54 protein-coding genes, 1 pseudogene, 1 riboswitch and 1 other annotated feature (1 of these 57 running past the window's edge) are annotated in these 57671 nt (G+C 41.7%); of the genes and pseudogenes, 3 read left to right on the top strand and 52 right to left on the bottom strand.

From position 1 onward, the window contains the following. From ACYVLS_RS00275 to ACYVLS_RS00235, 9 genes are all read right to left on the bottom strand, one after another. Positions 1 to 198: the 5' end (the start) of an ABC transporter permease gene (locus ACYVLS_RS00275; protein WP_460319917.1), read on the bottom strand. It extends 750 nt beyond the left edge of the window; only the first 198 of its 948 coding nucleotides appear in the window; its start codon is at positions 196 to 198; the stop codon falls past the left edge of the window. 36 nt (positions 199 to 234) lie between these two features. Continuing rightward, complete coding sequence (locus tag ACYVLS_RS00270) at positions 235 to 1194, bottom strand: ABC transporter permease (protein WP_460319914.1); 960 nt, start codon at positions 1192 to 1194, stop codon at positions 235 to 237. Position 1195: 1 nt separating this feature from the next. Continuing rightward, a complete protein-coding gene (locus ACYVLS_RS00265; RefSeq protein ID WP_460319912.1) occupies positions 1196 to 2188 on the bottom strand; it encodes an ATP-binding cassette domain-containing protein in 993 nt (330 codons plus the stop codon). 1 nt (position 2189) lies between these two features. Next, positions 2190 to 3194, bottom strand: coding sequence for an ABC transporter ATP-binding protein (locus ACYVLS_RS00260; protein WP_460319909.1), 1005 nt, complete (start codon positions 3192 to 3194; stop codon positions 2190 to 2192). A 216-nt stretch (positions 3195 to 3410) separates the two neighbouring features. Then, on the bottom strand, positions 3411 to 3650 hold the full coding sequence (acpP, locus tag ACYVLS_RS00255) for an acyl carrier protein (RefSeq protein WP_460319907.1): 240 nt from the start codon (positions 3648 to 3650) through the stop codon (positions 3411 to 3413). Positions 3651 to 3807: 157 nt separating this feature from the next. Beyond that, positions 3808 to 4815 (bottom strand): phosphate acyltransferase PlsX, encoded by a 1008-nt coding sequence (gene plsX, locus ACYVLS_RS00250; protein ID WP_460319905.1) that lies wholly within the window; start codon positions 4813 to 4815, stop codon positions 3808 to 3810. 24 nt (positions 4816 to 4839) lie between these two features. Continuing rightward, positions 4840 to 6900, bottom strand: a complete 2061-nt coding sequence (gene recG / locus ACYVLS_RS00245; protein ID WP_460319934.1) for an ATP-dependent DNA helicase RecG — start codon at positions 6898 to 6900, stop codon at positions 4840 to 4842. A gap of 62 nt (positions 6901 to 6962) precedes the next feature. Next, the gene (locus ACYVLS_RS00240; RefSeq protein WP_460319902.1) at positions 6963 to 8612 is read right to left on the bottom strand and encodes a DAK2 domain-containing protein; all 1650 of its coding nucleotides are present in this window, start codon (positions 8610 to 8612) and stop codon (positions 6963 to 6965) included. 45 nt (positions 8613 to 8657) lie between these two features. Continuing rightward, positions 8658 to 9023, bottom strand: a complete 366-nt coding sequence (locus ACYVLS_RS00235; RefSeq protein ID WP_460319899.1) for an Asp23/Gls24 family envelope stress response protein — start codon at positions 9021 to 9023, stop codon at positions 8658 to 8660. Positions 9024 to 9411: 388 nt separating this feature from the next. Here ACYVLS_RS00235 and rpmB point away from each other — a divergent pair, with 388 nt between their 5' ends. Then, the gene (rpmB, locus tag ACYVLS_RS00230; RefSeq protein ID WP_460319897.1) at positions 9412 to 9600 is read left to right on the top strand and encodes a 50S ribosomal protein L28; all 189 of its coding nucleotides are present in this window, start codon (positions 9412 to 9414) and stop codon (positions 9598 to 9600) included. A gap of 210 nt (positions 9601 to 9810) precedes the next feature. Here the strand turns inward: rpmB and ACYVLS_RS00225 are convergent, their stop codons facing one another. The 23 genes from ACYVLS_RS00225 to ACYVLS_RS00115 form a co-directional block, all read right to left on the bottom strand. Continuing rightward, positions 9811 to 10182, bottom strand: a complete 372-nt coding sequence (locus tag ACYVLS_RS00225) for a PilZ domain-containing protein (protein WP_460319894.1) — start codon at positions 10180 to 10182, stop codon at positions 9811 to 9813. 292 nt (positions 10183 to 10474) lie between these two features. Beyond that, entirely contained in the window at positions 10475 to 11119 is a 645-nt protein-coding gene (locus ACYVLS_RS00220) for a thiamine diphosphokinase (RefSeq protein ID WP_460319892.1), read from the bottom strand. Beyond that, positions 11109 to 11768, bottom strand: coding sequence for a ribulose-phosphate 3-epimerase (rpe, locus tag ACYVLS_RS00215; protein WP_460319889.1), 660 nt, complete (start codon positions 11766 to 11768; stop codon positions 11109 to 11111). The genes ACYVLS_RS00220 and rpe overlap by 11 nt, the downstream gene beginning before the upstream one ends. Continuing rightward, positions 11768 to 12685, bottom strand: coding sequence for a ribosome small subunit-dependent GTPase A (gene rsgA, locus ACYVLS_RS00210; RefSeq protein ID WP_460319887.1), 918 nt, complete (start codon positions 12683 to 12685; stop codon positions 11768 to 11770). Before rsgA ends, rpe begins: the two co-directional genes overlap by 1 nt. Positions 12686 to 12700: 15 nt before the next feature. Beyond that, a complete protein-coding gene (gene pknB / locus ACYVLS_RS00205) occupies positions 12701 to 14728 on the bottom strand; it encodes a Stk1 family PASTA domain-containing Ser/Thr kinase (protein WP_460319885.1) in 2028 nt (675 codons plus the stop codon). A gap of 3 nt (positions 14729 to 14731) precedes the next feature. Further along, complete coding sequence (locus ACYVLS_RS00200; RefSeq protein ID WP_460319883.1) at positions 14732 to 15490, bottom strand: Stp1/IreP family PP2C-type Ser/Thr phosphatase; 759 nt, start codon at positions 15488 to 15490, stop codon at positions 14732 to 14734. 51 nt (positions 15491 to 15541) lie between these two features. Further along, on the bottom strand, positions 15542 to 16900 hold the full coding sequence (rsmB, locus tag ACYVLS_RS00195; RefSeq protein ID WP_460319881.1) for a 16S rRNA (cytosine(967)-C(5))-methyltransferase RsmB: 1359 nt from the start codon (positions 16898 to 16900) through the stop codon (positions 15542 to 15544). After that, positions 16887 to 17837, bottom strand: coding sequence for a methionyl-tRNA formyltransferase (fmt, locus tag ACYVLS_RS00190; protein ID WP_460319879.1), 951 nt, complete (start codon positions 17835 to 17837; stop codon positions 16887 to 16889). The genes rsmB and fmt overlap by 14 nt, the downstream gene beginning before the upstream one ends. A gap of 14 nt (positions 17838 to 17851) precedes the next feature. After that, positions 17852 to 20266 carry a primosomal protein N' gene (gene priA / locus ACYVLS_RS00185; RefSeq protein WP_460319877.1) on the bottom strand — a complete coding sequence of 805 codons (2415 nt, stop codon included), beginning with the start codon at positions 20264 to 20266 and terminating at the stop codon, positions 17852 to 17854. Positions 20267 to 20279: 13 nt separating this feature from the next. Next, complete coding sequence (coaBC, locus tag ACYVLS_RS00180) at positions 20280 to 21479, bottom strand: bifunctional phosphopantothenoylcysteine decarboxylase/phosphopantothenate--cysteine ligase CoaBC (RefSeq protein WP_460319875.1); 1200 nt, start codon at positions 21477 to 21479, stop codon at positions 20280 to 20282. A gap of 153 nt (positions 21480 to 21632) precedes the next feature. Beyond that, positions 21633 to 21845: a DNA-directed RNA polymerase subunit omega gene (rpoZ, locus tag ACYVLS_RS00175; RefSeq protein ID WP_460319872.1), complete on the bottom strand. Its 213-nt coding sequence runs from the start codon at positions 21843 to 21845 to the stop codon at positions 21633 to 21635. After that, entirely contained in the window at positions 21845 to 22462 is a 618-nt protein-coding gene (gene gmk / locus ACYVLS_RS00170) for a guanylate kinase (RefSeq protein ID WP_460319870.1), read from the bottom strand. Before gmk ends, rpoZ begins: the two co-directional genes overlap by 1 nt. A 91-nt stretch (positions 22463 to 22553) precedes the next feature. After that, a complete protein-coding gene (locus ACYVLS_RS00165; RefSeq protein ID WP_460319868.1) occupies positions 22554 to 23915 on the bottom strand; it encodes a patatin-like phospholipase family protein in 1362 nt (453 codons plus the stop codon). Positions 23916 to 24036: 121 nt separating this feature from the next. After that, positions 24037 to 24669: a V-type ATP synthase subunit D gene (locus tag ACYVLS_RS00160; protein ID WP_460319866.1), complete on the bottom strand. Its 633-nt coding sequence runs from the start codon at positions 24667 to 24669 to the stop codon at positions 24037 to 24039. A 5-nt stretch (positions 24670 to 24674) separates the two neighbouring features. Continuing rightward, entirely contained in the window at positions 24675 to 26051 is a 1377-nt protein-coding gene (locus ACYVLS_RS00155) for a V-type ATP synthase subunit B (RefSeq protein WP_460319864.1), read from the bottom strand. After that, positions 26044 to 27828 carry a V-type ATP synthase subunit A gene (locus ACYVLS_RS00150; protein WP_460319862.1) on the bottom strand — a complete coding sequence of 595 codons (1785 nt, stop codon included), beginning with the start codon at positions 27826 to 27828 and terminating at the stop codon, positions 26044 to 26046. Before ACYVLS_RS00150 ends, ACYVLS_RS00155 begins: the two co-directional genes overlap by 8 nt. Before the next feature lie 12 nt (positions 27829 to 27840). Continuing rightward, positions 27841 to 28152 (bottom strand): V-type ATP synthase subunit F, encoded by a 312-nt coding sequence (locus ACYVLS_RS00145; protein WP_460319860.1) that lies wholly within the window; start codon positions 28150 to 28152, stop codon positions 27841 to 27843. After that, positions 28142 to 29146: a V-type ATPase subunit gene (locus ACYVLS_RS00140; RefSeq protein WP_460319858.1), complete on the bottom strand. Its 1005-nt coding sequence runs from the start codon at positions 29144 to 29146 to the stop codon at positions 28142 to 28144. The genes ACYVLS_RS00145 and ACYVLS_RS00140 overlap by 11 nt, the downstream gene beginning before the upstream one ends. A gap of 14 nt (positions 29147 to 29160) precedes the next feature. Further along, positions 29161 to 29739, bottom strand: a complete 579-nt coding sequence (locus ACYVLS_RS00135) for a V-type ATP synthase subunit E family protein (protein ID WP_460319855.1) — start codon at positions 29737 to 29739, stop codon at positions 29161 to 29163. Positions 29740 to 29844: 105 nt separating this feature from the next. Further along, complete coding sequence (locus tag ACYVLS_RS00130; protein ID WP_460319853.1) at positions 29845 to 30321, bottom strand: V-type ATP synthase subunit K; 477 nt, start codon at positions 30319 to 30321, stop codon at positions 29845 to 29847. 41 nt (positions 30322 to 30362) lie between these two features. Then, positions 30363 to 32318, bottom strand: a complete 1956-nt coding sequence (locus ACYVLS_RS00125) for a V-type ATP synthase subunit I (protein ID WP_460319851.1) — start codon at positions 32316 to 32318, stop codon at positions 30363 to 30365. Then, a complete protein-coding gene (locus ACYVLS_RS00120; protein ID WP_460319849.1) occupies positions 32305 to 32631 on the bottom strand; it encodes a hypothetical protein in 327 nt (108 codons plus the stop codon). The genes ACYVLS_RS00125 and ACYVLS_RS00120 overlap by 14 nt, the downstream gene beginning before the upstream one ends. Positions 32632 to 32672: 41 nt before the next feature. Beyond that, positions 32673 to 32719 (bottom strand) — a sequence feature (sodium ion sensor (DUF1646 type); this cis-regulatory element may regulate processes involved in with the transportation of sodium ions). A gap of 112 nt (positions 32720 to 32831) precedes the next feature. After that, the gene (locus tag ACYVLS_RS00115) at positions 32832 to 33701 is read right to left on the bottom strand and encodes a DegV family protein (protein ID WP_460319847.1); all 870 of its coding nucleotides are present in this window, start codon (positions 33699 to 33701) and stop codon (positions 32832 to 32834) included. Between the two features lie 147 nt (positions 33702 to 33848). Between ACYVLS_RS00115 and ACYVLS_RS00110 the strand changes: the two genes are divergently transcribed. Next, positions 33849 to 34166, top strand: a complete 318-nt coding sequence (locus tag ACYVLS_RS00110) for a hypothetical protein (protein WP_460319845.1) — start codon at positions 33849 to 33851, stop codon at positions 34164 to 34166. Positions 34167 to 34201: 35 nt separating this feature from the next. Here the strand turns inward: ACYVLS_RS00110 and ACYVLS_RS00105 are convergent, their stop codons facing one another. The 9 genes from ACYVLS_RS00105 to ACYVLS_RS00065 all read right to left on the bottom strand — a co-directional run bounded on the left by ACYVLS_RS00105 (position 34202) and on the right by ACYVLS_RS00065 (position 43776). Further along, positions 34202 to 34891: an ABC transporter permease gene (locus ACYVLS_RS00105; protein WP_460319843.1), complete on the bottom strand. Its 690-nt coding sequence runs from the start codon at positions 34889 to 34891 to the stop codon at positions 34202 to 34204. Between the two features lies 1 nt (position 34892). Beyond that, entirely contained in the window at positions 34893 to 35849 is a 957-nt protein-coding gene (locus ACYVLS_RS00100) for an osmoprotectant ABC transporter substrate-binding protein (RefSeq protein ID WP_460319842.1), read from the bottom strand. An 18-nt stretch (positions 35850 to 35867) separates the two neighbouring features. Then, positions 35868 to 36500: an ABC transporter permease gene (locus ACYVLS_RS00095; protein ID WP_460319841.1), complete on the bottom strand. Its 633-nt coding sequence runs from the start codon at positions 36498 to 36500 to the stop codon at positions 35868 to 35870. An 11-nt stretch (positions 36501 to 36511) separates the two neighbouring features. After that, positions 36512 to 37678 (bottom strand): betaine/proline/choline family ABC transporter ATP-binding protein, encoded by a 1167-nt coding sequence (locus ACYVLS_RS00090; protein WP_460319839.1) that lies wholly within the window; start codon positions 37676 to 37678, stop codon positions 36512 to 36514. A gap of 450 nt (positions 37679 to 38128) precedes the next feature. After that, positions 38129 to 39409 carry a cardiolipin synthase gene (cls, locus tag ACYVLS_RS00085; RefSeq protein WP_460319837.1) on the bottom strand — a complete coding sequence of 427 codons (1281 nt, stop codon included), beginning with the start codon at positions 39407 to 39409 and terminating at the stop codon, positions 38129 to 38131. Continuing rightward, a complete protein-coding gene (locus ACYVLS_RS00080) occupies positions 39346 to 39582 on the bottom strand; it encodes a PLDc N-terminal domain-containing protein (protein WP_460319836.1) in 237 nt (78 codons plus the stop codon). The genes cls (ACYVLS_RS00085) and ACYVLS_RS00080 overlap by 64 nt, the downstream gene beginning before the upstream one ends. Positions 39583 to 39768: 186 nt before the next feature. Continuing rightward, positions 39769 to 41223: a cardiolipin synthase gene (gene cls, locus ACYVLS_RS00075; protein WP_460319834.1), complete on the bottom strand. Its 1455-nt coding sequence runs from the start codon at positions 41221 to 41223 to the stop codon at positions 39769 to 39771. 86 nt (positions 41224 to 41309) lie between these two features. Beyond that, positions 41310 to 41876 carry an energy-coupled thiamine transporter ThiT gene (thiT, locus tag ACYVLS_RS00070; RefSeq protein WP_460319833.1) on the bottom strand — a complete coding sequence of 189 codons (567 nt, stop codon included), beginning with the start codon at positions 41874 to 41876 and terminating at the stop codon, positions 41310 to 41312. A gap of 86 nt (positions 41877 to 41962) precedes the next feature. Next, positions 41963 to 42069: riboswitch (TPP riboswitch) on the bottom strand. Positions 42070 to 42072: 3 nt separating this feature from the next. Then, positions 42073 to 43776, bottom strand: coding sequence for a ribonuclease J (locus ACYVLS_RS00065; RefSeq protein ID WP_460319832.1), 1704 nt, complete (start codon positions 43774 to 43776; stop codon positions 42073 to 42075). A 172-nt stretch (positions 43777 to 43948) separates the two neighbouring features. On the opposite strand from ACYVLS_RS00065, the gene ACYVLS_RS00060 reads away from it, so the two are divergent. Further along, a complete protein-coding gene (locus tag ACYVLS_RS00060) occupies positions 43949 to 44926 on the top strand; it encodes a biotin--[acetyl-CoA-carboxylase] ligase (RefSeq protein ID WP_460319830.1) in 978 nt (325 codons plus the stop codon). Positions 44927 to 44983: 57 nt separating this feature from the next. On the opposite strand, the gene pnp is transcribed toward ACYVLS_RS00060, so the two are convergent. From pnp to ACYVLS_RS00005, 11 genes and pseudogenes are all read right to left on the bottom strand, one after another. Continuing rightward, entirely contained in the window at positions 44984 to 47104 is a 2121-nt protein-coding gene (pnp, locus tag ACYVLS_RS00055; protein WP_460319828.1) for a polyribonucleotide nucleotidyltransferase, read from the bottom strand. A gap of 225 nt (positions 47105 to 47329) precedes the next feature. Then, positions 47330 to 47599, bottom strand: coding sequence for a 30S ribosomal protein S15 (gene rpsO / locus ACYVLS_RS00050; RefSeq protein WP_228586341.1), 270 nt, complete (start codon positions 47597 to 47599; stop codon positions 47330 to 47332). A gap of 136 nt (positions 47600 to 47735) precedes the next feature. After that, positions 47736 to 48362 (bottom strand): orotate phosphoribosyltransferase, encoded by a 627-nt coding sequence (gene pyrE / locus ACYVLS_RS00045; RefSeq protein WP_460319827.1) that lies wholly within the window; start codon positions 48360 to 48362, stop codon positions 47736 to 47738. 4 nt (positions 48363 to 48366) lie between these two features. Further along, positions 48367 to 49077: an orotidine-5'-phosphate decarboxylase gene (gene pyrF, locus ACYVLS_RS00040; protein WP_460319826.1), complete on the bottom strand. Its 711-nt coding sequence runs from the start codon at positions 49075 to 49077 to the stop codon at positions 48367 to 48369. After that, positions 49070 to 49996 (bottom strand): dihydroorotate dehydrogenase, encoded by a 927-nt coding sequence (locus ACYVLS_RS00035; protein ID WP_460319824.1) that lies wholly within the window; start codon positions 49994 to 49996, stop codon positions 49070 to 49072. Before ACYVLS_RS00035 ends, pyrF begins: the two co-directional genes overlap by 8 nt. A gap of 32 nt (positions 49997 to 50028) precedes the next feature. Continuing rightward, positions 50029 to 53208, bottom strand: coding sequence for a carbamoyl-phosphate synthase large subunit (gene carB, locus ACYVLS_RS00030; RefSeq protein WP_460319823.1), 3180 nt, complete (start codon positions 53206 to 53208; stop codon positions 50029 to 50031). After that, complete coding sequence (locus ACYVLS_RS00025; protein WP_460319820.1) at positions 53201 to 54292, bottom strand: carbamoyl phosphate synthase small subunit; 1092 nt, start codon at positions 54290 to 54292, stop codon at positions 53201 to 53203. Before ACYVLS_RS00025 ends, carB begins: the two co-directional genes overlap by 8 nt. Further along, positions 54289 to 55572, bottom strand: a complete 1284-nt coding sequence (locus ACYVLS_RS00020) for a dihydroorotase (RefSeq protein WP_460319818.1) — start codon at positions 55570 to 55572, stop codon at positions 54289 to 54291. The genes ACYVLS_RS00025 and ACYVLS_RS00020 overlap by 4 nt, the downstream gene beginning before the upstream one ends. A gap of 16 nt (positions 55573 to 55588) precedes the next feature. After that, a complete protein-coding gene (locus ACYVLS_RS00015; RefSeq protein WP_460319815.1) occupies positions 55589 to 56509 on the bottom strand; it encodes an aspartate carbamoyltransferase catalytic subunit in 921 nt (306 codons plus the stop codon). Between the two features lie 256 nt (positions 56510 to 56765). Then, positions 56766 to 57308, bottom strand: a complete 543-nt coding sequence (pyrR, locus tag ACYVLS_RS00010; protein WP_460319812.1) for a bifunctional pyr operon transcriptional regulator/uracil phosphoribosyltransferase PyrR — start codon at positions 57306 to 57308, stop codon at positions 56766 to 56768. 193 nt (positions 57309 to 57501) lie between these two features. Further along, positions 57502 to 57671, bottom strand: a pseudogene (locus tag ACYVLS_RS00005) (IS200/IS605 family transposase); the annotation flags it as partial.

The raw sequence follows: 57671 nt of genomic DNA, 5'->3' as shown, positions 1-57671 counted from the left end.
TGTTGTAACAGCATCTTGATCAATGATAAACGACCATATAAATACAGTTACTAAAATGACAATTAATAAAACAAGTGAGAACAATGCTAATTTGTCTCTCATAAATTCCCTTGCTATAACTTTTATTCCCATAGGTGGTGACGATGCGGCCATATCATCAGATAGGACTGCAGCTTCTGCATCTTGATTTGTTGCCATAAGATTTACTCATTCCCTTCTAAAATTAACAATTTATTAATCAATACGAATACGCGGATCGACTGCCATTAAGGTTAAATCAGAAATTAGTGTTCCAATCAGACCTAAGAACCCATAAAATAATACGAGTACAAAAATGACACTGTAATCACGTGTATTAATTGACTGGAGGAATAAAAATCCCATGCCGCGGTAACTGAAAATCTGTTCAATAAAGATTGATCCAGTAAACAAACTGACTACTGTGAAACCAAAACCTGAAGCAATAGGTAGTGAGGCATTTCTGAATATATGCTTCGTATACACTTTTTGAATCGGCACACCTTTAGATCGGGCAGTTTTAACATAGTCAGAAACTTTTGCATCAATAATTTCACTTCTTAAGTACTGAATAATCGATGTCGTTCCTAATATTGCTGTCGTTATTGAAGGAAGCAGCAAGTGGTACAGTCTACTTGTCCATATTTCCCACGTTGTGTTCGCATTAATGCTGATTGATCCTCGTGATGGGAACCAGTTCAAGTTATACCCGAATATCCAGACCATTAGCAATGCAAGAACGAAAATTGGCACAGCAAAACTGACAAAGTTATAAATAAGTATGCCTTTGTCCAAAACAGATTCATTATATCGGCCAGCCAGGATACCTAGAGGCAATCCAATTGCATAAGTAAATATAATTGAAAGCAGTGACAAACGAACGGTATTTCCCATTCGTCCGCCGATAACGGCAACTACAGGCTGCTGGTAGTTAAAGCTTCGCCCAAAGTCTCCCTGAAGAGCATCTCCGACCCATCTTACATAACGGACAGGTAAGGGATCGTTCAGTCCAAAGGCTTGCCTTTGGGCTTCAAGTTGTGCAGGGTCCAGGTTCGGGTCAATCATTCCTGTAAAGGGATCACCCGGCATGAAATCTGCAATAATGAAAATTAAAATGCTCAAAATTAAAATTTGAGGAATCATCAAAAGCAAACGTCTGATTATTGTCTTCCACATTTTAACGTTCCCCTCCTGTTTTCACTTTCTCATTCTGAAGTGATGCATTTGGTTCTTCTGGTTTCAAGGCAACTAGATGGTTGTCTCCAAACTCCTGAAGGTCGTATACTCGCCCATCCGGGTCATAGTATTCCGTTTCCTGAGCATCATATTCAGCTTCAACTCGTTGTCTTTCAACTTTATGTGCTTCTCTTGTGGTCGGATCCATGTCGGGGATAGCTGACAGAAGACGTTTCGTATATATATGCTGAGGATTATTATAAACAGCTTCTTTTGAGCCCTGTTCTACAAATCGACCTTTATGCATAATAGCTATGTCATCGGACATGTGCTGAACCACGCCTAAATCATGAGAAATAAATAAGTAACTCAAGTTATATTCTTTCTGAATACGTCTCATAAAGTTAAGTACTTGTGCCTGAACCGATAAGTCCAGTGCTGAAGTTGGTTCATCAGCTATAATCAACTTTGGATCACTGGCTACGGCTCTTGCCACACCAATACGTTGTCTTTGACCACCAGAAAATTCATGTGGATACTTGTACATTGCTTCGGCGTTCATTCCAACGATTTCCAACAAATCAACAACTTTTCGTTTGATTTCGTCCGGAGTGTAATCGAAATAGTTACGCATTGGCTCAGCTACCACATCAAGAATACGTTTCTTGGGGTTCATTGATGATGTTGCATCCTGGAAAATCATCTGCACATCTTTATTGTATGCAGCATATTTTTTCTGACGACTTCTCGCCCGGTTAGTAACTAGTTGATCATTATAGTAAATATCTCCTGAAGTGGCTTTTTCAAGACCAATAATTGTTTTACCAATAGTAGTTTTTCCTGAACCGGATTCACCGACTAATCCATACGTTTTACCACTTTCAATAGATAAGTTAACTCCATCAACAGCTTTAACGTAATCCTGAATGGTATTAAGCACACCACCGCGAATCGGGTAATGAACTTTTAAATCTTTTACTTCAATAAATCCCATTTTATTTTTCCTCCCCTTCAAAGTGGAAATGCTTCCAGCATGTACATCTCACTTTGTGGTTTGGACTCACTTCATGTAAAACTGGATTTTCTTCATGTGCTGCTTCTGGTATCCAAGGAATTCTTGGAGCGAATCGGCAGCCTTTTCTAGGTAATTTTTGTAAAGACGGTACTGTTCCATGGATTACATGCAATTCGTCGTCCTCACCTTCCAGCTCATGTGGAATTGAATTTAATAGAGAACGTGTATACGGATGGAGTGGATTGGCAAACAATTCTTCAACTGGTGCTTCCTCAACAACTTGTCCAGCATACATTACTGCAACTCTATCAGCCGTTTCAGCAACGACTCCCAAATCGTGTGTGATAAGTATAATACCTGACCCAGTTTCATCTTGAATGTCCACCATCAGGTCAAGAATCTGAGCCTGAATCGTCACATCAAGCGCAGTAGTGGGTTCGTCTGCAATGATGATAGGTGGCTTGTTTGCCAGAGCAATCGCAATAACAACCCTCTGTCTCATTCCGCCGGACAGTTCATGAGGATACGCCTTCATAATCATTTCCGGACGTGGAATGCCTACCTGATTCAGCAGTTCCAATACTCTTTCTTTACGCTGTTCTTCATTAAGATCTGAATGATATTCCAATGATTCAGATATCTGTTTATAAATTGTCATTAATGGATTCAATGATCCCAGTGGATCCTGGAAAATCATTCCAATGTCGTTACCTCTAATACGGTTGTACAACTTCTCATTTAAATCAAGAAGGTTGAGATCTTTATAAAGAACTTCTCCCTTGATTTGAGTATTTTTTGGATCATGTAAGCCCATAATGGATGTTGCTAACGTGGATTTTCCACAGCCAGACTCTCCAACTATTGCTAAAATCTCGTTATTTTTTAATGTTAACGAAACACCATCAACAGCATTATGATAAACGTCTCCAAATCTAAACCCTGTTTCTAAGTTGTTAACCTCTAACAAACTACGTTCGACGGCCACTACTTAACCTCCTATACTATTCTTCTCGAAAACCGAGAAGATTATTAAACTTTCATCAGTTTCTAATTAAAAGCTTAATAATATAAATCGAATTATACATGTATTTTCTTATAATATCAATACTCTTTTTTAATTTTATAACAATCAGTTAAATTTTCCAACTAATAATTTAATACTTCTCTCATATTCAAGAGACAAAAATATAATTGATACTAATTAAGAGTTCGCTTCAATATAGTCGACTGCTTTTCCGACTGTCGTAATCTGTTCTGCATCCTCATCAGATATTTCTCTACCGAAGGTATCTTCAAGTTCCATAACCAATTCGACAATATCTAAGGAGTCTGCTCCTAAATCATCTTTGAAAGTGGTATCGCGAGTAATTTTGTCTTCATCTACTCCCAATCGCTCCACTATTATATTCTTAACTTTTTCAAATGTTTCCTGTTCACTCATTTTGTTTGCTCCTTTAATCATTTTCTGATGGTTTAATCACATTTCGATTAGTTAATTATTAAAATATCATTTGATTAACAAAAGTAATTGTATCGTATAATGTTAAAAATTTCTATGCTTTTTCAGTAATTTACAAAAAAGCGTCATATATTACAGTTTACTGCTGCTCTTCACTTTCAAAGTGGTGGATCAGTTCTTCCAGCACTTTTGTTTCAAGCATGCCTTTAATTTGTCTGATTGTATGATAAACAGGTTCAGATGTGGCCGATCCATGTGTCTTAATAACAGGTGCCTTTAAACCGAATAATACAGCACCACCGTATTTCGAATAATCCAGCAAATCTTTGACTTCTTTCAAGCTGTCTTTCAGGAGCAGCCCCCCTACCTTTGCCTTGATGCCATTATCCATTATGCTGCTTTTGATGACGCTCATGAGCGACAGGGCCGTCCCTTCAATAGTCTTCAGGACTGCATTTCCTGTAAAGCCATCTGTAACGACTACATCAGCTACACCATTCAACAAATCTCTGGCTTCGACATTACCTATAAAGTTTATCGCCTGATTGTCCTTGAGCATCGCATACGCTGCTTTTGACAGTTCGTTCCCTTTGTTTTCTTCCGTCCCATTATTAAGAAGACCCACAGTCGGATTAGGAATACCCTGCACTTTTTTAGAATAGTACGTTCCTAATGTCGCATACTGATTGATGTTCAGCGGCTTACTGTCCGCATTAGCTCCTACATCAATCATATTAAAGACTTGCCGTTCAGTTGACAGCGATGGAAATGTTGCAAGCAGACCCGGTCGGTCAATGCCTTTCATCCGTCCAATTATTAATGTACCCGCTGCAAGCAAGGCACCAGTGTTTCCAGCAGAAAACAAGGCATGATTTTCCTTGTTTTTTACTGAATAGGCTGCTTTTACCATTGATGATTCTTTCTTTCTGCGAATCGATTTCACTGGATCGTCATCACTTTTTATAACCTCTTCAGCATGAACAATTTCAATATTCTCATATGAGTCTTTCAAAACTTCTCTAATTTTCTGTTCATGGCCATACAAGACTAATGTTACATCTTTGAACTCTCCAGCTGCTTTCACACACCCTTTGACTATTTCTTCCGGTGCGTAATCTCCACCCATAGCATCTACTGCAATTCTCACTTGTCATTCCTCCTAAAATACTTTCTAGTCTAAAAATGCTTCATCCTTACTGATTATTCCTGTTTCTCTTCTCAACAACTCATAGGTCGGATGAGTCAAAAACTCCGGTGTATTGAGGAGTTCAATAGCCTGCTGCCTGGCTTCTTCTAATATATGCCGATCATTTACAATGTCAGCAACTTTAAATTCAGGCAGACCAGACTGCTTCGAGCCGAACATATCTCCAGGACCTCTCATTTCCAAATCTTTCTCGCTTAAGGCAAAACCGTCAGACGTTTCCGCAATCACTTTCATACGCTCTGCTCCCTTTTCACCTTTAGGATCTGCAATTAAGACGCAGTATGATTCATCCGAACCTCGTCCTACTCGCCCTCTCAGCTGATGCAGCTGGGCTAGGCCGAACCGGTCAGCATCGTGAATGATCATTAGTGTCGCGTTTGGAACATTAACGCCCACCTCGATAACTGTTGTCGAGACCAGTACGTTCAATTGATTAGCCTGAAAGGCAGCCATGACTTCATCCTTGTCTGCCGGCGTCATTTTACCGTGGAGCAGGCCTACCTTAACATCAGGACCCAATGAATCCTGGTAGAGGCGATGGAGTGCGGTGACATTTTCAAGGTCCAGTGTCTCCGATTCCTCAATCAGTGGACTGATTATATAGACTTGCCTTCCCTTTGTTACTTCTTTTCTGGCAAATGTAATGATTCTTTCTAAATGTTTAGGCCTAACCCAATACGTTGCCACTTTTTTACGCCCTTCCGGCATCTCATCAATAACAGAGACATCCATCTCTCCATAAGCTGTTATGGAGAGCGTTCTTGGAATCGGGGTAGCTGTCATGAAGAGGACATCCGGGTTGAGACCTTTTTCTCTGAGTTTTTTTCTCTGATTGACACCAAATCGGTGCTGTTCATCCGTAATCACCAGTGCCAGTGAATGGTAAATGACATCATCCTGAATAAGCGCATGCGTGCCGACAATACAGTCTATGCTGCCATCCTTCAATTCCTGAAGAATCCGCTTTTTGTCTTTTGGCTTCGTTGAACCGGTCAGGAGTTCAATTTTCAAAGTGCTTTCACCAAACATCTGATTTAATGATTGTTTATGCTGCTGTGCCAGAATCTCTGTCGGAGCCATAAAGGCGGTCTGGCGTCCATCTGTCTTGGCAGCCAGGATTGCTGCTGCAGCAACTACAGTTTTCCCGCTTCCGACGTCCCCCTGAATCAATCTGAAACTCTGAGAAGGCAATTTCAAATCCCGACACACTTCATTGACTACTCTCTTCTGAGCATTCGTCAACGCGAACGGCAATGAATCGAAGAAAGTTTTCAGGCTTTCTACATCATAATTAATGCTTCTGCCACTCTGCTGATTTTTCTGCTGGTATTTTCGCCACCCCAGTTTCATCTGATAATAAAAGAATTCTCTGAAAATCAGTGATTCTCTTGCGTCTTCCAGCAGACGGTCGTCATTGGAAAAATGCATCGCCCGAATGGCTTCTTTAAAAGGCATCAGGCCATTTCTCTTCAGTATGTCTTCAGGAAGCGGCTCAATCAGGTCATTCTGGTAGATGTCCCACGCCTGTTTAATTAACTTGACCAAAGTTGACTGTCTAATCTTTTTGGTCGTATGATAAATGGCTTCTCGGCTGCTGTTATCCAAGTCAGTTGACAGAATTTTAATACCACTTAAAGATTTTCTATTGCCGTCCCATTTGCCAAAGACCTTTAAACTACTGCCTGCGGTGATTTGTTTCTGCAGAAAAGGCTGATTGAAAAAGGTCACGCTTACTATAACGTGATCACAGTTTAAACGAAAGGTCAGCCGGCTTTTCTTTCTTCCGAAATAAGTCAGTACACCGTCAGAAAGAGCCGTCCCCTCCAGTACAACTTTCTCATTATCTTCAATATCTTCTATGGACTTGACTGACAAGTCCTCATATCGGAAAGGAAAATGAGTAAGCAAGTCATAAATTGTCTGAATACCCAGTTCATTCAATGCTTCAACTCTTTTTTCGCCTACACCTGAAAGGACTGTTACTGAATCGTAAATTTTAGCTCTCACTGCCTCTCTCCTCTCCATTAAAAAAGAATAGAGGAAACAACAGAATGACAAGTCGTTTCTCCTATTCCTCTCCTAAACTCTTATTCCACTGAAATCAGGTAAGGATAAACCGGCTGATCTCCAGTGTGTATCTCCACTTCCAAATCAGAATGGTTTTCCTCAATATACGTTGCTAGTTTCTGCGCTTCTTCCTCGCTGCCATCTTCACCAATCAGCAAAGTCACAATTTCGCTTTCTTCATCGAGCATTTGCTTTACTGTCTCAAGTGTTACAGTATACAGGTCAGATTCCGTCACTTTAATTTCGCCATCAATAATACCCATGTAATTGTCCTTTTTAATCTCTAGACCATTTATCTCGGTATCTCTTACAGCAAAAGTGACTTGTCCGGATTTTACCAGTTCAAGTTCATCTGTCATAGATGCTTTATTAGTCTCCAAATCCAAGGCCGGGTTGTAACCCAGCATAGCCGTTAGTCCCTGCTGAATGGTTCGCGTTTCAACCACTGCGGCATTGCCTTCGACGACTTCAACGGCTTGTTCAGCTGCCATGAATATGTTCTTGTTATTAGGCAAAACAATGTAATTGTCTGCAGGTACACTTTCCATCGCTTTCACGATATCTTCCGTGCTCGGATTCATCGTCTGACCGCCCTGAAGAACGTAATCTACTCCCAGACTTTCAAAGAGTTCTCTTAATCCTTCACCTGGTGCAATGGCTATAACTGCGAAATCCTTTTTCTGAACCTTTTTCTCATCTGAATGAGACAGTTCGGAATGCTGTTCGCGCATGTTGTCTACCTTTATTTTCATTAATGAACCGAATTTCTGTCCGTAATTCATGACTTCTCCCGGTTTTTCAGTATGCACGTGAACTTTAATGACTTCTTCGTCAGCGACAACCAGTAAGGAATCCCCTAGTTTATCCAGGTAATTACGAAACTCCTCGTAATCAAATTCTGCTTCAACTGTCTCGCCTTCACCGATACGCACCATGATTTCTGTACAGTAACCATAAGTAATATCTTCAGTATTCACGTGTTCGTGTACACCGCTTCTATGGTGTTCAGCTCGAACCAGTTCTTCCAGCTCATGTTCCTCTTCAGCTGGTTCTTCGCCTGTCAAGGAAGATAAAAAGCCTTCATAGATGTAGACGAGTCCCTGACCGCCACTGTCGACAACACCAACTTCTTTCAAAATTGGCAAGAGGTCCGGTGTCTTCTTCAGAGACTTCTTAGATGCGTCCAGGACTGTTTCCATAACTTCAACAACATTATCTGTCTCTTCAGCCTTTTTCAGACCAGCCTTGGCAGACTGACGAGCAACCGTAAGAATTGTACCCTCAACCGGCTTCATCACGGCATTATAGGCAGTATCTACGCCTCCTTGAAAAGCTGCTGCCAGATCTTCAGCGGTGATTTCTTCTTTTCCTTCAAGGGCCTTAGAGAACCCTCTGAACAGCTGAGAAAGAATAACACCGGAATTTCCGCGGGCGCCCATAAGCAGTCCCTTTGCCAGCGACTGTGCGAGTTCTCCCATATGTTCACTGGAAGAATCCTTAACTGCGGCTGCTCCACTGGTAAATGATAGATTCATGTTTGTTCCGGTATCTCCATCCGGCACAGGAAACACATTCAGCGAATTCACATATTCTGTATGTTCATCTAGGCGATTTCTACCGAGGATCACCATATCCCTAAATTTCTTTGCGTTTAATTTCTTTACATCCACTTTTCCATTATCCTCCTTTGTCACTGTAAAAAAAGTGACTATGGCTTACATCTCGTTTTGAACTCTAACCCCTTGAACAAACACATTCACTGATTGAGTCACAATTCCTAAATCATTTTCAAGCTGGTATCTTACCCGTTCTTGTACATTTTTTGATACTTCAGTAATTTTAGTGCCATAGCTGACGATAATATAGACGTCAACGGCAATTTCGCCTTCTTCCTGGCGAACTACAACACCTCTTGAAAAATTATCGCGATTAAGTATTTCATTAAGACCATCTCTGACATGTTTTCTGCTGGCCATACCAACGATGCCGAATATTTCTGTTGCTGCGCCTCCAACTACAGTAGAAATAACATCATTTGACATTTCGATTGTTCCAAATTCATTATTCATTTGAACACTCATCCTCTTTCCCCTTCCCACACTGAATTATTATTAAGTTAAAAAGGTTTCTTTGATATTCAAACATATTTTAGCATATCGCAATCAATAAAAAAAGACAAGCGCGAACTGAACCTGCCTAGAAATACTGAGCTATCAAACGATTACACTATTGGTTATCCTACTTAACAGTATACACTGTTTGATGCATTTTTTATAGAAGAAATGTAAATCTCCTTCCAGTCCTTCATGGTTTTATAGCCAGTCCATTGAATATTTTACAGTAACCAGTGTAAAGGAGATTCCCTTGAAAGATTCCAAAAAAAACTTGCTACATCTAGTGATTTATGCTATCTTATATAAGTATGATTTAGCTTTGATAGTTAAGGCTATGCACGAAGGAGGAGAAAAAATGGCTAAAGAATGTTTTGTAACTGGACGTAAAGCTAAAAGCGGAAACAACCGCTCACACGCTAACAACAAATCAAAACGTCGCTTCGCTGCGAATTTACAAAAAGTTCGTATCATGGTTGACGGCTCACCTAAAAAGGTCTGGGTTTCTGCCCGCGCTTTAAAATCAGGTAAAGTTGAACGCGTATAATACAAAAAAATCGTAGAGCTGCAGATGTTAAGCAATTAACATCTACAGCTCTTTTTTGCTTATGTAAAAATTAGTTTAGAAAATTACTTATTACTTAAAATCTATAACCAGTCAGATTTGTATTGATGCATATAGTGAATAATCACGCTCTCAAATGTTGAGTAGTGTGATTTTAGTCATTTTACATACCCATTTATTGCAGAGCGCAGTTCAATCTTTAGAGAATAGTTCATCTCGGTACTGTTTGGTCTGATACCTGTTAATAACACCAATCAGTTTCGACTCTTCTTTAACAGATAATGGAACCAGCTTGACCCCATACTTAGTGAAGCGGTCCTCATCTGCAGCTTTCCTTACAATACAGCCTTTAAGCTCAAAGTATTCATCTTCCAGAGCGAACTTAAAGGTATAGGTAAGAAATTCAGATATCACGAATGTTTCTTTGCTTACAAATGACAGACCATTGCCGCTGATATTTCTTAAAGTTACCTTATAGACCCTGTCTTGTTTTGCAGGCAAAATCATAATCGCCTCTTTGAATCCCTTAATCCTGCATCGGAAAAACTTTCTTCTATTAATCATGTGCATACCTCTATTCACTACCTAAAATAGTTTTATGTATTCAAATCATTTATTATTTATTATAGTTTAACATAATATGTATCGTTCGAAATAGTAAATTTTCGAATGGAGATTTCGGTTATTATGATTATCAGCTCATCATTATTTTCCATTTATACTTAAGTAAGAAAATAAGCAATGATACATTCTCTAATATAGAGGAGTGTTCATTGCTTATTATAGTGAAAAGTGATTCTTTCAGTTTCCTGGTTAGGATTATTCATCATTATTTATTGAACTAGCAGGTAATCACTCAGTCTTTACTTTGCATGAAAGCTATTACTCCAGAGTCAAAAGTCAACTCGGCAGTATCATTCACGAATTCGTTGCTGACTAAAGCTGCAGGATAGCTATAATCAACTTTGTTAAGCTGATATTTAAACCCTTCATTCAAAGAAAGCTGTCCAAGAGGGGTCATTCCTATAACTGAACAGTACTTTTTGTTCTGTTCCCTGTGGAGAACGTAAGACCCTGGCAGAAAATAACGAATTTTATTGGTTTTATTGATTAACTCGATTTTCGGCAAGATATTTTTGAATCTCGGCTGCAATGGCATCATAAGTGTACTCATCAAATGATCCAAACGTCCACCAGCCCAGTTATGCACAATTATTTGATCCGGCTCAAACAATTCTTCTGCTTTCAATAAAGCAATCTCCGCATCTGTGTCGTCTTTTTCCGCTTTATACTGAATGACAGTGTCGGCCTTTTCTTTTACTCGAGTCAATTGGGCAGGTGTAATCGAATCAAAGTCACCTAAAGCAACATCCATTTGAACATTTGCTTCCAGACACAATAAAGCCCCACCATCTACACCGATTATTTTTCCTTCAGCCAGCGCTTCTAATGACAAATCATTCTCAGGTGCCCCCAGAATGATATGAACATTATTGGCCATAATCTGCAGCCTTTTTCAGTAATTGAATTCTCTCTCCAGCATCTTCAGCATTGTAAACATAAGAACCGGCCACTAATACACTTGCCCCCGCATGTGCACAGTATGCTGCGGTCTGCTCGTTTACACCACCGTCGACCTCTATTTCATATTGCCATTTATTCTCTTCTTTTAAATGTTTCAACTGCTTGACTTTATTTAATGTCTCTTCAATAAAGGTCTGCCCTCCAAAGCCAGGGTTGACAGTCATTACAAGCACAAGATCCACAGCATAAAGAATTTCAGCTATAGCAGATACTGGGGTAGCTGGATTAATGACGACCCCTGCTTTCACGCCAAAAGATTTTATCAGTTGTATTGTACGGTGAGCATGAGGCGTGCTCTCAACATGAAAAGATATAATGTCTGCTCCCGCTTCAGCAAAATCCTTTACATAGTTTTCGGGATTTTCTACCATTAGATGGCAATCCAAGGTTAATTCAGTATGAGGTCTAATGGACTTTAAAATGGGGGCACCAAAAGTCAGGTTAGGTACAAAATGGCCATCCATTGCATCGATATGAATCCAGTCTGCTCCTCCAGCTTCAACTTTCTTTATTTCATTTTTTAATTCTGCAAAATCAGCACTTAAAATAGACGGTGCAATCTTCATTATTTGTCCCCTTTCTTTTTACCGTATCTTGGTTTGCGGTTTTCTATTTCTTTCATTATGGACAGGTAGTTGTCGTAGCGAAAGGCAGCAATATCTCCGTCTTCAACCGCTTTTTTGACCGCACAGTTAGGTTCGTTATTGTGAAGACAGCCGTTAAACCTGCAGCCTTTACCTGTTTCCCATATTTCAGGAAAACATTCAGGCAGTTCCTGAATAGTCAGTTCGTCAAATTGAATGGCACTGAATCCCGGTGTGTCAGCAATTAGTCCACCTAGAAGTTCGACCAGTTCAACATGGCGGGTTGTGTGCTTTCCGCGACCAAGGGACTTGGATGTCTCCCCAATCTTTAATTGAAGATTCGGATCAATCTTATTTAACAGTGTCGACTTTCCTGCTCCTGACTGACCGAGAAATACACCGAGTTTCTGATCGGCCAGTTTTCCAAATGTCTCAATAATCTCCTCTGAAGACAGAACCTCGCCTCTGTCAGGCAGAATGACGGTATAACCTATCTCTTCATATACCCCTGTCTTATCTTTGATTTTCTTGTATTCTTCGGCTGTTACAATATCCGTTTTGGTGACATAAATGATTGGCGTGATTCTATACTGTTCAAGGGATACGAGATAGCGGTCCAGTAATGACGTTGAAAAATCCGGATCTTTAGCAGACATGATAATAAACCCGATGTCCACATTTGATACAGACGGTCGTTTGAGTTCATTTTTTCTTGGAAAAATTTCCTCCAGCGTACCTTCTTCTTTTGACTCGTAAGTAAAGGCTACTTTATCTCCTACGAGCGGTGACTCTTTTCTTTTTCTGAAAATTCCTCTTGGCCTGGTCTGAAAAATATCGTTCTCGTCAGTTTTTATATAATAAAATCCGCTTAAAGCTTTAATGATACGTCCCTTGTTCAAAATAGGTCTGCCTCCTTAATCATTTGGACTAATGCCTGTTTCTTCTATAATAATTTCCCCGTCTCTAACCACTCTGTAACTGGCTGTTTCTCCTTCTTCAACCACAAACGTTATGATTTCAGGTGTGCGTTCAAAAATATCAAATACACGATACGGTTCATCGAAAGTGTTCTCTGCATCATCTACATAGATTTCAATCTCGTTGGGAGCCAGCGCAGACTCTTCGTCTTCATCAGTATCTGAGCCATTCTCCTGTTCTACACCTGAATCATTTTCCTCATCATTATCATCTTCTTCATCACTTGGCTGGTATTCGATAATAATGCCTCTGTCAAAAGAAATCATTTCTGTTTCTTCCGGCCCTTCAGAAAAGACCACTGATATTCTTGAACCAGGATAAACTGTCGTCCCAGCTTCTGGCGACTGACGGGCGACTTGACCGGCAGGTATGGATTCATGTGTTTCCTGAGTAATCGTTACAGAAAGGTTTAATTCATCAGCATATTCCTCTACACCTGTGGAAGAATAGCCCGTCAGGTTACGCAGTGCAAATCCTTCAGGACCAGAACTGACAGTCAGTGTGATTACCGATTGACTAGGAATAACTTCTTCCCCTGCGGATAGACTTTGAGACACAATATTGCCTTCAGCTATATCACTGCTAAAGGTTTCATCCCGCTCGACTCTCAATCCCAATTCAGTCAATTCAGCACGTGCATCTTCATAGGAGTAACCAGTATAATCATCAAGTTCTATTCTTTCTTCTCCAAGACTGACATATAAGTTAACGGAGGCATGTTCTCGAAGCACCGCATCGGCAGAAGGGTTTGACCGTATTACGTGGCCTTCTTCTATCTCTTCGTGGTTTACTTCATTAATTTGCCCAGTTTCCAAGTTCAGATTTTCCAGCTCTGCCACTGCGTCTTCCAGACTCAGACCAGCGAGATCAGGGACACTCACTTCACGTGGACGTGTCATACTGAAAATGGTTAAGCCTATAATAAGGAAGAGCAGTAAAAATATAACGGCCAACAGACCTTTCTTTCTACTTTTTCTGGCGGGCGACCCGTTTGACTGTCTGTTAGAAGAGCCATTATTCTGGTCGGCTGTTTTGGTAGCCGGTGCAACAGCTGGAATTGGCTTTGTCTTATCTGACACTGGTGTAATCATACGTGTTTCTTCATTATCATCAGCATGAGGAACAAATTTACTCTCGTTCTGTCGTTCGGCAGACAATACCGTCTCTAAGTCCTTTTTCATTTCCGCAACGGATTGATACCGATGCTTGGGCTCTTTTGCTGTTGCCTTTAAAACCACATTCTCCAGTGCCTGTGGAAGCGACGCATCTTTTTCTTTTAAAGACGGCATGTCATTTTGAAAATGCTTCAGAGCGATAGAGACCGCTGACTCCCCATCAAAAGGAACTTCACCGGAAAGCAGTTCATACAAGAGGATACCCAGCGAGTAAATATCTGACTGTTTGGTTGCCATGCTTCCTCTAGCCTGTTCGGGCGAAATATAATGAACGGAACCGAGCAGTGAGTTAGTTTGCGTGATAGAATTTTCGCTCAGTGCTACAGCAATACCGAAGTCCGTTATTTTCACATTTTCATCATGATCAATCAGAATGTTTTGAGGCTTCAAGTCTCTATGGATAATATTGTGGTTATGAGCATATTCAACAGCATTTAGAATCTGACTCATAATACTGATGCTTTTTTTGTAAGGAATAGGGTGATTCAGTCGAATGAATTCCTTTAAATCAAAGCCGTCAACATATTCCATGACTATATATGGTGAATCTTCTTCGCCTACATCCACGACATTCACAATATTCTGATGAGTCAGTTCAGTTGTGGACAGCGCTTCTCTTTTAAAGCGTCTGATGCTGGCTTCATCGTTGTGAAAGTTATATTGCATCAGCTTGACCGCAACATTTCGCTCAAGGATTAAATCTTCAGCTAGATAGACATGCGCCATGCCTCCAGAGCCAATTTCTTTCAGTATTTTATAACGATTACTTATTCTTTGTCCTGGTATCACTCACTATTCCTCCTTTCTATTCATTATGGATGCTTCGGTTTCAACTAAGCATACCGTAATATTATCAGTCGACCCATTCTTCAAGGCAGAATCGGTCAGTAATTTCGCCTTGCATTCAAGTGTATCGTTAATCGCTACTATCTCTTTCAGTTCTTCATCTGATAAGCCGTTGGTCAAACCATCTGAACAGAGAAGGATTAAATCAGTTGAATCCTTTTCTAATTGAAAGAAGTCAACCGTTACTTTATCAAAGACTCCAAGTGAACGTGTCAGCATATGACGCTGGCTGTGTTTTTTCGCTTCTTCTTCAGTAATCTGTCCACTTAGCCTTAACTCATTGGCAAATGAGTGATCCGTTGTAATCAGGTTTAACTTTCCTGCTTGGGCGTCCCACTGATAAGCTCTACTGTCTCCAATATTACCGATGATAATTTCATCATCCATAAAGGCTGCGGTTACTAAAGTGGTCCCCATCCCTTGAAGATCACTATAGGTTTTTGATACCCGGTATATTCTCTGGTTCTCAATATTTATCTGATTTGTCAGCCACTGACACGTGTCATCAGCTGTGTCGAAAGCTGTTTTCGACCACTCATTTCCAAGTTGCAGGACAGCCATTTCACTAGCGATATCGCCTGCCTTGTGACCGCCCATGCCATCGCACAGCACGGCTAAAAGATGGTTGTTTTTATTATAAAACAATTCCACATAATCCTGATTCGATGATCGCAACCCAATATGTGTTTGTTTAAAAGTATTCATTCGTTTCACTCCACAATTCGCTATGTAAAAGCTGACCGTTCATCAGCTCTGTTATTTATTATCACTTGTTTTTCTCAGACTTGCAATAAAAAATCCGTCTGTTCCGTGTAAATGAGGATATAAATGCAGGAAACCTTCGTTAGACAATGTCAGCTTGTCGTTATCCAGCTGAACAGGCTCCAACACAAAATCCTTATTCTGTTCAAGAAAAGCATGGACGACTTCATCATTTTCTTTTTTTGTAATCGTGCAGGTACTGTATACTAATCGTCCCTCTTCTTTTAAAAGAGGCGCCACACTATTTAAAATGTCCAGCTGCACTTTCTGCAAGGAATAAATATCTTTTAGTGATTTCTGATACCGTATATCTGGCTTTCTTCTCATCAGACCGAGACCGGAACACGGTGCATCAACTAGAATCTTATCAAAGGTCTGGGCCGGGAAGCTGTCGCCGCTTTCGCGTGCATCCATGGCTTTCACTTCAATTAGTTCCTCTACATGAAGACGTTCAGCATTCTCCAGAATTTTATCCAGTTTGTTCTCGTGAAGATCCAGCGCAACGACTTCCCCCCATTGATCTTTTTCAAGATATGAAGCCATATGAGTCGTTTTTCCTCCAGGAGCTGCACAGGCGTCTAAAATAATATCAGACGGCTTTATCTGCATGGCCTCAGCAACCAGCATAGAGCTTTCATCCTGAATAGTAATGATCCCCTCTTTAAACAAGTCCGATTTGACCGGCAGTCCGTTCTCACAGATCAGACCGTACTCAGAAACTGAACTTCTAGCTACTTTAAACCCTTCTTCTTCCAGTTGAGAAATGACCTCATCCATGGACTTTAATTGGGTGTTCACTCTTAAGCTGACTTTTGAACGTGATGACAGCGACTCGACAATTTTCTCGGTCTCCTGTTCGCCCACTTCCTCGACCAGCAGTTCAATAATCCAACGCGGATAGCTGTACTGGATGGATAACTTTTCAATCGGATCTTTGATAGTTTCAACATTCCGTACACCTTCGCGGTCAATTTTTCTCAGTACACCGTTGACAAAGCCCGCTACCCCTCTGTGCCCACGAACCTTTGCTATCTTTACAGCTTCATCCACAACCGCATGGGTTGGAACTTTATCCAGCATCGTCATCTGATAGAGCGATATGCGAAGGAGCTGTCTCACCCAGGAATCAATTTTCTTCTGTTTTTTTATAAATGGCTCGAGCTGGTAATCCAGCTTTAGTTTGTTTTGTATGACGCCGTAAACGAGCTCGGTCAACAACCCGATATTTTCGGGAGTTAATGACTGATCTCTGACTGTCTCATTTAAAAGCAGATTACTGAATGACTGATTTTTTTCTACTTTTTCTAAAATCTGTACAGCAAAAAGCCGACTGTTCTGATTATCTGTCTTCAAATTTAACCCCTTCTTCCAGATGATTGCGTGCGCCTTGGAGATAATTGGTAATGCCCATCTTCGGCTTACCGAATGGCTGCACTTCTGTTAAGTTCAATGCTGTATGATTGGCACATTGAACCCACATTTGATCCTTAGTCAATTTGACTAGAGTTCCTGGTTCACTTGCACTCTGATTTTCTACCGCTTCAGCAAACCATATTTTGAACCGTTTTCCTTCAAGGACCGTATAGGCGCCCGGAAAGGGATTCAAGCCGCGAATCTTATTGGCCAGCTGATCAGCTGGTTGAGTCCAGTCAATTTTTTCCTGTTCCGGCGTTATCATCGGCGCTACTGTGACTTCTTCTTCCAGCTGTGCCACAGGCTCAATTGTCTCGTTAAAGATATCTGGGAGGGTGTCCATCAGCAAATCACGGCCCAGCAGACTTAATTTATCAAATAGCGTTCCAACAGTATCTTCCGGAAGGATTGGCAGCGAACGCTGGCTGATGATGTCTCCGGCGTCCATTTCTTTTTCCATATACATAATGGTGACGCCTGTTTCTTTGTCCCCATTTATCAATGCATAATGAATAGGCGCCGCTCCTCTATACTTGGGCAGCAGCGAAGCATGGACATTTATGGCTTTGTATTTAGGTGCCTTTAACAAGACAGTCGGCACGTACTGTCCATAAGCAGCAGTCACAATTAAATCAGGCGCACTGTCGAGTATACTCTGCAGTTCATCTGAACCTGAAAGTTTCTCCGGCTGCAGGACAGTTATACCTGATTCTTCGGCTCTTTTCTTGACCGGTGGCGGTGTCAGTTTCTTTTTTCGGCCTACTTTTCTATCCGGCTGGGTGACAACCGAAATAACCTCTATCTCTTCATTTTTTATTAAACTGTCTAGAATGGGCACAGAAAACTGTGGTGTTCCCATGAATACAATTTTTTTCATAGTATCCCTCGCTTCTAAATAAAATCCATTGGCTGATAATCAATGGAAATAAACAGGCCTTTAGCCTGTTCTTTCTGAGTGGTCATTAATAATTCATGGCATCTCTCGATGAGACGGTCCTCTTTTTTGTATTTAATCAAAGTCTGAAAATGATAACGGTTATGAGTGCGGGCAATTGATTTAGGCGTTGGACCTAGGATAATTGCCTGTTCACTTAATGCAGGTTTCAGAAATTCGATAAATTCATTTATTTTCTTCGCTGCCGTCATTTCGTTTGTATGACTGACTGACAGTTTAATCAAGAAAAAGTAAGGACTGTATTCGCTCAAATGTCTGAGCTGCATTTCTTTTTTGTAAAAACGGTCATAATCATGTTTCTTAGCCAGTTGGATGGCGTAGTGATCAGGATTGAAGGACTGAACAATAACTTCTCCTGGCTTCTCACCTCTACCCGATCGTCCACTCACCTGAGTCAACAGCTGGAAGGTTTTTTCTGAAGCTCTGAAATCCGGCAAGCCTAAAGAGGTATCGGCATTAATGACCCCTACTAGCGTTACATTCGGGAAATCAAGTCCCTTGGCAATCATCTGAGTCCCGAGCAAAATATCCGCTTTTTTCTCTTCAAATTTTTTGAATAACTTCTGATGAGCCCCTTTTTTTCTTGTGGTATCAACATCCATACGAATAATACGGGCATCTGGAATGAGCTCTTTAAGCTCTTCTTCCACTTTCTGCGTCCCCGTACCGTAATAGCGGATGGAGCGGCTCTGACACTTAGGACACGTACGTGGGATTTGCTCTTCGTGCCCGCAGTAATGGCACTTCATGGTCTTGGAGTCCATATGCAGTGTTTGAGATATATCGCAGTTTGGGCATTCCAGTACATAACCGCAGTCTCGGCATAATACAAAGGATGAATAGCCTCGGCGATTCAACAGCAATACAGATTGCCCCTGTTTACGAAGATGATCTTCCAATTTCTCTTTCAAGACAGTTGAAAAGGAAGAGGCGTTTCCTTCTTTAGCCTCTTCAGTCATATCCACCACTTCTACCGGAGGCATACTGGCTTTGTTAGCCCGACTGTTCAACTCTAGAAGGGTATATACCCCCTTTGTCGCTCTTGCTCTTGACTCAAGAGACGGGGTGGCGCTGCCTAAAATAACCGGACAATTATGATACTGTCCGCGCATAATTGCGATATCTCTCGCATGGTATTTTGGAAACTCTTCCTGCTTGTAAGTTGTCTCATGCTCTTCATCAATGATAATCAGACCAATTGACTTAAGCGGTGCGAAAATACTGGACCGTGCACCCACTACGACTTTTGCTTCTTCCTGCTCGATTTTACGCCATTCATCATATTTTTCGCCGTCAGACAAGCCACTGTGCAGGACTGCCACCTGACTGCCGAACCGCCCTTTAAAGCGCTCAACCATCTGAGGGGTCAAGGCAATTTCAGGAACAAGCATCAAAGCTCCTTCGTCTTTTTCAATAACTTCCGCAATGGTCTGCAGATAGACTTCTGTCTTACCGCTGCCTGTTACCCCCTTCAGGAGAAAGACCTGGTGTCTGTCTTCCTGAACTGCCCGGTTTATTTCCTGAAAAGCAACAGTCTGATCAGCAGTCAAACTTAAGTGGCTAGTTTCATCAAATGTTATGTCCTTAAACGGGTCGCGCATGACTTCTTTTTCGAAAATTTGCAGCCAGCCTTTTTCTTCCCCGGCATTGATTTGAGCCAAACTCAGACCTTCTGCTTTCAAATCAGCGACTGACTTGCCTGTCTCCTTGTCAATCGACTGGAGAAGACTGAGCAGCAGTTTCTGCTTATGTGCATTGGCCGGTAAAGATTCTTTTTCTTCTTCCAGCTGTTCAAAATTTCTTAGTGGACTGACCATTCTCATTTTTTTGACCGTCGTCCGGTCTTTTACTTCATATGAGATTTCAACTTTTTCTTCCTTTTCCAATTGAAGAATCGTTTCAAGTCCATCTTTCTGTTCTGCTTCTTCCCATGTCAAGACGTTTTTTCCATTGAACAGGTCAAAGAGGACAGCTTCGTCCACTTCATCAATAATCTGTATACTTTTTGTGTACCGGGCTTTCATGACTGCCGGCAGCATAGTCTGATAGCACTTGATTCGGAAGCTGAACGTCAAATAAGCCATTTCCCGGCCGAGTTCAATCAGTTCTTCATTCAAGACAGGTGTGCTGTCCATTAAGGATTCTATCTGCTTTAAATCACCGGAGTAGTCTGCTCCATTCTTCAGGGCAACGACGAATCCTTGTACTTTGCGTGATCCGCGTCCAAAAGGCACAATAACTCGCATACCGACTTTAAGATACTGCCCATATTTTTCCGGCACATAGTAAGAATAAGGCTGATTAGTCTGCAGCGTAGGTACATCCACTATAACATCTGCAAATAGAGGCATTGGCTTTCTCCTCTCAATTAAAATACTCTATAATCCAGTTTATGATTTCACTGGCGATCTTGCTTTTTTCCTGCAAGGCAATGACTTTCGGCTCGTCGATGTGTGACACTAGCGTCACTTCATTGGAATCGACATTAAAGCCGCGGTCTTTTTGCCCCACATCATTCGCTACAATCAAATCAGCCTGTTTGGCTGACAGTTTTTCTTTTGCATAGTCTAAGATATTATCAGTTTCTGCTGCAAAACCAACTAGACACTGGCCACTGACTTTTCTCCTGCCCATTTCCTGTAAGATATCAGGATTTTTCTTCAAGTTCAGTGTCAGCGCATCCTGTTTCTTCATTTTCTTCTGCTCGACATTTTCCGGAGAATAGTCAGAAACAGCAGCTGCCATAATCAGAACATCCGCTTCTTTAAAAGCAGACGATACTTCCTCATACATCTCCATTGCTGATTCAACAGCTTGCTTCTCGATGTAAGCTGGTGTTTCCAGCTGACTGGTAGTGACAAGTTTAACGTTCGCTCCTTGCCTCCAAGCGGCCTCTGCCAGGGCATGACCCATTTTTCCCGATGAATCATTAGATATGAATCGCACAGGATCAATACGTTCCTTCGTACCGCCAGCAGTAATCAACACCGTTTTTCCTTTTAATGGAAGGGCGTCACTGTGTTCTCTAATAACCTGCATCAGCTCTTCGAGAATTCGGTTTTTTTCGGGAAAACGACCTTCCCCCTCGTAGCCTTCTGCCAGAAAACCTTTATCAGGGGTCATGATGTAATGTCCTCTGTTTTTCAATTTCTCTATATTTTCCTGAGTAGCCGCATTTTTATACATATTGGCGTTCATAGCCGGTACGACAAAGACTGGAGCAGTGGTAGCCAGCAGTGCAGATGTGACAAAGTTATCGGCTAAGCCGGCTGAAAGCTTGGCAATCGTATTGGCTGAAGCCGGAGCCACCAAGGCCAGATCAGCCCAGTCAGCAAGATTAATATGATTCACCACTTTAGGGTCATTTTCCTCAAATGTATTTAGGTAGACGAAGTGTCTGGATAACACCTGAAAGGTTAAAGGCGAAACGAATTCACACGCAGACGGAGTCATGGCTACACGTACTTCCGCTCCCTTTTTTATCAGTTCACGCATCATGTCAACTACTTTGTAAACCGCTATGCCACCAGTTACATACAAGGCAATTTTCTTTCCTTTTAACATAAGCCACCTCTTCAGTCATTTTACTTATTTTACCAATAATTCCCAGTAATGTCTTTACCCTCTTAAGGCCTTTTAACAACTAGAAAAAACCTCTGTACCTGAACAGTCAAAGCAATTTCACTTTAACTGTTCTCGTGAACAGAGGCTGTCTTTTTATTTGGATAAACTGTCAGGATTAATAACTAAGTCGCCTGATTTAATTTCTTCAAGGGCTTTTCCGACATTTTTCTTGCTTTGATAACTGTCGAGCATTTGTGCCGATGGTGTGTCGTGAAGAACTTTAGCACGTTTGGCTGCTAAAATAACAAGTGAATATTTTGAATCAATTTTTTTTAATAAATCGTCCTGTGAAGGGTATAAAAGCATTATTCCATCTCCTCTATTAGTTCTGCATATTCTTTAAGGTTACGAGTAACTTTCAGATGCTCGCTCTCAATTATATTTCTGATTTTACGCGCAGCGTTTTCAACAGTATCATTCTCAACAACATAGTCATAATATTGTATCAATTTCAATTCTTCTGCTGCTTTATGCATACGCTTTTCTATCATTTCATCACTGTCTGTACCCCGGTTGACTATACGGGACTTCAGTTCGTCCAAGTCAGGTGGCGACAGGAATATGAAGATTCCTTCCGGCATTTTTTCTCTGACTTTCAGAGCGCCTTGGACTTCTATTTCAAGAAAAACGTCTCTGCCCTCGTCAAGTGTCTGATTGACGTAGTCTAAAGGTGTTCCATAATAGTTCCCTACATATTCAGCATACTCCAGCAGGCCGTCTTCTTCGATTAGCTTTTCAAATGCTTCTTTTGACCTGAAAAAATAGTCGACTCCTTCAACTTCACCTTCACGCATCTTACGCGTAGTCATTGAAATGGAATAATCAAATTCATTGGAATAATTCTCAAAAATAGCTTTTCTGACTGTCCCTTTTCCAACACCTGAAGGTCCAGATAAGACTATCAATAATCCTCTATCGTTCATCTGTACTTCCTTCCCAACACAATCTGTCCTTGAAAACTTATCCTCAATTCTACCATATTTAAACTTAAAAGAGAAATCTATTTTTTAAGAATTAGCTCACTTTTCTTCTGAGGTAACGAATATATATGGCCAAGGCAAAGGGATACGGTCTGGTACGGATGAAAAAGCGGTAAAGCGGATGATTCCAGTTTATTTCATCTTTTTCTATTTGAGACGATAATTCAATAACCAGTCGCCGATTGGATATAAACGGTAAGGTTTCTAAAAATTCTTCTGTCCATTCTGTTCCACTTAAAACATAAACAGGCTTGAGTTCTTCAATCGGATCAGCAAAGTCCTCACTTTTAATTTTATCTACTCTCTCCAATAGTTCCTGCTGAAAATCATCTATGGAATAAAGCTTATCCGGCCTCATATTGAAGAGTTTCCCGGACAATTCAGTCAAGGCTACTAGCAGATTCTTTTCCGAAATTGTTTTTTCCCAGCGGCTCGATAATTCTTTTAGAAGAAGGAGCTGATGCCGTTCTTCTTCAATGTAATGAGCGACTTTTTCAGAACGCTTGCCTTCCAACAGTTCATTTAGAGCTGTATAGAACCACTTGTTCTCCTGTTCGATTTCTTCACGAGTGAATGTGTACCATAAGCCAGTATACTGCTCCGGCCTGGCCAGTTTTACCGTTTCCAAATATCCCAGCTCTATATTAATCTCTGTTCTGTTTTTGTCGAATAGAAGCATGTCTCCAAGCGGCCATTTGGTTCGTATCCATAGTGCATCAGTATCTTCTAGGCGGTAGTCATATTTAATCAGACCCGGACCTTTAACATCGACAATAATAATCTGGTCTGGTTTCTTGTCCAGTGCCATATTGACAGGGATGTTGTTGATATAGCCTCCATCCACATAAGGGGTACCATCTATTGTTTTCATCTGAATCGCAGGAAACATCGCCGAACTGGCAATAAGATAGTCATTCAGTCTACCGTAAGGAATATCTTCCAGAAAATAATATTCAATCTTTCTCGTTTTGAAATTGGTGGTGGACAAACCAAACGTTATCGGACTTTTCCGTATTTCCAGTTCATCATTTAAGTAGTGGTGAATTAATTCCTCCAGAGGCCTGGAGCTGACTCCCTTGTTTCGGATAATTTTTATTAAGAACCCTGTCATCGTCCGCCGGTAGTCTTTAAAACTTTCGATAGTCAAAGGCACTTGGATGTCAAAAATATTATCTGTTTCAATTCTTTTCCACATCTGTTCTGCCTCTTCCAGATTGCCCAAAATATAAAGGGCACCATTGAGAGCACCGACAGAGGTCCCCGTTACTACGTCAGGATAATAGCCCAGTTCATCTAAAGCCCGCCATACGCCGATTTCAAAAGATCCTCTGGCCCCGCCTCCACCAAATACCAGTGCCCGTCTTTTGCTTGATGCGTCAAAGAACCGATCAGTCATACCTTAACCACCCTTCTCATACTAATAGTATAACTAATTACGGCAGCGCTATAAAGCAGCATGAATAACAAAATAGAAGGGCAAGCGATTAAGCTCGTCCCTTCTACCTTGAATTATATGATTAATGTCCCATATCCTTGACTTTCATCAGACGCGTTATGGCTGAACGTTCACTTTCATCCAGCTTCATCTGAATAAAGTAGATGGTTTCTTCCAATTGCGGAATGGTCATGTATTCAAGCGCGTTAACTCTTCGTCTGGTCTTTTCAATCTCATTGGCCATCAACTGACATGTTTTCTCAATTTCTGCCAGTTCAAGCATAGCCGGCATGACATCAACCAGATAGTCAAACGTCAAGTCCAGTTCGCCATTCGAGTTTAAATACCCATAGCTAATCTCACTTGAGTCACCCTGCCCGCCTTCGTAATGAAAGTTCATCTGTGGCACACGAACACTCATGATGTTCTTGCGGTCAATATTTAAAGATACACTACGGCTGGGTACAGCCATCAGTTCTTCAATATAATTTTCATGAAGTAATGATTTGGCCATCGCAAAGGACTGCATGGCTTTTTCAAGTTTTTCTTCTACTTGAATTCTCAACTCATTATTTTTTCTAATCAATAGAATAAACTGACGCATTAACTCATCCTGTTTATCTTTAAGCAGTTTATGCCCTCGGGTTGCCAAGCTTTGTCTTTTCTTAAGCTTGGCCAGCTCCATACGAGTGGGGTTGACATCTAATTTAGCCATTTACCTCACTCTCCTTTTGGCAAGTATTTGTCCAGCATGTCATCTTTAATACGTTTCAGTTCTGCACGCGGCAGTACTTTAAGCAGGTCCCATCCTAGATCCAGTGTTTCCTGAATTGAACGGTTCGTGTAATTCCCCTGATTGACGTATTCTTTTTCAAATTTATTGGTAAAGGCCACATAGCTTCTATCCGTATCGGACAAGGCAGCTTCACCTAAAACGGCAGACAGTTCTTTCGCTTCTTTACCTTGAGCATAAGCGGAGAAAATCTGGTTCATCGTAGGGGCGTGATCGCCTCGTGTTTTCCCTTCACCGGTTCCTTTATCTTTCAAACGTGACAAGGATGGCAATACATCAATTGGAGGCTGGTACCCTTGGTTATACAGTTCTCTTGATAGGATAATCTGGCCCTCTGTAATGTAACCAGTCAAATCAGGAATTGGATGTGTAATGTCATCCTCAGGCATTGTCAGAATAGGAATCTGTGTAACTGACCCCTGTGTTCCTTCAAGACGTCCTGCACGCTCATATAAGGTTGCCAGGTTAGTATACAAGTATCCGGGATACCCACGGCGTCCAGGAACTTCACGTCGGGCAGCTGAGATTTCACGAAGCGCCTCGGCATAGTTCGTCATGTCTGTCATAATAACTAAAACATGCATATCTTTTTCGAAAGCCAGATACTCAGCAGCAGTCAGAGCCATTCTCGGTGTGGCAATACGCTCAATCGCCGGGTCATCCGCCAAGTTAATGAATACAACCGAGCGGTCAATCGCTCCGGTTTCCTTGAAGTCATTCATGAAGAATTCCGCTTCTTCGAATGTAATCCCGATAGCAGCGAACACAACGGCAAATTTCTCATCTGCATTTGTAACACTTGCCTGTCGGGCAATCTGTGCAGCCAATTCTTTATGAGGCAATCCAGAACCAGAAAATACGGGCAACTTCTGTCCTCGTACTAATGTATTCAAGTGGTCGATTGTGGAAATACCGGTCTGAATGAATTCATCCGGATAATCACGGGCAATCGGGTTGATAGCCATCCCGTTGATATCCAGACTTTTTTCCGGAATCAGGTTAGGCCCACCATCATTTACGCGTCCCATTCCATCGAATGTTCGGCCAATCATATCTTCAGATACATCCAGCGAGAGAGGTTTTCCTAAAAAGCGAACTTTCGTGTCCTGCAGGTTGATTCCAGTAGAGCCCTCAAATAACTGAACGACAGCTTTGTCGCCATTAATTTCAAGAACCTGTCCTCGTCTGCGCTCACCGGTCTGCAATTCAATATCAACCAGTTCATCAAACTTAACCCCTTCAACACCCTGAACGGTCATCAGCGGACCGACAACTTCGGTTACTGTTTTATATTCCTTAAGCATCTGATTCTACACCACCTTTCTCAAGTACTGTTTGAATGTCATCTTTTGTTTTCGTTCTGATTTCCTGAATCTTAGTCAACTCATCTTCGCTGATATACTTCATGCGTCCGATACGCTCTCTGACATCTTCTGTTCCCTTGATAATTTCATCATAGTAAGAACCAAGATCCATCGCACGAATGCTCTGTTCTTCGAAGTATAAAATCGTCTGCATCATTTCATACTGCTTGTTTCGAGAGGTGTAGGTATCCACATCATCAAAAGCATTCTGCTGGAGGTAATCTTCTCTCAGCATACGTGCAACGACCAGCTTCAAGCGGTCCTTTTCAGATAGTGATTCTACCCCAACCAGACGAACAATTTCCTGCAGTTCCGATTCATCCTGCAGCAGGGCTTTTGCATGCGTAACCATACCATCCCAGTCCACGTCCAGCTTTTTACCGACAAATTTATTCATGTCGTTACTGTACAGTGAATAAGAGTTCAACCAGTTAATAGATGGGAAGTGACGACGCTGAGCCAGCGAGCTATCCAGTCCCCAGAATACTTTGGCTACACGTAAAGTGTTTTGAGTAACGGGCTCTGATGTATCTCCTCCTGGAGGGGATACTGCTCCGATAGCTGTAATGCTTCCTAGACGCTCGGTTGAACCGAGTGTAACAACTTTACCGGCACGTTCATAGTATTCAGCTAATCGAGAACCTAAATAAGCTGGATACCCTTCATCTCCCGGCATTTCTTCCAGACGGCCGGACATCTCACGAAGTGCTTCCGCCCAACGGGATGTAGAATCCGCCATAATCGCCACTGAATAACCCATATCTCTAAAGTACTCGGCAATAGTAATACCTGTGTAGATAGAGGCTTCACGGGCAGCAACCGGCATATTGGATGTATTCGCAATCAGCACAGTACGGGCCATGATCGACTCGCCTGTATTCGGATCAATCAATTCTGGGAATTCGTTGATAACGTCGGTCATTTCGTTTCCGCGTTCACCGCAGCCGACATAGACAACCAGGTCCACATCTGCCCACTTAGCAATCTGGTGCTGAACAACCGTTTTACCTGCTCCGAAAGGACCGGGAACAGCTGCCGCTCCACCTTTTGCAACTGGGAACAGTGTATCGATAACACGCTGACCAGTAATCAGTGGTTCTTCAGGATTTAATTTCGTCTTAATCGGACGGCCTCGACGTACCGGCCATTTCTGCATCATGGTCAGTTCTTCGTCACCAGTTTCTGTTTCCAGAACATACAATGGTTCATCGATAGTAAACGTTCCACTTGAAATGGACTTGATCTTTCCTTCCATTCCAAAAGGCACCATGATACGGTGTTCGATAACATTGGTTTCCTGAACCGTTCCAATAATATCACCCGCACTAACATCTGTACCGGCTTCAACTAGAGCTGTAAAGTCCCATTTTTTATCGCGATTCAGCGGCTTGATTGTCATTCCTCGTTCAAGGAAGTTACTCGCTGTTTTTTCCATAAATTCATCAAGAGGACGTTGAATACCATCAAACATCTGTGAAATCATTCCCGGCGCCAGTTCAACAGACAGCGCTTCTCCGGTAGTTTCTACTTCTTCTCCAGGTCCGACCATTGATGTTTCTTCGTAAACCTGAATTGATGCTACGTCATCTCTCATCTCAATAATTTCACCGATTAGACCTAAACGTCCGACACGGCAGATATCTTGTATGTTCGCTGATTCCATCCCACTTGCAGTTACCAGTGGTCCGGAAACACTCACAATTGTTCCTTTACTCAAATTCGTACCCTCCTATAAAATATTTTGACCCACAGCTTTCTCGACATTTTCCTGCACGCGCTGTTTACCTATGCCGCGTGACCCTGCATGGTTAGGGATCAAAATGATGGCAGGTTTCATTTTTGCGTCGTAGCGTTTAATCGTTTCTGGAATCATTTCTGCCAGCTGTTCTGTCAGATAAATCACTCCATAATTTTTGTCAGCTAAATTGTCAATAATCCGACGCGTCTCTTTAGCTTCAGAGGCAAAGAACACTGAAAATCCAATCATTTTGAAAGCAAGAACAGAGTCTTTGTCGCCTACAACTCCTATTTTACTTGGCATAATTCAGTCGCATCCTTTCTCTTATAGCTTCCTGAGAAACACCGTTCTCTTTTCCAGACAAGATAAGGCGCAGGTTCTTTACTTCAATCTCCTTGGCATAAATATATGCCAGGACCGGCATTGGGCCAAAAGATTTCAGATGAGCATCGCGCATCTTTTCCATATAGGCATTGTCCGTTACAAAGTCAACTTTGACTGTTGAAAATTCTCCTGACTCTTTATCAAATGCTTGTTCCATCAGTTTTCGGAAATCGGTAGATCTAAAATAGTTTACTGCATACTGGTGTCCGTTCTCTGCTATTTCCAGCAAATCACTTTTTGGAATAGAACCAGAACTTGAAAGCACTGTATAGAGGAAGTTTCTTGTTTTCCCCTGCTTCATGCCTCGTATCAGTGTAGAGAAGTTATTGTAATCAATAAACGTTTCAATCAGTTCAGGAACGTCCTCTTCCCCTGTCTGATCAGCCAGCAGTCTCAGGTGTGTGAAGTAACGTCTGTCCAGGATAATATCCACTGCCTGAACATTCTGGTACTGGTTATAGTCTTCAAGCACTTCATTAATGGATTCCATGTATTCTTCCGACAGTTCTTCAGACTCGCCTGTCCGTACCGCCTGACGCAATTCAGAGATAGGGTAGCGTCCAATGGGTATCAAGAGATGATCCAGTTCCTGATCTGTAAATTCTTCTTTGAACAATACCTTTAAGTTATGATAGGCATACCTCAGACCCGTTAATTCAATCAGCTCTTTATTCGGAACAATTTTGAACAACTCTTCAAACGTCTGATTTAATTCATGCATAAACATTGAGTCGTAATCTTTATCTTCTCTGATTCTGTCGACATCGTTACGGTAAGGTGTTTCCCTAAGAACATTTACTGCCTCATCGAACGTTGCAGCAGATAGCATTCTTTCAAATTGAGCTCGAGTGAGGAGATCATTCTCATAAATACGTATGAGAACATTACTTGATCCATATAAGGTATCTTTCATTATCATTCTCCTCCCTAAAATAATTCTTTTGAAATTTCCGGTAATATATCCATTCTTGCATCTTCCACTAAATTACTGAACAAGAAGTTATAATCAATACCATCTTTTTCAATAATGAAGCCTGACTGATTGGCAACTGTTTCTTCAGACATACGAACAGTCAGTTTTTTGTCAGATAGAGCGTTTACCCAACTTCTATCAAAAGCTGCTGCAGATTTGGTACCCAATTTCATGGTAACTGCACTGCCCTCGTCAAACTGGTTCAAGGCACCCAGTGTGAAAGTCTTAAAGTCCGCTTCATTCAAAGTATCAAGCTTTCTGTTCGCTTCTTCAAAAACGGCATTAAGAATCTCCTGCTTTGCAGCAAGCACTTCATTTCTTCTTTTAATTTCAAGTGTATTTTTCTTAATGGTGTAACGCTGGTCCGCTTTATTTTTTATTTCTTCTTTCAAGCGACCACGCTTCTGTACCTCTTCAGCTTCGACAGCCTGCAGCTCATCTTCAGCTTGTATTTTTGCTTCTTCAATCTCTTTTCGCATAGCCGCTTTTTCTTTTTCGACTACCCGTTCAGTTAATAGTTTCAAGTCCGCCATGGTTTCCCTCCTGTTCAGAGTATTAAAATGAAACAAAGGAATTCAACTGATGTAATTAAAGACACACAGTCTATACATTTAAGCTAAATTCCTTTCAGTCATTTATTACATAAAGATAATCATCATCAAGGAAGTAACGAAACCTAAGATAGCGTACGTTTCTACCATCGCTGAGAAAATAATCCCTTTAGTTGTGTGTTCTGGTTTCTGAGCTAAAATCTGCATAGCTGCAACTGATACACGGCCCTGTAGAGTACCTGAAGTTAGACCGGTAAATCCAACCGGCAGACCAACCATTAAATAGTACCAGCCAGTAGAAACATCTAAAGTTGTAGTCAAGTTAATAATGATAAGCAGTCCGATAACGAAACCGTAAAGTCCCTGTGTAGCCGGCAGCATTTGTAGAACCAATGCCAGACCAAATTTTTCCGGTTGTTCTTTAGTTAAAGCGGCAGCCGCTTCCCCTGCTGAACCAACACCTCTTGACGATCCGATTCCTGATAAAATGACAGCCAGTGCCACACCAATTGCTCCGAAAACAAATCCTAAATTATCTCCAAAAAACAGTCCAAAGTTACTCATTATATTATTCCTCCATTAGTTGTATTTTTATAGTTTATAAATTAATTATTGTCTTCCATCCACACATGTTTTTCAAGTGCTTTAAGTGGTGTCAGAGGTTTTCCTCCGCCTTCGTAAAATTTACCGAAGAATTCAACATATTGCAGTCGTGACGTATGCACGTAAGCACTCAGGAATGTCAACGCGATATTCAGAGTGTGCAAGGCAACGATGATCAGTATGCCGACTGTAAAACGGGCAATAGGAGGCAGGAAACCGATAATCATGTTAAATGCCATGGCAATATTTGCACTCGCTACACCTAAGGCCATCAGACGAGTATAACTGACAATGTCTCCGACGTAACCGGAAATACCGTAAAGGTTATACGCACCCAGTCCTAAGCCTAACGCTTTGTTAGAACTTGAAATAGCTGATACCACTAATATTCCTAATGCATTAAGAGCAACTAAGCCAATACCTATCTGTGACAGCAAAGGCATATCCAGAAGCAGACTTCCGCCTACCCAGAGAATAAAACCTATCAGCATGAGGAACCATGCATACCCATCCGCATAAGATGATGCTCTTTGTCCCTGACGACTCTTAAGCATTCCGTTCAGCACTAAACCGTACAGGAGCTGTATCAGACCAAGTACAACAGATAAGGCCATAATTTCAAGTACGTCATCCTGGAGTGAGAACACCTGAATAGGCAGTTCAACACCGAAGAAACTACCGAAAAATATCCCAAATGCCATTGTAGGGTACGATAATGTATGAAGAAACTTAATGAAGTTTCCAGCGCCACCCTCGATATTAAATGATTTCAGTGCAAAGAGTGTGACTCCAAACAGTAACAGTCCATATCCCAGATCAGCACTCATCATACCGAAGAATATCATGAAGAACGGCATCATCAGTGGTGTTGGATCTGCTCCATTGTATTTAGGGAAGCTGAACATTTCCGTAATCATCTCAAACGGCTTGATTAGTTTGTTGTTTTTAAGAACAACCGGTACTTCTTCGTATTCTTTCATCAAAATATCATCAGTTAAAATTGCTACAGCATCTTCGCCAACTGACTGATGAATATTAGCCTTCAAATTAGAGACTTTTTCTTCTTCTACCCAACCGGTAAGGAGAAACAGATGCGCACTGTCAATCAGCAAGTCATGTGCCGTTTCACGCGCTGACAAGTTATAATAATACTCTTCTGCCAGTTCCAAATCACGGTACTCTGTCTTCCATTGCGTTAAATCCTTAATTACCGACTGTTTTTCTTCCTTCAGCTCTTTCTGTGCATTCAGATTCTTGTACAGGGCATCTTCTGGAAGAACATCAAAAGGATAATCCAATTCTCTGAAGCTGAACTGACCGGTCAGCCGACTGAAATTGTCCTTTTCCTCTTTTGGAAGAATAATAAGGAAAGCAACCTCATCACTTCGGCGGTAGATTTCATCAAAATAGATCTTACCGTTTTCTTTAAATTTATCCACCAAAGGCTCAGCGTGCTCTTTATCAACAGAACCAATTGACACATGCATCAGTTTAAATGATTCTGTTTCTTCAGGATGAAAACTCAGGCCGCGCCATTTTCTTAAGAAAGACTCTTCCTGGCTTAACTCTTTCAACTGTTCATCCATTTTATTCAACTGTTTTTCTTTAGCCGAAACTTTTTCAAGAAGCGCTTCAATTCCTGCTCCTTCGACATGTGTTTCCAGAGCTTCCAGAGTAAAGACTTCTCTTTTAGCTTTAAGTTTCTCAAACAATCCAGGTCGTTCCACATAGTTTTTCAGGAAAGTGAGTGAGTACTCTATATCCTGAAGTGTGGCTTGCCTATCGGACTGTGATGTCTCTGTTTCTGACAAATCAAACTCTTCATATAATTCCTCTTCAAGTTTGCCTTTCAAAGGAATAATTTCCAGACTCTGCATTTCCTGTACACTTTTTAAAATGCTCTCTTTATTCTGATGTTCCGATAATAAAGTAAGCTTTTTCATTTTAGCTATGGCCATATCGACGCAATACCTCCTCTGCTACTCGATTGGCTAGAACTTCTTTCTTTGATTCAAAGAATTCATTAAACCGTTGAACCTCAGATTCAACCTGCTTCTCGAATGTTTTTTCGTCTTCTGAAAGCATTTGGTCCACCTCTTGATCCTGCTCTTTCTGATAAGAGGAAAGCTGCTGATCTGTCTGTTCTTTAATCTTTTCAATCTGAGCATCTTTGTTTTCCTTTATTTCTTTTATTTCTCTATTGGTATTTGCCCGTAACTCATCTACCCGTGCTTCAGCTTCTTTAACATAATTGATAGCTTCACGATTCATTTTTCTCCCCCTTTCAACAAAAAAGGCGCAGCTAACAAGCTTTCTTCTCGCCCTAGAAGAAATCAACCTTGAAAGCTTACGCCCAACCGTATTTCTATAATTGATATACTAACAAGATTTATAATAGCACACTCTTAAAATTAGTGTCAACTTGAATATCTCTGCAGAATAGCTCGTCTATCAGAAGACAGCCGTTGACATTACTCTCTTTTATCACTGTAACTGAATACTGCCAAGGATCCGAATCCGGTATGCGCCGCTACAGTCGGACCATAGCTTGATACGATAATTTCAGGTGCTTCAATTCTCTCCTGGAGCTGTTCCTTGATATATTCTGCTTCTTCCGGCACACCAACGTGTCCGATAAAGACTGGGTGCTTAGCTTCTTCTTTAATATTCTTGACTGTCTGGTCAATCAGGTAATTAATGGATTTCTTGCGCCCCCGTACTTTTGCTACTGGAACGAGTTTGCCTTCAGGGTTCATGACAATGATGGGCTTGACATTGAGTAATGACCCGACTGTAGCTGCTGTAGCGGATATCCGCCCTCCCCGTTGAAGGTGCTTGATATCATCCACTGTGACCCAGGAGTGATAGTTTAGTTTGTTGTCTTCAACCCACTGAATCAATTCGTCTTTCGTATAGCCTTGTTCTTTTCGTACAGCTGCCTCATAAATAAGCAGCCCTTCTCCTAGACTAGCCGCTTTTGTGTCGATAATAGTTAAATCGACATGATCGTACTCGTCTTCCAGTATGCTTTTTGCCTGCAGCGCATTATTAAACGACCCTGTCAGAGCTGATGAAAAAGCCAGATAGACTGCCGGTATGCCTTGATCAACATATTGCTTGAACTTTTCAATATAGGCGTGAACATTGACCTGGGAAGTGGTCGCTGATTCTCCGTTTTTTAAACGCTGGAAAAAAGACGTTTTATTGAAGGTCTTTCCCATATCATCAACAAGATCTTCTCCGCTTATATTAATAGTAAAGTTTATAATATCTAAATTATACTTTTCTACTAGTTCTAATGGTAAATCACTACAAGAATCTGTAATTAACTGATAGTCCATGTATCTCCCACTCCTTTTCATGATTACTCTCTTATTATACTTATTACATACTGAAATAGAAATACAATCGATAAGTTTTTTAAAACTATTTGACGAATGAATGTTCGTTCGGTATAATAAAGGTAACATATGTTCGGGGAGGCAAACATGAGTAAATTAGCGAGTGAAAAACAAAGTATACTTCAGGTGTTTAAAAAAGGATATGGCTCTTTATTCACAGAGTTTTCTCGAGTCCAGCCTCAAATGCCTAAGGAGCAGCTTCAAATCTTTCTTAAACAGGCCGTCAAACACAAGAAAAAAATTATCATACAAGTTAACCCTACCACTCATTCTCAGCAGATTAACGAATACATGGGAACAGCAGAATTTTCTCCCTATTCCACTCAAATTATATTAAAAACCTTATCCAATCGTACGACTTTTCTATTAAATGCTAAAGACATCAGACATGTCAGATTAGCCTAAAAAAACTCTTCAGGATTAATCCTGAAGAGTTTTTTCTATTTCCTTCTATGACTTGACGGGTCCAGCCTTTTTTCCAGCCAGGCCAGAACTAAATCGGCTATGATAGCCATTAAAGCTGTCGGTATGGCTCCGGCAAGAATAATTGCTCCTCCTTGAGAAGCATTCACCCCTCTTTGGATAATATCCCCTAGTCCACCGGCTCCGATAAATGTACCAATAGCTGTTACACCAATGGCAACAACCAAGGCATTTCTGAGTCCTGCCATGATAACGGATAGGGCCATAGGCAGTTCAACTTTGTAAGTGAGCTGCCATCTTGTCATACCCATCCCTTTTCCGGCATCCATGAGTGCGTGGTCGACATTTTTAACACCAGCATACGTGTTCTTGACAATCGGCAATAAAGAATACAGAAATACAGTAACAATGACTGTATTGACTCCAATACCAAAGCCAAGCATCAAGATGGACAACATCGCAAGTGATGGAATAGTCTGAATGACATTCGCTGCGCCCACTACCCAGTCTGCCAATTTACTATGACGGGCAATATAAAAACCAAGCGGTATGGCCACTATTGCAGCGAAGAGAACGCCATATATGGAAATCAGAAAGTGACGAACAAACTGTTCCCACAAGTAGGGCGTGTTCTGCTGTACATAATATACCAGCTGCTGAAGCATGTTCATTTGAGTTAATTCTTCTAAACCCTCTATATTAAGCATTCTATTTCCCCCCTACTGGTTCGAGATATGGTTCGCTGTCTTCAAAGTAATTATTCGCTTCTAAAAATTCACGTGCCACAGTCGCAGGTTCGATTAAATACTCATCTGAGATAAAGTTCATTTCCTGCATCACTTCCGTATCAATGATGCCTTCCATTTTCAGTAATATCTCATCCAGCAAAGGAAACTCTTCGATAGTTTCGTACAAAGCTGATGGGCTGGCATCATAAGGCGGGAAGAAATTCAAATCATCTTCCAGAAATACCAGGTCATAGCTGGCAATTCTGCCGTCAGTTGAATAACCTAATACAACATCCATATTTCCAGACTGGACTGCATCATAAACCAGTCCGATTTCCATTGGATAAACTGTGTCAAAATCAAATTCGTATGTCTGCAGGAACGCCCGGTAGCCATCGCCTTCTCGTTCCATCCAGGAATTGTCAACCCCAGCTACCAAATCATCAGCTATAGGTCCTAAATCGCTGATAGTCTCCAGATTGTTTTCCTCAGCGAGATCGCGTGTAACTAGAAAAGCATAGGTATTTTCAAAACCATATGATGGGTAGTACTTGATGTTGTACTGTTCTTTAAAGCCTTCTGTTACTGCCGCTCTAGCCTCATCGGGATCAGTAATTGGATCCATTCCTAATTCACCTGTTAAGGCTGTACCCGTATAGCTTGCTGCAGCAACATCTGCGTCTCCCTGAACAAGTGCCTGATTAACCATAGTCGACGATCCAAGGTTCTGAATAACATCTGCACTGATTTCTGAGTAGTGATTGACCATTCCCTGAACAATATAGCCAAGAATGACCATCTCGGTAGACGATTGGGTTGCGATGGTTATATTCCCTTCTTCAGCCACCCCTGCTCCTAAGCCAGGCAGAGAACATGCTGTGGTGAAAACCGCAGTTGTTGACAGAGCGGCTATTTTCATTTTATTTTTTACATTCATTTTATATCAGCCCTTCTCTTAGTCTGCCAGTTGATTTCTTGGGGTAACCATTTTTTCCAGTCTCCCCAATCCAAAATCTACCGCTAATGCTAGAATAGTAACAGGAATTGTTCCCCCTATAATCAGTTCGGGAATAAATAGGTTAAGACCGTTAAATATAAAGTCTCCTAATCCACCTGCACCGATAAAGGATGCCAGTGCTGCCCAGGCAATAACGTAAGTACCAGAAAGACGAATACCTGCCATAATAACTGGTGCAGCCTGTGGCAGTTCAACCTTCTTAACCAGCTGCATCTCAGTCATTCCCATCCCTTTTGCTGCATCGACTAGTGAGGGATTGACACCTTTCATACCCGTATACGTGTTTCTCAAAATTGGCAGCAGCGAGTATATGAACAATGCTATTATTGCCGGAACCGGACCCACTCCAAAAAAAGGAATCATCAGTGCCAGCAGAGCCAAAGAAGGCACTGTCTGTAAAATAGAAGCTAAACCTATAACGACTGTAGCAATTTTATTCGTACGTGTCAGAGCTATACCCAGCGGTACAGCCACAATGACACCCAGCCCTAATGCAGTAAGTGAAATATATAAATGTTCCCAGATTAACCGCATCATTTGAGAGCCATTATTGTTTAAAAACTCTACCATTATCTTTCCTCCTATTCAGTTTCTTTCAGTTCTGTCTTCTCAAGAGGAATGCTTTCGACCTCTTCATCATCGCCCCAGATTGTATCAAATACAATATCGACTAAAGAGGCTCTGGTGACGAGTCCTTCCAGTTTGCCGTCTTCATTAACCACCGGAATATTCTTATATCCACGCTTGAGCATTTTATCGGCTACACTGCTTAATAATGTTCCTGATTTGACGTAATAAACGTATTTCATAATTTCCTGAACAGTCAATGCTTTCTGTCGATTTTTATTGATTGCTTCGAAATCGACAACACCCTGCAGCACATAGTCACTATCCGTTACAAATAAAGTATCTACTCTATTATCCCGCATGACTCGAATAGCATCCCCCAGTGTCATGTCATAGGTAACAGTAATTGGTTTTTTAACCATAACCTGATCCACTGTCTGCATAGTTGAACGCTGCTGCAGTCGGTCTTCGCCAAGGAAGCTTTCGACAAATTCGTTTGCGGGGTTAGCCAGTATATTATCAGGTGTGTCATATTGAATGATTTTGCCTTCAGACATGATGGCTATCTTATCTGCCAGTTTCAGCGCTTCATCTATATCGTGCGTTACAAAGACTACAGTGCGTCCCATTTCTTCCTGAAGGTGTTTAACCAGCTCCTGTAGAGCGTCTCGCGTAATCGGGTCCAGCGCGCCGAACGGCTCATCCATAAGGATAATATCCTGATTAGCGGCAAGCGCCCTAATAACACCTATACGCTGCTGCTGGCCACCTGAAAGTTCCTGAGGGTAGCGGTCCAGAAATTCTGTCCCCATATCCACTTTTTCGAGAAGGCGCTCAGCTGTCTCACGCATTTTCTCCTTTTCCCATTTAAGCAGTTTGGGCACCATAACAATATTTTCGTACACAGTCATATGCGGCATTAAACCGGTTTGCTGTATAACATAACCAATCTTTCGTCTCAATTCGACTGCATTTTCATCTTTAATATTCTTTCCATCAATTAAGATTTCTCCAGATGTTGAGTCAATCATGCGGTTAATCATTCGCATAGTTGTTGTCTTACCACTTCCAGAAGTTCCAATAAGGACGACAAATTCACCCTTATTAACTGTTAAAGAAATATCATCAACTGCCTTCGTTCCATCTTCATAAACTTTTGATACATTTTTAAATTCAATCATATTCTCTTCTCCTTTACTGTTCTATCTATTAGTGGTGATACGTCTCTTAGTCTTACTCATAAAAAATACTGCATGATAATAATAAAAGTGGACTTGCTCCACCTAATTTCATCCATACAGACTCAATTCATAAGATATATATATGTTTTGTAGCATTAGCATTGACCTCTGTTAATTGGTATGCTTTTAGTTTCTTTTAGCAACTACATGCAATCAAACTTACATAAAGATGCATTTTTTAAGTACTCTATTATTATTACAGAAAGATTACGTAAATGCAAATGGTTAGAAATACGCCAGCCTGAAGCATCAGAGCAAGAATGAATAGGCTTACATTAAAATGCATATATTATTATTTTTGTCGTCTTTTATTCCTTTAAATGTGAAAGCTGCACGTTCCTATTAGAGATAATCGTTATCTTCAATAGAGCCGTGCAGCTTATAAGTTAGTTATAATATAGGAGAAAAAAGTCTGCTGATCTGCCTTCTCATTTTCTCCTTTTTACCGATACTTTTAATCATCTGCATAGTCAGATTGTGTGAATGGTCAGAATCTTTATTAAACAATTCAACCTGTTTCTGTGCCTGCTGTTTGTCATAGATAAAAGCAGTTATTTCAAAATTCAGGCGAAAGCTTCTAATGTCAAAATTAGCCGTACCAATAGACAGCAGTTCTTCATCAATGACAAGTGTCTTGGAGTGCATAAAGCCCTTATCATAGACTAGGACCTGTGCACCTAGCTCTATGAGTTCCCCTACAAAACTCAACGTGGCACGATATATCAGGGGATGGTCAGGCTTGTTTGGAATCATCACTTTAACATCAACGCCAGACATTATTGCTATTTTTATGGCCTCCATCAATCCCTCATCCGGGATAAAATACGGGGTCTGAATATAGATTGATTTTTTCGCCATACTGATCATTTTGATAAAGCCTTTTTTTATCGCCTCAGAAGTATCGTCCGGTCCGCTGGACACGATTTGAATATGACTTTCTCCTATTCCTGAACTATCCGGGAAATAGCTGTCAGAATAAGCCAGTGTGTGGTAACTGACTGCGGCATTCCAGTCCATGAAAAAGCGACTCTGCAATGTTTTTACTGCATTTCCTTCGATTCTAAGATGGGTGTCTCTCCAGTATCCCATATTCTCATACAGCCCCAGATAATCATCACCTATATTAAATCCACCAGTATACCCAATCTTGCCGTCCAGTACAGCAATTTTACGGTGCATTCTAAAGTTAGTCCTGAAGTTGACTGGAATCAGTCCAGAAGCAAAAAACGGCTCAGCCACTCCTCCCAGACTTTGCAGACGATCAATAAAACCTTTTCTCATAGCTCTTGCTCCGGCAGGTTCGTATAGCAGTTTAACTTTAACGCCCTGTGCAGCTCTTTCTTCTAAAGCCTGCAGAACCTTAATGCCGACATCATCCATTCGAAAGATGAAATAAATCATGTGAATATGATGCTTTGCTGCTCTGATATCTCTAATCAGCTGGTTCATTTTATCTTCACCGTCATCAATAATCGAGAGGTTGTTTCCTTTGGTCAATGGAGCCTGATTGCTTTCCATTAGCAGACTAATTAGATCATATGGCTTTCCTTGATTTACAGTCTCCGGCACAGAAAGACTCTCTGTTTTTATCAGCTTTTTCTGTTTTGCTACAAGTTGTGATGAGCCCGTGTCTTCCAGAATTTTCTGATCAAAAATAGAGATGCGAGACAATTTTCTTCCAAAGAACAGAATGCAACTATTCCGAATCCGGGAAACAATATCAGCGCAAGCAGCCAAGCCCAGCTTGCAGCCGTATCGCGCCTGTCTTCACTGAATACTATGTAATATGCCAGCCCTGTGTTGAGTATTACGATTCCGATTACGATAGCCAAAACTATTCTCATGCGCTTCTCCTTTTTAGGTTGTTTTATTTAAACCGATTGATAAAGAAAAATCGGTGAGTTTTCAGCTTTTTTCACACTTCATGTGGTAAGACCAAGTTTTCCGACAAACAACTATGTAAGAAGAAATGGACGACTGCCGATGCCTAAGCACCCCGTCGTCCACCTGCCGCAAACTATTCGACTTTCTTATAGAATTGGAGAAAAGAGTCGACTGAACTGCTGCTTGAATATTTCCCATTTAGAATAATCCGCAATCATTTCTTTTGTCAGACTGTAAGAATCGTGCAAATCTTTCTTAAATAATTCCACTTGTTTCTTAGCCAGATAACGGTCATAAATAAAGGCGTTTACTTCAAAATTAAGTTTGAAACTTCGAATATCAAAGTTAGCTGTTCCTATGGATACGATTTCTCCATCTATTACGATAGCTTTTGAATGCAGGAAGCCTTTGTCATAAATATAAACCTCTGCACCACTTCTAATCAGTTCTTCTGCGTAACTAAGCGTGGCTCGGTAGATAAAGGGATGATCCGGTTTATTGGGAATCATGACCTTTACATCAATACCTGATAAAATAGCTACCTTGATTGTTTCCATTAAGGCTTCGTCTGGAATAAAGTAGGGTGTCTGAATTAACACAGTCTCCTTGGCCATACTAATCATCTTGATAAAGCCCTTTTTGATGGCGTGTACTTCATCATCTGGACCACTGGACACTATCTGCATATCCGTTGATCCTTTTAATGAAGAAAACGGGAAGTATGATTCTTTGTATTCAACGGTTCTGTCTTTGGCAGAAGCATTCCAGTCCATCAAGAAACGTGTTTGAAGAGACAGAACCCCATTTCCTTCAATTCTCAAATGCGTATCTCTCCAGTAGCCCATGTCTTCATACAAGCCTAAGTAGTCATCGCCAACGTTGAATCCGCCAGTATAGCCAACGGTTCCATCAATGACGACAATTTTCCGGTGATTTCGATAATTGAGGCGTAAGTTAATCAGGAAAAAACGAGACCCGAAAAACGGCTCCGCTTCTCCACCACAAGTCCTTAGTCGATCAAAGAAATGTTTGCCCAGTACTCTAGCTCCAACCGGATCGTACAGGACTTTTACTTCAACCCCCTGTTTCGCTCTTTCTTCGAGCGCATTCAATAACCTCAGACCGATGTCATCGCCTCTGAAAATATAGTACGTGACGTGAATATGGTGCTCCGCTTTCTCTATATCCCTAATCAATCTTTCAAATTTGTCTTCTCCGTCCGAGATGATCTCCACTTTGTTGCCTTTTGTCAAGACGGCATCATTACTCTCCAGGAATAAACGAACCATTTCAAACGTCTTGTCCTGGTAAGCTGACTCTGGGACATCAAGGTTTTCGGATTCTATCAGTTTTTTCTGAGACTCGACTAACTGCGGCAAGCCAATTTTTTCCTGACTCTGAAGATCAAAAATTGATTCACGAGAAATTTTTCTGCCTAAGAACAGATAAATGATAAAGCCAAATACTGGCAGCATGGTGATGACCAGTAACCAGGCCCAGATGGCCGCTATGTCTCTTTCCTTTTCTCTAAACACAGTGAAGACGGCTAATGCCGAGTTTAAGAAAATAAACCCCCAGAATAGTGAACTTAAAATTGACATGACTACCTTCCTTACCCCATCGAGGATTATTTCTTTAAGTTTACATTAGCTTTTGTCAATCTGTCCACTAAGTTTAATCAAAACAGCTATTTAGTTTTAGGGATAAAGACAAGCGGTGAACGTTTGTAGAGCATAAGGAGAACAATTATTGTCACAATTGCTGTCGAAACCATGCTCAAGCCGTTCATCACCAGTGAAAAAGCAAAGGCATTAAATCCCCAGAGTGCATAGTCACCCCAGAATATCCAGCCGGCAATAAAATGCCAGAAATACCGGCCCAGTGCACCCGCGAATACTGCAAGAATCAAATAAACAGATACTTTTCTGCTAGCATTCGACTGAATGTTACTGATAATTTCTTTCGAATAAAATCCGGCCAGTCCAATACTCGCATACGTAATTGTGTATTCGATAATAACCTGATAGACATTCAGCATATACACTGATCCGGTTACAAAATGCAGTGCTCCCCATAAAAAGCCGGCAAATATGCCAGGTTTCAAGCCGCGTCTGATAGCGTAAAAGGTCAAGGGTATCATACCGAGTGACACACTGTAGGATGATCCAATTCCTGAGGGTATCCATGATAGAACCATTGCCAAAGCAGCAAATAATGTTCCCTCTAAATATATTCTCAATTGCTTATTTTGCATAAAAAAACTCCTCCTCTAGTTTTCAACTGAACTAGGGAGGAGTGTGAAAGACATACTGAGAGCAGGCTAAAAAGCCTTGCATTATTGTCTAAAATTAAGTACTCTTCCTACGCACGCATGAACGTACAGGTTCAAAGGGTCTGAACTTCAAGTTCACTCTCAGCCAATCACATTGACTCCCCTAGTACAGTATCTGTTAACAATAATACCATGAAATTTTATTTTTAAAACGTCTATTTTGATTGACTTCCATGATAACTGGTAGAATAATCGGTCGTCTCTTCGTTTTTCTGAATAAATGAGTATTCAAGCCTTCCCGTATATCCTGTTTGATAGATCCCCAATCAAAGTCATTGTGTTTCAAATTCTTCTTCACAATGTTTCTGACAATATCTGTCGACTCATTAATAAGATCCTGGCTTTCTTTAACGAAGACAAAACCACGAGTAACGATATGCGGATCAGAAACAATTTTCTGTTTCTTTCTATCGATTGTTACAACAGCTACAAAAATACCGTCTTCTGATAGAAGTCGTCTGTCTCTCAAAACGATGTTTCCAATATCTCCAATACCAATGCCATCAATTAAAGTATTATCAGCTGGAACTTGACCGCTTTGTTTCATTTTACCTTTTGAATAACTCACAACATCTCCATTACTTAAAATAAAGATATTTGGGTAAGGAATGCCGGTCTCATTAGCCAAAGCAGCATGAGCGGCCAGCATACGGTATTCTCCCTGAATTGGTATGAAATAAGTCGGTTTCAACAGATTGATTAATAGCTGCAGATCGTTCGGTGTGGCGTGGCCGGAGGCTTTTAGATTGCCGGATAGTTTTATAACTGTTGCCCCAGCTCTATAAATTAAATTCTCCGTTTCAGCTACCATAACTTCCATTGCTGTCGAAGGGCTTGTTGCTATGAAGACAAGGTCGCCATCTTTTATATTAACCTGATCATGGTTTTGAGTGGCCATTCTGTTCAGCGTCTTAATTGGTTCACCAGCTGAACCCGTTTCTAAAATAAGAATTTCATTATCGTCATACTTCTCAATTGTATCAACGGGAACAATCAAATTGTCATCCGGCAAAGTCAGCTTATCCAGTTCCATTGCAGTAGTCAGAATATCTTCCAGATTTTTACCTGTAATGAAGACCTTTCTACCTGACCGGTGTGCAGCATTTAAGACTTGCTGAATTCTTAAAATGTTGCTGGCAACTGCAGCGACGATGATGCGACTGCTCGTTTCCTGGAAAATATCGAGCACTTCTTCCTGTACTTTCTTTTCCGAAACGTTTTCAGCGATACTTTCAGCTTCTCCTGAATCACTTAAAACAGCTAAGACGCCCTCTTTACCTAAATCGGCGAGCTGAGACAAGTCAGTATGATACATATCCTGAGCACTTTGATCAAACTTAAAGTTCCCTGTGTACACGATGTTACCTTCCGATGTGTGCACGGCTATTCCCATGGAGTCCGGGATTGTATGGGTTGTACGGAAAAACTTGACGGATGTCCCATTAAAGTCAATTTCAGTGTGTTCATCTATAACATGAAAATCTTCAAATGAAGGATTGAAACTTGATTTTTCCACAAAAAGCTTGGCCAATGCTATCGTTAGTTCCGAACCAAATACTGGCACCTGGAATGTATCCAAGAAGTATGGCAGCGCGCCAATGGCATCTTCGTGTCCGTGTGTTAGAAATACACCGGCTATTCTGTCTTTATTTTCCTCCAGATATGTGAAATCTGGTATAACTGCATCGATTCCAAACAGTTCATCCTCTGGATAAATCAGCCCGCAGTCCAAAACGAATATATCGTCACCAGATTCTATGACATATAAGTTTTTTCCGTTCTCTCTTACTCCTCCAAGAGGAATAATCTTAATATTACTCACTATTTTTCCACCTCTAATACGCTTTTTTAAAGCATTTTATTTATAGTATTTTTCACCTATGTAACTATCCGTTCATTAGTTTACTTCATTTAGTATAGCACAGATATAGGCAAATGCCTACTTATCCGGTATACTGGCTCTAGCTGAACTTATATATCTGGAGGTTACTGTGTTGTCCCAAACTAAACTATTGGAAATGATAAAACTGAATAATTCAACCCCTTACCCCATTAGCAACTTTGCTGATGAACTGTCGCTTTCAACGTCGGACATTTGCGAAATGCTTCATGAACTCATTGATTTAGGCTACCCGCTGGAGGTTACTGAATCCACTGTCGCCTTATCTACTCCCATGATTAGTCAGTCCATAGTAAAGGCAAAGCTTAAAGAACGAAATTTTTTATATACGACGCTCTTTTACCCTCGTATTGAATCAACCAATACTGAAGCCCTCAAAAATCTATCAGAACTTTCAGATCGGACGGTTCTATTAACTGATTACCAATATAAAGGTAAAGGCCGATTAGGTCGAGAATGGCAATCTCCTATCGGTTCTGCAGTGACATTGTCTTTAGTTCTAAAACCTGACATGTCTGGTGAGCAGACTGTTCTCTTTACTCAATTAGCAGCGGCGGCTCTCGTACAGGCACTAGCTCCCTATGTTTCTGCTCAAATCAAATGGCCAAATGATGTTATTGTGGACGGTAAGAAACTCGCAGGCATATTGACCGAAACCTCTTACTGTGGCTCAGATTTAGAGGGGGTTGTAGTAGGGGTCGGTATTAATACCTCTTTAGCTGCAGATGACATAAACCCTGCGCTCTCTGACAAGGCAACCTCTCTGCTGATTGAAACTCAAAAACACATTGATCCAAATCATCTCATTAGCGATTTTCTCAGCTCTTTTGACACATTTTATCGCAGCTGGCAGTTGAAAAATGACAGTTCAGACTTTATTCGCTTATGCAAAGAGGCTTCAGTCATGCTAGGTAAAGAAATAGTTGTAAGAAGCGGTGAGAGTTCTCGTTTGGCTCATGTACGAGACATCAACGCCTCAGGTGAGTTGGTTGTCCAGTACAATGATGAAGCAAAGCTGACGCCCTTAAGAACCCTTGACTTTTCTATTCGCGGCATACATTCATATATTTAACTAAAAATCCCCTTAGTTCGGCAATCGTCTGAACTAAGGGGATTAAATATTTAACTGTTATTCCTGCTCGGCATTATCATTACCGTTTAAGACGGCTTTACGCGAAAGATTTACGCGTCCTCTGTCGTCAATTTCAGTAACTTTAACGTCCAGCGTATCACCAACAGAAAATTCTTTGGCTACGTCTTTAATGTACTTGTCTGATAATTCAGATACATGAACTAGACCATCTGTACCTTTGATTATCTCAACAAATGCACCAAATTTTTCTATACGTTTAATTGTACCTGTATAAATCTTTCCGACTTCGACTTCTTCAGTCAGTTCTTCGATAATTTCAATCGCACGCTTGATTCCTTCAGCATCCTGTCCGTAGATTGAAACATTACCTTCTTCATCGATATCGATTTTGACATTTGTTTCATCTATGATGCTGTTGATTGTTTCGCCACCTTTACCGATGACAACTTTAATCTGATCAGGCTTGATTTTGATTGATTCAATCTTAGGAGCATACTGGCTAAGTTCCTTACGCGGTTCGCTCAAAGCACTCTGAAGATTATCGATAATCTCCAAACGAGCCTGCTTGGCCTGTACAAGAGCTTCTTCCAGAATTTCTTTCGTTATTCCTTCAATCTTAATATCCATTTGAAGAGCCGTGATTCCTTCACGTGTTCCGGCAACTTTGAAGTCCATGTCTCCCAGATGATCTTCCAGTCCCTGAATATCAGTTAGGACAGTATAGTTGTCCCCTTCCATAACCAGTCCCATTGCAATACCGCCGACAGGTGCTTTAATCGGCACACCGGCATCCATTAACGCCAAAGACCCAGCAGAAATACTGGCCTGAGAAGAAGAACCGTTTGATTCCAATACTTCAGATACTAGTCGGATAGTGTATGGGAATTTTTCTTCATCTGGAATAATATAAGATAATGCACGTTCACCGAGTGCCCCATGACCAATCTCACGGCGACCAGGTCCTCTAACAGGCCCTGTTTCTCCAACTGAGAACTGCGGGAAGTTGTAGTGATGGATAAATCTCTTACTGTCTTCACTGCCTAATCCATCGATAATCTGGTGTTCATTCAATGGTCCTAGTGTGGCTACTGTTAAAGCCTGCGTCTGTCCTCGGGTAAAGAGACCAGAGCCATGCACACGTGGCAACAGGCCAACTTCTGAATCAAGTGAACGAATTTCATCCACTTTACGGCCATCTGGACGAGTGTTTTCTTCCGTAATTAAACGACGGACTTCGTCTTTCTCCATACCGTCTACTATAGACTTCACGTCTTTAACGACTTCAGCTAAATCCGGAGAATCCTGGTGTTCGTCTTCATAAGATTCAATAATGGACTGCTTCAATGCACTTGTTTTTTCAGCTCTTTCCTGTTTATCAAATGTCTGAATGGCTTCTTTCATCTGATCGTTGTACTTAGATACAACTTCCTGTTTCAATTCTTCTTTAGGTAACAGAAGGGTTACTTCCATTTTTTCCTGTCCAACAGCTTTAACAATTTCTTCCTGGAACGCACACAGTTCTTTGATGGCTTCGTGTCCGAATAGAAGGGCTTCAAGCATATCTTCCTCAGATACCTGATCTGCACCACTCTCAACCATGTTAATGGCTTCTTTGGTTCCAGCTACAGTCAATTCAATGTCTGACTGTTCAGTCTGCTCTTCAGTCGGGTTAATAATAAATTCGCCGTCTACACGACCAACATTCACACCAGCAATCGGTCCGTTAAACGGAATGTCTGAAATACACAGAGCTAAAGAAGAGCCGAACATTGCTGACATTTCTGGTGAGTTATCCGGATCCACGGACATAACCGTGTTGAAAATCTGAACATCATTTCTGAAGCCCTCAGCAAACATTGGACGAAGCGGACGGTCAATCAGACGTGCCGTTAACGTAGCGTTCTCTGACGGTCTTCCTTCACGTTTAATAAAGCCTCCCGGTATTTTACCGACTGAGTACATTTTTTCTTCGTATACGACCATCAGTGGAAAGAAAGGCATGCTGCTTGGTTTCTTGCTTCCAACGGCAGTTGAAAGGACAACAGTATCTTCATATCTTATCAGCGCAGCACCATTTGCCTGCTTCGCCATTTGTCCAATCTCAGCTGTCAGTGTTCTTCCACCTAATTGAGTTGTGAAAACTTGTTTGTTTGACATGGTATTCTCCTTTGTTTTCAGTGAGCTCAACCTACTAAACAAAGGCCAGCAGTTCATAACTGAACTTCTCGCGTTTGTATAGTAGACAATTAAGCTCCTGAAGTGTTTATTATAAAGAAAGCGAGATTCCTAGGAATCCCGCTTTAAATAGTCTAGTTTAACGGGTAAAGACTTCTGTTTTCTCAAGCATACGCATGCTCGAAAAGACAAAGACGTTTAACCGAATTAACGACGTAAACCAAGTCTTTTAATCAATTCACGGTAACGTGTAATATCTTTGTTACGTAAATAAGCTAAAAGGTTACGACGGTGACCAATTTTTTTCATTAGTCCACGCATTGAATGAAAATCTTTTTTGTGTGTCTTAGCGTGTTCATTCAACTCGTTGATTTCAGCAGTTAATACTGCAATTTGCACTTCTGGAGAACCAGTGTCTCCTTCGTGACGTGCGTAATCAGTGATAATCTGTTGTTTTTCTTCTTTTGATACTGCCATTTTTTCCACCTCTTTCCTTAGTGTGACTCCTGTTACTGAGTAAGCGCTGGTGAAGCGACAAACCAAGTAAAGGTCTTATGCTAAATCCCTCTAGCACTGTTTAAATGGTACAGGATTATTCAGTAAAAATCAAGTCTCAGGACCAACTTTCGGGACTGTCTTTCCATTTTTCTAAAGCAGTCAAGTCTTCCGGTTCAATATGTCCGGAAGACAAGGCAGCTTGTACCAGACTCGAATAATCCGTAACGGTCTGATAATCAATAGTCAAATCAGCAAACGCACTCTTTCCTAAAGGCAGTTCATAGGTAAAAATGGCCGCAACACCCAGTACATCTGCCCCTTCTCCTTTTGCCGCATTCACTGCATCTATCACACTTTGTCCTGTAGAAATAAGATCTTCTATCACGACAATTTTTGAACCGGCTTCAAACTTCCCTTCAATTTGTTTTCCGGTCCCGTGTTTTTTTGCTTCACTCCGGATGTAAACCATGGGCAAATTCAATCTGTCTGCCACCCAGGCGGCATGGGGGATACCTGCTGTCGCCGTTCCGGCTATAACTTCAACCTTAGGATAGTGTGTCCGGATGGTATCGACAAGGTCTGTAATAATCTGATTTCTTACCTCCGGAAAACTCATCGTTAATCTGTTATCACAGTAAATAGGACTTTTCAGCCCACTTGTCCAAGTATACGGGTTTTTCGGTCTTATATTGACTGCACCGATTCTTAACAATTCACTTGCTATAAATTCTCTCCGTTTCATTTCTCTATTCCCCTTTCCATTGACGCAAAACTTCCAGGTAAGCCTGAACTGAATCAGAAGCCTGAGTGATGGCTCGTCCAACTACTATATGGGTGGAGCCAAGTTCGCGAGCTCTCGCTGGAGTTGCCACACGCTTCTGGTCATGACTCGCTTTTGGATTCAGACGAATGCCCGGTGTGACACATAGAAAAGACTCCCCCAGCCATTTTCTGATATTCTCTGCTTCATATGTAGAGCATACCACACCATCTGCCTGAGCGTCACGCGCCAGTTCGGCGTAATGAAGTACACTCTCTTCCATACTGTCAGTAGTATGCTGCTCATGTTTGAGCATTTCTTCTGACGTTGATGTCAATTGTGTGACGGCTATCAGAAGGGGCCGTTTCCGACCGGGCTCAGCTCCTTTTTCCAGTCCTTCTCTGGCTGCCTTCATCATCTCCAGACCACCTGCAGCATGCATGTTAATCATATCGACTCCTAATGCGGCAATGCCCGTCATCGCTTTTCTGACAGTGGTTGGGATATCGTGCAGTTTGATATCCAGAAATACATCGTGCCCTGCTTCTTTGAGTAAATAAATCATTTCAGGGCCCTGCTGATAAAACAGTTCCATTCCCACTTTTAAATTCAGCTGCTCATCAGGAAACAGTTTTATAAAGTTAACGACTTCGTCTTTTGTTGAAAAATCAAGTGCGACAATTGGTTTCTTATCCATTTACTCTACCTTCTTTCACTTCTTGGATAAGCTCTTCGATGGAAGGTATGTTCAATTCTTCCATCCGTTGTGGCAAGTCAGCTATGATGTCAGTCATCACAAGTGGGTTCTTATAGCTTGCCGTGCCAACCGCTACTGCAGAAGCGCCAGCAAGCAGCATCTGAATCACGTCATCAGCTGACTGGACACCCCCTATTCCAATAATGGGAATGTCTACCCTTTGTGATACCTGGTATACCATGCGAAGTGCTATAGGGAAAATTCCTCCCCCAGACAGCCCCCCCATCGTGTTTCCAAGAACCGGCTTTCTGCTCTCCACATCAATTGTCATGCTTAACACTGTATTAATCAGACTGAGACCGTCCGCTCCCCCGGCTTCGGCCGCTTTGGCGATTTCTACAATATCTGTGACATTGGGTGTCAGCTTCACATAAACCGGCAGATTAACAGCTTGTTTAACTTCCCTCGTGATGCGTTCAACACTTTTAGGATCAACGCCGAACGTCAGGCCGCCTTCTTTAACATTCGGACAAGAGAGATTCAGCTCCAGAGCACTAATGACAGCAGATTCACTTAATTTCTCCGCTACTTCTACAAATTCCTCTTCAGTTTCACCAGCCACGCTGCCGATTACCGGTGTCCCGTATCCTGCCAGCTGAGGGAGCTTATCGGCAACCACCGCATCTACTCCAGGATTTTTAAGGCCTACTGCGTTCAGTGCCCCATGTGTAGTCTGATAATACCTGGGGCCTTCATTTCCGTTCCGCGCCTGTTTCGTTGTCGATTTCAATACTAAAGCGCCAAGAGTATTGTAATCATATAAATCCTGGTAAAGTTCACCAAAACCAAATGTGCCGCTTGCCGGCATGATAGGATTCGACATGTTTAATCCTGGTAAAGATACGTTTAGCTGAGTCATTTAATTCCCTCCATTTTATCCGTTACTGCTGACTATAAAGCAGCAGTCATAAATGTTTTCGATTCGAGTACACTTGTAATGGCTGAGACAGTATCCAGTGAGGTCATCAAAGGGATACCCTTTTCAATGGATGCCTTTCGAATGGAAAAGCCGTCCCGCATGGCATCGACATTTTTCCCCATTGTATTAACTACCAGATCCACCTCGTTGGAGTGAATAGTGTCTAAAATAGTCTGTTCCCTGCCTTCCCCAGCTTTCTGAACAACTTCAACAGGTATGTCTGCACGTTTAAAAGTCGCGGCCGTTCCTTCTGTGGCAACTAAAAGGTAGCCAATGTCATGGAACCGTCTGGCCAAGTCAAGGGCTTCCTGCTTATCTTCATCGGCGACTGTGAAGAGTACTTTCCCGTGTTCCGGCAGGTGCATATCGCTTGCTTCAAAAGCTTTATATAAAGCTTTTTCCAAAGTAGCATCACTCCCCATGACTTCACCAGTGGATTTCATTTCTGGCCCCAGAGTTGCATCCACTTTGGTCAGCTTGGAAAAACTGAATACCGGTGCTTTAACATGAACCATTTCAGGCGTTTTATACAAGCCTGCATGATAGCCCTGATCAGCTATTGACTCTCCCAAAATGGCTTTAGTGGCTACCTGGGCCATAGGAATGCCGGTTACCTTACTTAAGAATGGAAGTGTACGGCTCGCCCGAGGATTCACTTCAATAACGTAAACCGTCTCTTCATGAACAACGAACTGTATATTCATTAAGCCGAAGCAGTTAAGACCGATACATAATTTTTGCGTATAATCCACAATAGTCTCAATTTTTTTCTGAGAAAGATGCTGCGGTGGATAGACTGCCATGGAGTCACCAGAATGGACACCTGAACGTTCTACATGTTCCATAATACCCGGAATCAGAACCTGCTCTCCGTCACAGATGGCATCAACTTCCACTTCCTCTCCAATCAGATAACGGTCAATCAGAACGGGATGGTCTGAAGAAATTTTAACGGCATCCGTCATATATCGGGATAAATCTCTAGCGTTGTCAACTATCTGCATACCCCTGCCGCCTAAAACATAGCTCGGACGGACAAGTACTGGGTAACCGATTCTCTCGGCAATAATGAGCGCTTCTTTTTCGGTGGTGGCCGTGCTTCCTTCGGGCTGAGGAATAGTTATTCCCTTCAACGCTTTTTCAAAGGCATTTCTATTTTCTGCCCGGTCCAGATCCTCTACAGTTGTTCCAAGAATGGGTACACCTAATGTATCAAGAGCTCCAGCCAGATTGATAGCTGTCTGGCCCCCAAACTGGACAATCACGCCTTTTGGTTTTTCATGCTTAACGACAGCCATCACGTCTTCTACGGTTAAAGGTTCAAAATAGAGTTTGTCAGAAATCGAAAAGTCAGTGGATACGGTTTCCGGGTTATTGTTCATTATAATGGCTTCATACCCGGCTTCCTGAATCGCCTTTACAGAATGAACCGTCGCATAATCAAATTCGACCCCTTGACCGATGCGTATGGGTCCGGAGCCTAATACAAGAATAGACTCTTTCTCAGTTACGATACTTTCCTGTTCTTCTTCGTACGTACTGTAAAAATAAGGCGTAGAGGATTCAAACTCAGCAGCACAGGTGTCAACTGTCTTGAATACAGGTCGTATGCCTACGTTCTCTCGAGTAGATGAAACAGCTTCTTCCGTTGTCTCCCATAAACCTGCAATGGCTTCATCAGAAAACCCGTATTGTTTGGCATACAGCAGCTGGTCGGCATTGTCTTTATTCAGCTTTAACTGCTGCTCAATTTCAACAATATGCAAAAGCTTGTCCAAAAAGAAGAGATCAATATTTGTCAGCTCAGCCAGTTCTTCAATCGGATAGCCTCTCCGTATGGCTTCAATGAGATAAAACAGACGGTCATCCTGGGCTTTTACTGTTTTTGCAATCAGCTGGTCATCATCCAATGTTTTTAATTCAGGTAATGCTATATGACTGACTCCTATTTCCAGTGAACGGACAGCTTTCAAAAGACTCTCCTCAATTGTTCGGCCAATTGCCATGACTTCACCAGTTGCTTTCATCTGTGTCGTTAACGTGCGGTCGCCTGACTCAAACTTGTCAAAAGGCCATCTGGGAATCTTGGCTACGACATAATCAAGGGCCGGCTCGAATTGAGCATAGGTTGTTTCCGTTACAGGATTCTTCATTTCATCCAGCGTGAGACCTACAGCTATCTTGGCAGCCATCTTTGCAATCGGATAACCTGTGGCCTTACTAGCCAAGGCTGAGGATCGGCTGACTCTTGGATTGACTTCAATGATGTAATAATTAAAACTATCAGGATCTAAAGCAAGCTGAACATTACAGCCTCCTTCTATTTTTAATGCGCGTATGATTTTCAATGAAGCATCTCTTAGCAGCTGATACTCTTTATCGGTCAGTGTCTGACTAGGCGCAATGACAATCGAATCCCCAGTGTGAATACCCACTGGATCGATATTTTCCATATTACAGACAACCATGGCATTATCTGCATGATCTCTCATCACTTCATACTCAATTTCTTTGTAGCCAGCGATACTTCGTTCAACAAGGCATTGACTGGAGGGCGATAACTTTATACCATTTGCCACAATCTCTCTCAGCTGATTTTCAGTATCGCATAAGCCGCCGCCAGTCCCGCCCATCGTAAAAGCCGGCCTGACAATCAGCGGGTAGCCAATCTCGTCTGCAAAAGCAACAGCTTCCTCAACCGTATGGATAATATCGCTATCTGGTACAGGCTCGTTCAGTTCGCGCATCAGCTCACGGAACAGATCACGATCTTCTGCCTGATTGATGGCTGATAAGGTTGTACCAAGGAGTTCAATATCCAGTTCTTCCAGTATGCCTGCCGCATCGAGCTGAATCGCCATGTTTAATCCCATCTGACCGCCCAATGTAGGTAGTATCGCATCCGGACGCTCTTTGCGCAGTATTTTTTCAATAAACTCCAATGTCAGCGGCTCAATGTAAACTTTATCTGCAATTTCCTTATCCGTCATAATTGTCGCCGGATTGGAATTGACCAGAACAACTTCGTATCCTTCTTCTCTGAGGGCCAGACAGGCTTGAGTACCCGCATAATCAAACTCAGCAGCCTGACCGATAATAATTGGACCGGATCCGATAACTAATATTTTTTTTATATCACTTCTTTTAGGCATCTTTGTTTTCCACCTTCCAGGCATCCATTAATTCTACAAACTGATCAAATAGTCCTGCTCCATCATGGGGACCAGGCGCCGCATCGGGATGATACTGAACGCTGAACACTGGATAGTGTTTATGTCTCAGACCCTCAACGGTACCGTCATTTATTTCAATGTGGGTAATCGTCAGTTGTTTCTTGTTCACTGACTCTTCTGACACGGCGTAGCCATGATTTTGAGATGTAAAATCGATTTTACCGGTGGCAATCTCTCTTACTGGATGGTTGAACCCTCTGTGTCCGAAGGTCATCTTATAGGTTTGTGCACCATTTGCTAGAGCAATCAGCTGATGCCCTAGACAAATCCCGAAGATAGGCACATGCTTTTGAAGCTCTCTTACCATTTGATGAGCCTGAGGCAAGTCTTTCGGGTCTCCCGGACCATTAGTCAGCATCACGCCGTCCGGTTTTAAATTCAAAATCGTTTCAGCTGACGTGTCATGCGGCAGTACAGTTACGTGGCACTCTCTTTTATTAAGCTCATGCAGAATGCTGTGTTTCAAGCCATAATCTACTACGACCACTTTCCGGCCATTCTGCGGACTAACGTATGGGCGTGTTGTGGATACTTGGGCCACCTGGTTCACAGGAAGCTTTGCTTGAGACAGCTGATATGTAATAGCCTCAATTGAGCGTGTATCATCAGTTAAGATTGCTTTCATTGCTCCGTGTTCTCTTATCACTCTTGTCAGGCGCCTTGTATCCACCCCTGACAGTCCTGGGATATCTTTTTCTTTAAGAAATTCATCAAGATTCATCTGACTTCTCCAGTTGGAAGGTCTCCTCGCAAATTCCTTAACGATGACAGCTTTTGTCGTAGGAAAAATTGATTCATAATCATCTCGATTAATTCCGGCATTTCCAATTAGAGGAAAAGTGAAGGTCAATAACTGACCGTTATAGGACTGGTCAGTTATTGACTCCTGATACCCAGTCATACCCGTGTTAAATACTACTTCTCCAATGGTTTCTTTTTCGGCTCCAAAGCCGTATCCTTTGAATACAGAACCGTCTTCCAGAACTAGCAGTCTTTTCTTCATTTCTTACCCTCCTGATAAACAATTTGTCCGTCCACTATTGTAAATACTGTAGCTCCCTTAACCTGCCAGCCAAGAAAGGGGGTGTTAAATGATTTGGACCGGAAATCCTCTTTTCTGATCTCTGTTTCACTGTCTAAATTAAAGCAGGCCAAGTCTGCCGGTGCCCCTTCCACTAGCTTGCCTTCCGCAAGTTTAAACACACTGGCAGGCTGAACAGTCAAATTGTCTATCAGCTTTTTCAGTGTCATTTTCCCCTCCTTAACAAGATAGGTGTACAAGAGAGAGAAGGCAGTCTCGCTCCCGACAATTCCGAATGGTGAATCAATCATTGAACCCGATTTTTCTGCCTCACTGTGTGGGGCGTGATCTGTCGCAATCATATCGATAGTCCCGTCATGCAGGCCTGCAAGCAAGGCCTCCCGGTCGTCTCTCCCTCTAAGAGGCGGATTCATTTTATACTGACTCGTGTCGCCTGGAATATCTTCTTCACATAAGAGCAAATGGTGCGGTGACACTTCAGCTGTGACGTTAATGCCGGCCTTTTTTGCCTCTCTGATGACTCGGACACTTTCTTTAGAAGACACATGACACACATGGTAGTGTACGCCCGTCTCTTCTGCCAGGAGCACATCTCTTGCTATTTGAGTGGATTCAGTCAGCTGCAGCATACCCGGTAAATTCAGCTCCTTGTTTCTTGAGCCTTCATGCATGACACCCCCTCCAAAAAGAAGTGAATCATCTTCTGTATGAGCAACAACTGTCGCGTCCAGTCGTGCTGCCTGCTGCATCGCCTTATACATCGTACCAGCAGTCTGTACCCCCACCCCGTCATTTGTAAAAGCAAAGGCGCCGGCTTCCATCAGTTCTTTCTGACTGGTCAGTTCGTCAGATGTCAGTCCTTTTGTAATGGGCACGTACTGCTTTACTTTTACACAGGCCTCTTGTGAAATAATATCCAGAATTCTATCCAGATTTTCAACTGTATCGGGTTCAGGGTTGACGTTTGGCATGGCACAGATGGTCGTAAAACCGCCTCTAGCAGCAGCCTCTGAGCCTGTCTTAATCGTTTCCTTGTATTCATAGCCTGGCTCTCTTAAGTGAACATGCACATCAATCAGTCCGGGTGTGACCAGGTTACCTTTGGCATCGATAATTGAATCCGCTTCTTTTTCAATCGACGGGTGCAGTTCTTTAATCACATCATTTTCAATATAAATATCTGTTAATTGAGTTTGCTGCTGATCCTTAATTATTGAGGCGTTCTTTATCAGTAAAGACATGTTTGTCACTCTCCCCTTATCTGTGTTTTAATACCGAATCAATAATAGCTATTCGCGCATACACGCCGTTTTCCATCTGTGTAACAATTCTTGAACGGTTACATTCCACTAGACTATTTTCTATCTCAACACCTCTGTTGACTGGAGCTGGATGCATAATGATGGCTGACGGTTTCATTCTGGCTTCTCTCTCAAATGTGATGCCATGTTTGCGAAGATAAGTGTTTTTCGAAAAACGGTTATCACTGGCCTGGTGTCTTTCATGCTGTACTCTCAGCAGCATCATGACATCAACTTTATCAATCAGCTTGTCAATTGAGGAGAAGGTACCGTATGCTTCAAATGACGGATCATACCATTCCTGCGGTCCTGTGAAATATAGTTTCGCCCCTAATCGCTTGAGAATCTGCATATTGCTGTTTGCAACACGTGAATGGGTTAGGTCCCCGGCAATCGCTATTTCAAGGTTTTTAAACGTGCCGTACTCTTCGTAAATAGTCATTAAATCAAGTAGAGACTGACTCGGATGCTGACCGGCCCCATCTCCTCCATTCACAATAGAACAATTAATGTGTTCACTGTTGATAAGCTTTTTATAGTACGCTTCTTCGCTGTGTCTGATGACAACAAGGTCCACGCCGATAGCCTGAAGCGTCAGCACTGTATCATACAAACTTTCGCCTTTTTTAACACTGCTCATCGAAGGCTGGAAGTCAATGACCTGCATACCCATTCGGCGTTCTGCCATCTCGAAACTTTTATGGGTTCGGGTGCTTTGTTCAAAGAAACAATTCACTGCATAGTAATCTTTGTATTCTGGGAACTGTCTTTGTCGTTTGAAGTCAACTGCTGCTTTAATCATCTGCATGATTTCATGATTCTCGTACTGTTCCAGTGAGACGAAGTGACGCATGCTGTTTGTTTTCATTAAAGTCATAAGACCTCTCCTTTTTTTCTCGAGTTATTAAGTTTCACTGTCTGTTTTCTTAAAAAAAAGACCCGGCACCATATAGGTACAAGGTCTGTAGGATAAGACAGATTGAACTCACTGTATCGGTTCAGGTTTGCTCTCCTGCTGCCCTGTATCGGTTCAGCAAAGCTCATTAATCCACCTGAATAATCCAGTTCTTTTCTGTCATTTCCAGCGACCTTCAGTGTCTCACGGGACACTCTTAAAGTTCACTTATATGTTGTTAAGCAGTCTTGTTAATTGTCACCTGATCTGCCTCATCGGTTTCCTTTAACGCAACCTTTACTGATTCTTCCCGGGATGTAGGGATGTTCTTGCCCACAAAATCAGCCCGTATCGGCAATTCCCTGTTGCCCCGGTCAATCAGAACTGCAAGCAGTATTTTATCGGGTCTGCCGATATCTATGATAGCGTCAAGGGCTGCACGAATCGTTCTTCCTGTGTATAATACATCGTCAACGATAACAACTTTTTTCCCTTTTATTGACGAGGCATCGGTTACTGGCAAATGGGCTTCCCCTTCTTCGGCTTCTCTGTCATCTCTGTAAAAGGAAATGTCGAGTTCCAGCACATCAACTGACTGCTTTTCCAGCTGGCTGATTCGCTCGGCTATCCGGCGAGCCAGAAATACTCCTCTAGTTTTAATCCCTGCAAGTATCAGGTCGTCGACCCCTTTATTTTTTTCAATGATTTCATAGGTAATACGTGTCAAGGCTCTTTCAATCGCGGCCTCGTTCACTACTTCAATCTTGGATGATTTCTGCATGCCTGCTCCTCCTACTGTAATAGACTGGTTTACATGGTGTTCTTAGTGAGTAGATTCCATAATCAAAACCACCAGTGTGAACTGGTGGTTTGCTCTGCGGCTGAAAGCCTCTCTTACCGGCCTCGGCCTGAAAGGCCCTCTGAATGGGTTTCCCTTTTGCACCACATTTTCTCACTGATTCTAAAAGAATCGTCTATTTTTTCTTGTTTTTATGTCCCGTAAATGGGTCGTATTCTTCGAATAAAGTCAGCTGATCGGTCATGTAATCTTCTCTGAGCTGATTTCTAATATACTCTTGAATTTGTTTTTTATTTCGTCCAACGGTATCTACAAAGAAGCCACGACACCAAAATTTTCGATTGC

The organism is Alkalibacterium psychrotolerans (assembly GCF_054784355.1).
Note: the sequence above shows the minus strand (reverse complement) of the source record. Positions and strands in the feature narration are given on the sequence as shown.

Coding starts and splice junctions, on each gene's coding strand:
- ACYVLS_RS00270 (WP_460319914.1), bottom strand. CDS start 1,194: ATGTGGAAGACAATAATCAGACGTTTGCTTTTGATGATTCCTCAAATT.
- ACYVLS_RS00265 (WP_460319912.1), bottom strand. CDS start 2,188: ATGGGATTTATTGAAGTAAAAGATTTAAAAGTTCATTACCCGATTCGC.
- acpP (WP_460319907.1), bottom strand. CDS start 3,650: ATGAGTGAACAGGAAACATTTGAAAAAGTTAAGAATATAATAGTGGAG.
- recG (WP_460319934.1), bottom strand. CDS start 6,900: ATGGAGAGGAGAGAGGCAGTGAGAGCTAAAATTTACGATTCAGTAACA.
- ACYVLS_RS00235 (WP_460319899.1), bottom strand. CDS start 9,023: ATGAGTGTTCAAATGAATAATGAATTTGGAACAATCGAAATGTCAAAT.
- rpmB (WP_460319897.1), top strand. CDS start 9,412: ATGGCTAAAGAATGTTTTGTAACTGGACGTAAAGCTAAAAGCGGAAAC.
- ACYVLS_RS00225 (WP_460319894.1), bottom strand. CDS start 10,182: ATGATTAATAGAAGAAAGTTTTTCCGATGCAGGATTAAGGGATTCAAA.
- ACYVLS_RS00220 (WP_460319892.1), bottom strand. CDS start 11,119: ATGGCCAATAATGTTCATATCATTCTGGGGGCACCTGAGAATGATTTG.
- rpe (WP_460319889.1), bottom strand. CDS start 11,768: ATGAAGATTGCACCGTCTATTTTAAGTGCTGATTTTGCAGAATTAAAA.
- ACYVLS_RS00200 (WP_460319883.1), bottom strand. CDS start 15,490: ATGAATACTTTTAAACAAACACATATTGGGTTGCGATCATCGAATCAG.
- fmt (WP_460319879.1), bottom strand. CDS start 17,837: ATGAAAAAAATTGTATTCATGGGAACACCACAGTTTTCTGTGCCCATT.
- priA (WP_460319877.1), bottom strand. CDS start 20,266: ATGCCTCTATTTGCAGATGTTATAGTGGATGTACCTACGCTGCAGACT.
- coaBC (WP_460319875.1), bottom strand. CDS start 21,479: ATGTTAAAAGGAAAGAAAATTGCCTTGTATGTAACTGGTGGCATAGCG.
- rpoZ (WP_460319872.1), bottom strand. CDS start 21,845: ATGCTTTTATACCCTTCACAGGACGATTTATTAAAAAAAATTGATTCA.
- gmk (WP_460319870.1), bottom strand. CDS start 22,462: ATGAACGATAGAGGATTATTGATAGTCTTATCTGGACCTTCAGGTGTT.
- ACYVLS_RS00165 (WP_460319868.1), bottom strand. CDS start 23,915: ATGACTGATCGGTTCTTTGACGCATCAAGCAAAAGACGGGCACTGGTA.
- ACYVLS_RS00160 (WP_460319866.1), bottom strand. CDS start 24,669: ATGGCTAAATTAGATGTCAACCCCACTCGTATGGAGCTGGCCAAGCTT.
- ACYVLS_RS00155 (WP_460319864.1), bottom strand. CDS start 26,051: ATGCTTAAGGAATATAAAACAGTAACCGAAGTTGTCGGTCCGCTGATG.
- ACYVLS_RS00145 (WP_460319860.1), bottom strand. CDS start 28,152: ATGCCAAGTAAAATAGGAGTTGTAGGCGACAAAGACTCTGTTCTTGCT.
- ACYVLS_RS00140 (WP_460319858.1), bottom strand. CDS start 29,146: ATGAAAGATACCTTATATGGATCAAGTAATGTTCTCATACGTATTTAT.
- ACYVLS_RS00135 (WP_460319855.1), bottom strand. CDS start 29,739: ATGGCGGACTTGAAACTATTAACTGAACGGGTAGTCGAAAAAGAAAAA.
- ACYVLS_RS00130 (WP_460319853.1), bottom strand. CDS start 30,321: ATGAGTAACTTTGGACTGTTTTTTGGAGATAATTTAGGATTTGTTTTC.
- ACYVLS_RS00125 (WP_460319851.1), bottom strand. CDS start 32,318: ATGGCCATAGCTAAAATGAAAAAGCTTACTTTATTATCGGAACATCAG.
- ACYVLS_RS00120 (WP_460319849.1), bottom strand. CDS start 32,631: ATGAATCGTGAAGCTATCAATTATGTTAAAGAAGCTGAAGCACGGGTA.
- ACYVLS_RS00115 (WP_460319847.1), bottom strand. CDS start 33,701: ATGGACTATCAGTTAATTACAGATTCTTGTAGTGATTTACCATTAGAA.
- ACYVLS_RS00110 (WP_460319845.1), top strand. CDS start 33,849: ATGAGTAAATTAGCGAGTGAAAAACAAAGTATACTTCAGGTGTTTAAA.
- ACYVLS_RS00105 (WP_460319843.1), bottom strand. CDS start 34,891: ATGCTTAATATAGAGGGTTTAGAAGAATTAACTCAAATGAACATGCTT.
- ACYVLS_RS00100 (WP_460319842.1), bottom strand. CDS start 35,849: ATGAATGTAAAAAATAAAATGAAAATAGCCGCTCTGTCAACAACTGCG.
- ACYVLS_RS00095 (WP_460319841.1), bottom strand. CDS start 36,500: ATGGTAGAGTTTTTAAACAATAATGGCTCTCAAATGATGCGGTTAATC.
- ACYVLS_RS00090 (WP_460319839.1), bottom strand. CDS start 37,678: ATGATTGAATTTAAAAATGTATCAAAAGTTTATGAAGATGGAACGAAG.
- ACYVLS_RS00080 (WP_460319836.1), bottom strand. CDS start 39,582: ATGAGAATAGTTTTGGCTATCGTAATCGGAATCGTAATACTCAACACA.
- cls (WP_460319834.1), bottom strand. CDS start 41,223: ATGTCAATTTTAAGTTCACTATTCTGGGGGTTTATTTTCTTAAACTCG.
- thiT (WP_460319833.1), bottom strand. CDS start 41,876: ATGCAAAATAAGCAATTGAGAATATATTTAGAGGGAACATTATTTGCT.
- pnp (WP_460319828.1), bottom strand. CDS start 47,104: ATGTCAAACAAACAAGTTTTCACAACTCAATTAGGTGGAAGAACACTG.
- rpsO (WP_228586341.1), bottom strand. CDS start 47,599: ATGGCAGTATCAAAAGAAGAAAAACAACAGATTATCACTGATTACGCA.
- pyrE (WP_460319827.1), bottom strand. CDS start 48,362: ATGAAACGGAGAGAATTTATAGCAAGTGAATTGTTAAGAATCGGTGCA.
- pyrF (WP_460319826.1), bottom strand. CDS start 49,077: ATGGATAAGAAACCAATTGTCGCACTTGATTTTTCAACAAAAGACGAA.
- ACYVLS_RS00035 (WP_460319824.1), bottom strand. CDS start 49,996: ATGACTCAGCTAAACGTATCTTTACCAGGATTAAACATGTCGAATCCT.
- carB (WP_460319823.1), bottom strand. CDS start 53,208: ATGCCTAAAAGAAGTGATATAAAAAAAATATTAGTTATCGGATCCGGT.
- ACYVLS_RS00025 (WP_460319820.1), bottom strand. CDS start 54,292: ATGAAGAAAAGACTGCTAGTTCTGGAAGACGGTTCTGTATTCAAAGGA.
- ACYVLS_RS00020 (WP_460319818.1), bottom strand. CDS start 55,572: ATGTCTTTACTGATAAAGAACGCCTCAATAATTAAGGATCAGCAGCAA.
- ACYVLS_RS00015 (WP_460319815.1), bottom strand. CDS start 56,509: ATGACTTTAATGAAAACAAACAGCATGCGTCACTTCGTCTCACTGGAA.
- pyrR (WP_460319812.1), bottom strand. CDS start 57,308: ATGCAGAAATCATCCAAGATTGAAGTAGTGAACGAGGCCGCGATTGAA.